52 protein-coding genes (1 of these 52 cut by a window edge) are annotated in these 57,028 nt (G+C 73.0%); 25 read left to right on the top strand and 27 right to left on the bottom strand.

The window, feature by feature from the left end; translation table 11 throughout:
* From E0F75_RS25545 to E0F75_RS25510, 8 genes are all read right to left on the bottom strand, one after another.
* Positions 1-282 carry the beginning of a hypothetical protein gene (locus E0F75_RS25545; protein WP_229312900.1) on the bottom strand. 1,473 nt of this gene lie to the left of the window's left edge, so 282 of the gene's 1,755 nt are visible here — the first part of the coding sequence; the start codon lies at positions 280-282; its stop codon lies beyond the left edge, outside the window.
* Entirely contained in the window at positions 279-2,771 is a 2,493-nt protein-coding gene (locus E0F75_RS25540) for a HEAT repeat domain-containing protein (protein WP_229312899.1), read from the bottom strand. The genes E0F75_RS25545 and E0F75_RS25540 overlap by 4 nt, the downstream gene beginning before the upstream one ends.
* Positions 2,768-3,760, bottom strand: a complete 993-nt coding sequence (locus tag E0F75_RS25535) for a hypothetical protein (RefSeq protein WP_229312898.1) — start codon at positions 3,758-3,760, stop codon at positions 2,768-2,770. Before E0F75_RS25535 ends, E0F75_RS25540 begins: the two co-directional genes overlap by 4 nt.
* A 92-nt stretch (positions 3,761-3,852) precedes the next feature.
* The gene (locus E0F75_RS25530) at positions 3,853-4,578 is read right to left on the bottom strand and encodes a Crp/Fnr family transcriptional regulator (protein WP_209497306.1); all 726 of its coding nucleotides are present in this window, start codon (positions 4,576-4,578) and stop codon (positions 3,853-3,855) included.
* A 578-nt stretch (positions 4,579-5,156) separates the two neighbouring features.
* Entirely contained in the window at positions 5,157-7,727 is a 2,571-nt protein-coding gene (locus tag E0F75_RS25525) for a polynucleotide kinase-phosphatase (RefSeq protein WP_229312897.1), read from the bottom strand.
* Entirely contained in the window at positions 7,724-9,352 is a 1,629-nt protein-coding gene (locus E0F75_RS25520; RefSeq protein ID WP_229312895.1) for a 3' terminal RNA ribose 2'-O-methyltransferase Hen1, read from the bottom strand. The genes E0F75_RS25525 and E0F75_RS25520 overlap by 4 nt, the downstream gene beginning before the upstream one ends.
* A 118-nt stretch (positions 9,353-9,470) precedes the next feature.
* Positions 9,471-10,388, bottom strand: coding sequence for a homocysteine S-methyltransferase (gene mmuM, locus E0F75_RS25515; protein WP_229312893.1), 918 nt, complete (start codon positions 10,386-10,388; stop codon positions 9,471-9,473).
* Positions 10,389-10,401: 13 nt separating this feature from the next.
* Positions 10,402-11,325 carry an LLM class F420-dependent oxidoreductase gene (locus E0F75_RS25510; RefSeq protein ID WP_229312891.1) on the bottom strand — a complete coding sequence of 308 codons (924 nt, stop codon included), beginning with the start codon at positions 11,323-11,325 and terminating at the stop codon, positions 10,402-10,404.
* 249 nt (positions 11,326-11,574) lie between these two features.
* Between E0F75_RS25510 and E0F75_RS25505 the strand changes: the two genes are divergently transcribed.
* Positions 11,575-11,841, top strand: coding sequence for a hypothetical protein (locus E0F75_RS25505; RefSeq protein ID WP_229312889.1), 267 nt, complete (start codon positions 11,575-11,577; stop codon positions 11,839-11,841).
* Between the two features lie 179 nt (positions 11,842-12,020).
* Here E0F75_RS25505 and E0F75_RS25500 read toward each other — a convergent pair whose 3' ends face one another.
* The 4 genes from E0F75_RS25500 to E0F75_RS25485 form a co-directional block, all read right to left on the bottom strand.
* A complete protein-coding gene (locus E0F75_RS25500) occupies positions 12,021-12,506 on the bottom strand; it encodes a DUF6099 family protein (RefSeq protein ID WP_229312887.1) in 486 nt (161 codons plus the stop codon).
* A gap of 127 nt (positions 12,507-12,633) precedes the next feature.
* Positions 12,634-13,026: a nucleotide pyrophosphohydrolase gene (locus E0F75_RS25495; protein WP_229312885.1), complete on the bottom strand. Its 393-nt coding sequence runs from the start codon at positions 13,024-13,026 to the stop codon at positions 12,634-12,636.
* Positions 13,027-13,139: 113 nt separating this feature from the next.
* Positions 13,140-14,495 (bottom strand): ATP-binding protein, encoded by a 1,356-nt coding sequence (locus E0F75_RS25490; protein WP_229312879.1) that lies wholly within the window; start codon positions 14,493-14,495, stop codon positions 13,140-13,142.
* Between the two features lie 55 nt (positions 14,496-14,550).
* Positions 14,551-14,982, bottom strand: a complete 432-nt coding sequence (locus E0F75_RS25485; protein WP_229312875.1) for a cell division protein SepF — start codon at positions 14,980-14,982, stop codon at positions 14,551-14,553.
* Positions 14,983-15,158: 176 nt separating this feature from the next.
* Here E0F75_RS25485 and E0F75_RS25480 point away from each other — a divergent pair, with 176 nt between their 5' ends.
* Positions 15,159-15,644, top strand: a complete 486-nt coding sequence (locus tag E0F75_RS25480) for a VOC family protein (RefSeq protein WP_229312874.1) — start codon at positions 15,159-15,161, stop codon at positions 15,642-15,644.
* 149 nt (positions 15,645-15,793) lie between these two features.
* Here the strand turns inward: E0F75_RS25480 and E0F75_RS25475 are convergent, their stop codons facing one another.
* The gene (locus tag E0F75_RS25475; RefSeq protein ID WP_229312873.1) at positions 15,794-16,732 is read right to left on the bottom strand and encodes a LysR family transcriptional regulator; all 939 of its coding nucleotides are present in this window, start codon (positions 16,730-16,732) and stop codon (positions 15,794-15,796) included.
* 71 nt (positions 16,733-16,803) lie between these two features.
* Here E0F75_RS25475 and E0F75_RS25470 point away from each other — a divergent pair, with 71 nt between their 5' ends.
* Entirely contained in the window at positions 16,804-17,466 is a 663-nt protein-coding gene (locus E0F75_RS25470) for a maleylpyruvate isomerase family mycothiol-dependent enzyme (protein ID WP_229312872.1), read from the top strand.
* 14 nt (positions 17,467-17,480) lie between these two features.
* Here the strand turns inward: E0F75_RS25470 and E0F75_RS25465 are convergent, their stop codons facing one another.
* Both E0F75_RS25465 and E0F75_RS25460 read right to left on the bottom strand, forming a co-directional pair.
* Positions 17,481-18,710 (bottom strand): PLP-dependent aminotransferase family protein, encoded by a 1,230-nt coding sequence (locus tag E0F75_RS25465; protein WP_229312871.1) that lies wholly within the window; start codon positions 18,708-18,710, stop codon positions 17,481-17,483.
* 169 nt (positions 18,711-18,879) lie between these two features.
* Positions 18,880-19,569 carry a GntR family transcriptional regulator gene (locus E0F75_RS25460; RefSeq protein WP_229312870.1) on the bottom strand — a complete coding sequence of 230 codons (690 nt, stop codon included), beginning with the start codon at positions 19,567-19,569 and terminating at the stop codon, positions 18,880-18,882.
* A 160-nt stretch (positions 19,570-19,729) separates the two neighbouring features.
* Between E0F75_RS25460 and E0F75_RS25455 the strand changes: the two genes are divergently transcribed.
* Both E0F75_RS25455 and E0F75_RS25450 read left to right on the top strand, forming a co-directional pair.
* The gene (locus E0F75_RS25455) at positions 19,730-20,977 is read left to right on the top strand and encodes an SLC13 family permease (RefSeq protein ID WP_229312869.1); all 1,248 of its coding nucleotides are present in this window, start codon (positions 19,730-19,732) and stop codon (positions 20,975-20,977) included.
* 73 nt (positions 20,978-21,050) lie between these two features.
* Positions 21,051-21,506: a tellurite resistance TerB family protein gene (locus E0F75_RS25450; RefSeq protein ID WP_229312868.1), complete on the top strand. Its 456-nt coding sequence runs from the start codon at positions 21,051-21,053 to the stop codon at positions 21,504-21,506.
* Positions 21,507-21,558: 52 nt separating this feature from the next.
* On the opposite strand, the gene E0F75_RS25445 is transcribed toward E0F75_RS25450, so the two are convergent.
* Together E0F75_RS25445 and E0F75_RS25440 are read right to left on the bottom strand one after the other, a co-directional pair.
* Positions 21,559-22,563, bottom strand: coding sequence for a M56 family metallopeptidase (locus E0F75_RS25445; protein WP_229312867.1), 1,005 nt, complete (start codon positions 22,561-22,563; stop codon positions 21,559-21,561).
* Between the two features lie 5 nt (positions 22,564-22,568).
* Positions 22,569-22,973, bottom strand: coding sequence for a BlaI/MecI/CopY family transcriptional regulator (locus E0F75_RS25440; protein ID WP_229312866.1), 405 nt, complete (start codon positions 22,971-22,973; stop codon positions 22,569-22,571).
* Between the two features lie 155 nt (positions 22,974-23,128).
* Here E0F75_RS25440 and E0F75_RS25435 point away from each other — a divergent pair, with 155 nt between their 5' ends.
* Positions 23,129-23,623, top strand: coding sequence for a hypothetical protein (locus E0F75_RS25435; RefSeq protein ID WP_229312865.1), 495 nt, complete (start codon positions 23,129-23,131; stop codon positions 23,621-23,623).
* Between the two features lie 140 nt (positions 23,624-23,763).
* A complete protein-coding gene (locus E0F75_RS25430; RefSeq protein WP_229312864.1) occupies positions 23,764-25,194 on the top strand; it encodes a flotillin family protein in 1,431 nt (476 codons plus the stop codon).
* Positions 25,195-25,273: 79 nt separating this feature from the next.
* On the opposite strand, the gene E0F75_RS25425 is transcribed toward E0F75_RS25430, so the two are convergent.
* Positions 25,274-26,533 carry a cation:proton antiporter gene (locus tag E0F75_RS25425; RefSeq protein WP_229312863.1) on the bottom strand — a complete coding sequence of 420 codons (1,260 nt, stop codon included), beginning with the start codon at positions 26,531-26,533 and terminating at the stop codon, positions 25,274-25,276.
* Positions 26,534-26,540: 7 nt separating this feature from the next.
* Positions 26,541-27,011 (bottom strand): cation:proton antiporter regulatory subunit, encoded by a 471-nt coding sequence (locus E0F75_RS25420; protein WP_229312862.1) that lies wholly within the window; start codon positions 27,009-27,011, stop codon positions 26,541-26,543.
* A 213-nt stretch (positions 27,012-27,224) separates the two neighbouring features.
* Here E0F75_RS25420 and E0F75_RS25415 point away from each other — a divergent pair, with 213 nt between their 5' ends.
* Complete coding sequence (locus E0F75_RS25415; RefSeq protein WP_229312861.1) at positions 27,225-28,175, top strand: sensor histidine kinase; 951 nt, start codon at positions 27,225-27,227, stop codon at positions 28,173-28,175.
* Positions 28,172-28,858, top strand: a complete 687-nt coding sequence (locus tag E0F75_RS25410) for a response regulator transcription factor (RefSeq protein WP_229312860.1) — start codon at positions 28,172-28,174, stop codon at positions 28,856-28,858. The genes E0F75_RS25415 and E0F75_RS25410 overlap by 4 nt, the downstream gene beginning before the upstream one ends.
* Positions 28,859-28,916: 58 nt before the next feature.
* Here the strand turns inward: E0F75_RS25410 and E0F75_RS25405 are convergent, their stop codons facing one another.
* Positions 28,917-32,078 (bottom strand): LuxR family transcriptional regulator, encoded by a 3,162-nt coding sequence (locus tag E0F75_RS25405; protein WP_229312859.1) that lies wholly within the window; start codon positions 32,076-32,078, stop codon positions 28,917-28,919.
* A gap of 470 nt (positions 32,079-32,548) precedes the next feature.
* On the opposite strand from E0F75_RS25405, the gene E0F75_RS25400 reads away from it, so the two are divergent.
* The 9 genes from E0F75_RS25400 (at position 32,549) to E0F75_RS25360 (ending at position 41,274) form a co-directional block, all read left to right on the top strand.
* Complete coding sequence (locus tag E0F75_RS25400; RefSeq protein WP_229312858.1) at positions 32,549-33,157, top strand: hypothetical protein; 609 nt, start codon at positions 32,549-32,551, stop codon at positions 33,155-33,157.
* Complete coding sequence (locus E0F75_RS25395; protein ID WP_229312857.1) at positions 33,154-34,011, top strand: thioesterase II family protein; 858 nt, start codon at positions 33,154-33,156, stop codon at positions 34,009-34,011. The genes E0F75_RS25400 and E0F75_RS25395 overlap by 4 nt, the downstream gene beginning before the upstream one ends.
* Positions 34,008-34,973: a trans-aconitate 2-methyltransferase gene (locus tag E0F75_RS25390; RefSeq protein WP_229312856.1), complete on the top strand. Its 966-nt coding sequence runs from the start codon at positions 34,008-34,010 to the stop codon at positions 34,971-34,973. The genes E0F75_RS25395 and E0F75_RS25390 overlap by 4 nt, the downstream gene beginning before the upstream one ends.
* Before the next feature lie 340 nt (positions 34,974-35,313).
* On the top strand, positions 35,314-36,198 hold the full coding sequence (locus E0F75_RS25385) for an AfsR/SARP family transcriptional regulator (protein ID WP_229312855.1): 885 nt from the start codon (positions 35,314-35,316) through the stop codon (positions 36,196-36,198).
* A 60-nt stretch (positions 36,199-36,258) separates the two neighbouring features.
* Positions 36,259-36,771 (top strand): group II truncated hemoglobin, encoded by a 513-nt coding sequence (locus E0F75_RS25380; protein ID WP_229312854.1) that lies wholly within the window; start codon positions 36,259-36,261, stop codon positions 36,769-36,771.
* 316 nt (positions 36,772-37,087) lie between these two features.
* On the top strand, positions 37,088-38,365 hold the full coding sequence (locus tag E0F75_RS25375) for a Cmx/CmrA family chloramphenicol efflux MFS transporter (RefSeq protein ID WP_229312853.1): 1,278 nt from the start codon (positions 37,088-37,090) through the stop codon (positions 38,363-38,365).
* Positions 38,366-38,449: 84 nt separating this feature from the next.
* Entirely contained in the window at positions 38,450-39,199 is a 750-nt protein-coding gene (locus tag E0F75_RS25370; RefSeq protein WP_229312852.1) for a methyltransferase, read from the top strand.
* A 142-nt stretch (positions 39,200-39,341) separates the two neighbouring features.
* Positions 39,342-40,805 (top strand): FAD-binding oxidoreductase, encoded by a 1,464-nt coding sequence (locus E0F75_RS25365; protein ID WP_229312851.1) that lies wholly within the window; start codon positions 39,342-39,344, stop codon positions 40,803-40,805.
* 61 nt (positions 40,806-40,866) lie between these two features.
* Entirely contained in the window at positions 40,867-41,274 is a 408-nt protein-coding gene (locus E0F75_RS25360; protein ID WP_229312850.1) for a RidA family protein, read from the top strand.
* Positions 41,275-41,391: 117 nt separating this feature from the next.
* Here the strand turns inward: E0F75_RS25360 and E0F75_RS25355 are convergent, their stop codons facing one another.
* Positions 41,392-41,985: a flavoprotein gene (locus E0F75_RS25355; protein WP_229312849.1), complete on the bottom strand. Its 594-nt coding sequence runs from the start codon at positions 41,983-41,985 to the stop codon at positions 41,392-41,394.
* 265 nt (positions 41,986-42,250) lie between these two features.
* Between E0F75_RS25355 and E0F75_RS25350 the strand changes: the two genes are divergently transcribed.
* The 5 genes from E0F75_RS25350 (at position 42,251) to E0F75_RS25330 (ending at position 49,997) form a co-directional block, all read left to right on the top strand.
* Complete coding sequence (locus E0F75_RS25350) at positions 42,251-45,604, top strand: amino acid adenylation domain-containing protein (RefSeq protein ID WP_308189603.1); 3,354 nt, start codon at positions 42,251-42,253, stop codon at positions 45,602-45,604.
* A complete protein-coding gene (locus E0F75_RS25345) occupies positions 45,601-47,241 on the top strand; it encodes a GMC family oxidoreductase (protein ID WP_229312848.1) in 1,641 nt (546 codons plus the stop codon). Before E0F75_RS25350 ends, E0F75_RS25345 begins: the two co-directional genes overlap by 4 nt.
* Complete coding sequence (locus E0F75_RS25340; RefSeq protein WP_229312847.1) at positions 47,238-47,993, top strand: thioesterase II family protein; 756 nt, start codon at positions 47,238-47,240, stop codon at positions 47,991-47,993. The genes E0F75_RS25345 and E0F75_RS25340 overlap by 4 nt, the downstream gene beginning before the upstream one ends.
* A 3-nt stretch (positions 47,994-47,996) precedes the next feature.
* Positions 47,997-49,157: an acyl-CoA dehydrogenase family protein gene (locus E0F75_RS25335; RefSeq protein WP_229312846.1), complete on the top strand. Its 1,161-nt coding sequence runs from the start codon at positions 47,997-47,999 to the stop codon at positions 49,155-49,157.
* Positions 49,158-49,394: 237 nt separating this feature from the next.
* Entirely contained in the window at positions 49,395-49,997 is a 603-nt protein-coding gene (locus E0F75_RS25330; RefSeq protein ID WP_055603314.1) for a helix-turn-helix domain-containing protein, read from the top strand.
* Between the two features lie 69 nt (positions 49,998-50,066).
* On the opposite strand, the gene E0F75_RS25325 is transcribed toward E0F75_RS25330, so the two are convergent.
* Complete coding sequence (locus E0F75_RS25325) at positions 50,067-51,077, bottom strand: NAD(P)/FAD-dependent oxidoreductase (RefSeq protein WP_229312845.1); 1,011 nt, start codon at positions 51,075-51,077, stop codon at positions 50,067-50,069.
* 223 nt (positions 51,078-51,300) lie between these two features.
* On the opposite strand from E0F75_RS25325, the gene E0F75_RS25320 reads away from it, so the two are divergent.
* Complete coding sequence (locus E0F75_RS25320) at positions 51,301-51,978, top strand: GAP family protein (RefSeq protein ID WP_229312844.1); 678 nt, start codon at positions 51,301-51,303, stop codon at positions 51,976-51,978.
* A 68-nt stretch (positions 51,979-52,046) separates the two neighbouring features.
* Here E0F75_RS25320 and E0F75_RS25315 read toward each other — a convergent pair whose 3' ends face one another.
* The 4 genes from E0F75_RS25315 to E0F75_RS25300 all read right to left on the bottom strand — a co-directional run bounded on the left by E0F75_RS25315 (position 52,047) and on the right by E0F75_RS25300 (position 55,143).
* Positions 52,047-52,466: an ASCH domain-containing protein gene (locus E0F75_RS25315; protein WP_229312843.1), complete on the bottom strand. Its 420-nt coding sequence runs from the start codon at positions 52,464-52,466 to the stop codon at positions 52,047-52,049.
* A gap of 231 nt (positions 52,467-52,697) precedes the next feature.
* Positions 52,698-53,402, bottom strand: a complete 705-nt coding sequence (locus E0F75_RS25310) for a 4'-phosphopantetheinyl transferase superfamily protein (protein WP_229312842.1) — start codon at positions 53,400-53,402, stop codon at positions 52,698-52,700.
* Positions 53,399-54,247: a metallophosphoesterase gene (locus tag E0F75_RS25305; protein ID WP_229312841.1), complete on the bottom strand. Its 849-nt coding sequence runs from the start codon at positions 54,245-54,247 to the stop codon at positions 53,399-53,401. Before E0F75_RS25305 ends, E0F75_RS25310 begins: the two co-directional genes overlap by 4 nt.
* Positions 54,244-55,143, bottom strand: coding sequence for a shikimate dehydrogenase (locus E0F75_RS25300; RefSeq protein WP_229312840.1), 900 nt, complete (start codon positions 55,141-55,143; stop codon positions 54,244-54,246). The genes E0F75_RS25305 and E0F75_RS25300 overlap by 4 nt, the downstream gene beginning before the upstream one ends.
* A gap of 162 nt (positions 55,144-55,305) precedes the next feature.
* Between E0F75_RS25300 and E0F75_RS25295 the strand changes: the two genes are divergently transcribed.
* On the top strand, positions 55,306-55,944 hold the full coding sequence (locus E0F75_RS25295; RefSeq protein WP_229312839.1) for an FMN-dependent NADH-azoreductase: 639 nt from the start codon (positions 55,306-55,308) through the stop codon (positions 55,942-55,944).
* A 92-nt stretch (positions 55,945-56,036) separates the two neighbouring features.
* Here the strand turns inward: E0F75_RS25295 and E0F75_RS25290 are convergent, their stop codons facing one another.
* Entirely contained in the window at positions 56,037-56,834 is a 798-nt protein-coding gene (locus E0F75_RS25290; protein WP_229312838.1) for a putative protein N(5)-glutamine methyltransferase, read from the bottom strand.
* Positions 56,835-57,028: the final 194 nt, after the last annotated feature.

Genomic DNA, 57,028 nt, shown 5'->3' with positions numbered 1-57,028 from the left:
CCGGCCACCGCCGTTCTGCCCGTCGTACCGCTGTCCGCCGTACTGCTGTCCGCCGCCACGCTGCCCGTCGCCGGGCTGCCCCGCGTACCGCTGCCGCTCGCGGTCGTCCCGGTCGCGGCCGTCCCGTGCCCGCTCGTCACGGGCCTGCTCGGCCCGGCCCCGGTCGTCGCGCGCCCGCTCGTCCCGTCCCCTGCCTTCGCGGCCGCGGTCGTCGCGGTCCCGGTCGACCCAGCGGGTCCGCTCGTCGGGCCGGGGGTTCCTGTCCTGCTCGGGCCCGGTCATCGGTTCGCTCCTTCCGTCACGGCGTCCCACATCCGGCGCGCCGCGCCTCTGTCCAGGGGCCGGTCACGGTCCCGGACCAGTTCGTTCAGCAAGCCCCTGAGCCGGTCCCGGTCGCGCCGGTCCACCGCGAGGCGCGGCAGGAAGGCACAGACGAGCCCGAGCGACTCCGGGTCCTTCGCGGCCCGCCGGAGCATCCCGCCGAGCGCCTCGAGGGCCGACTCCCCCGAGCGGGCGGTGGTGAGCGTGGACCGCAGCAGCGCGGCCAGTTCGGGGGCGAGCTCGGGCCGGGTCGCGAGCAGCGCGACCATCAGCGGGCGGGCCGCGTGTCCGTCCAGCTCCGGGACCTCCCGCAGCCCCCACAGATGGGTGGTCCTGGTGCTCAGGGCGCGGATGACGGCGAGGTGGACGAGGTTGGCGAGGTTGAGCCGGCCGTCCTCCAGCCACTGCCGGAGCCGTCGGAGCACGGGCGCCGGTTCGCCGCAGGCGAGCAGTCGCGCCACGCTGAACGCGGCGGGCACGAGGACCTCGATGTCGGTCGCCTCGCGGGCCCTGACGACCCGGGCGATCGCGTCGAGCGAACCGGAGACGCCACCGGCGGCCAGCACGTAGCCGTGGGCGAGCAGGGCGGTCCTGACGAGCATCTCGTCGTCGGACGCGGCCCAGTTCTTGAGGACGTCGGCGACGGCGGGCCGGACGCGCGGGTCGCGCGCGGACTCGGCGAGCGCGGTGGCGGCCGCCATGCGGGCGACCGGATCGTCGGTCACGGCGAGCGGCACCACCAGCTCGCGGAAGCCGTGGATCCAGTCCCAGGAGCAGAGGACCCCGGCCGCGATGGAGGCCCGCACCCATACCTCGGGGCGCGGGTCGTCGCACAGCGAGCGCAGCCAGCGGGCCACCGGGCCGCGGACGTTGTGGTAGCCGTGCCAGATCTCGCCGAGGACGGCTCCGGCGAGCGCCTCGCCCTGGAAGCGGACGGCCCGCACGGGCACCTTGGCCGGGCCGAGGTCCAGCTCGCCGTCCTCCAGGACGGCCCGCGCCTGTACCGGCCGGTGCTCGGCGTGCGTCCCGAACAGGCGGCGGCCCGGCGGGTGTTCGGGGTCGAGGGTGACCGCGAGTTCCCAGGCGAGGAGTTCGGCGGCCTCGGCGGCGAGGCTGTACGCGGAGCCGTTGAAGACGGCGACGGCGATACGGAACGCCCCGGCGTTCAGGGCCGGGAGGGCCTCGGGGACGGCGCCCGGACGGTCGGCGCCCGCGAACCACTCGCGCGCCTGGGAGCGTACGAAGGAGGCGCATTCGGCCAGGAGTTCCTCGTCCGTCACCTCGCCGCGCCAGTGCCGGGCGAGGTGGTCGGCGAGCCGCGCCGCCTCACGGGGCCGCAGCTCCTCCAGGCCGAGGGCCTCGACGACGTCCCGCCGCGCGCCGCGCGCCCGGGCGTCGCCGAGGGCATCGTCGGACTCGGCGCGCAGCTGGTTCCAGAGGTGGCGGTGGAGGACCTCGTCGGCCGGCGGCGGCGCGCAGTACATCCCGTACCGGCCGCGCAGCAGCCGGTCGGCGAGCTCTCCGTTCTCGACGAGGACGACCCCGTACGCGTCCCGGCCGCGCAGCAGATCGCCGAAGCGGTCCAGGTGCAGCTCGGAGAGCCGGGTGACGGAACGGCGGGCGACGGCGGTGTGTTCGCCCCGGCCCGAGCGTGCGGCGCGCGGCTCGCCCTCGGCCTCGCGCACGTCCTCGGTGAGCAGCTCCAGGAGGTGGCCGCCGCTCTCCTGGAGGACCTCCTCGGTGATCTCGTCGACGCCGTGGCGCGGGTCGAGCCGGAAGACCTTGCCGCCGGTCAGCTCGTCGAGGAGGGCGAGCGCGGTGGCCTTGCGGCCGCTGCCGGGTTCGCCGCACAGGACGAGGACCCGGTGGTCGCGGAGCCGGTCCCGCATCCGCCGGTAGCCGGAGGTGGCGCAGTACACCCGGCCCAGGTGGTCGAGCGTCTCGGGCGGGACGGGCCCCTGGACGAAGTGCGCGGTGCGTTCGGAGCCGTACAGGGCGAAGATCTGGTTGCCCTCGAAGACGGTGCCGTCGCCGTGGATGGTGGTGAGGCGGTCGGCGGCGCCGCTCGCCCAGGTGCGGACGGCCCGGCGCGCCGTGGCGGCCCCGCCGGTGTCGCTCTCGCCGCCGAGGGGCCCCCGGTCGGCAGCCGCGAAGACGCTCGGCTCGCGGGGCTGTTCGGCACCGTCACCCCGCTCGGACCCGCCGTCCCGGTCGCGGTCCCGGTCACGGTCCCCCCGGTCGCGGTCCCGGTCCCCCCGGTCGCCGCCGCGGTCCGAACCGCGGTCGGAACCACGGTCGGAACCCCGGCCGCCGCCGCGGTCCGAACCGCGGTCGCCGCCCCGGTCGCCGCCGCGGTCGCCGCCCCGGTCCGGCGCGTCGGCCCGGTCGCCGTGGCCGTGCCCGGCGTCCGAGGAGTCGCTCTGCGGCGCGGCGTCGTCCTGGTCGCTCACTCCGGCTCACCCGCCCCGGCGACCGCACCGGAACCCGCAGCAGCACCCGAACCGGAGCCCGGGCCCGAGCCGGAACCGGATCGGGAGCCGGATCGGGAGCCCGAGTCCTTGCCCGAGCCCTTGCCCGAGTCCTTGCGGATTCCGGTGAACCCGCCGTGGATCGTGTTGCCGTGGATGTCGAGGAGGTCGCCCCCGACGTGGTACTCACGGTTCCCGCCCACGGGCCGGGGCGTTGGGCCGTCCCCCCGCGACGGCCCAACGCCGGTCCGTGCCACCCCCGCCGGCGGCCGCTCCCCCGCGACCGCCGGCTCCCCCTCGGGCGCCGGCTCCCCCTCCGGCGGCAGCTCCCCGTCGCGCCCGATCAGCGGCGGCGCGGGCCTGCGCGGTACGTGGAACCAGGCGGCCTCGTCGGTCTCCTTGGACCGGATGCGGGCCGACCGGTAATGGTCCGGCTCGACGTACCGCCCGCCGTCGGCGACCACGTTCCCGTACAGCCAGTCGGAGACGACGACCACGAGGTCGATCTCCGGGGTCTCGTTCATGATCCGCTTGGCCGGGGGGCTGTCGCAGAGCCGCGCGGCGAGGTCCACCGCGCGTCCGACGAGCCCGTGCCGGTCCTGGGTCACGAGCCCCGCGTTCATCCCGATCCGCAGCCGCAACGGCCTGACCCGGCCCTGGTTGTGGGCGCGCAGACTCTCGTACAGCGTGTCGATCCACCGGCCGACCATGAGCGTCGGCGGCACGTCGGGACGCAGGGCGGCGAGGATGCCGTCCCCCCGGTCCTCCTGGTGGAAGGTCCCGGGCTCGACGCCGACGGAGCTGTACGCGTCGTCGAAGGCGGCGTACATCGCCGCCCGCTGGTGCCTCTTCTCGGCCAGGTCGAGCGTCCCGGAGCCACAGATGTCGCCGAAGACGACGAACCGGTGGATGCCGCACGCCTCTCCGCCCACGTCTCCGCCCACTTCCCCGTTCACTCCCGCACTGCTCACTCTCGGACTCCCTGTGTGCTGCCCCGGTGCCGTTGGTGCCGTGGTGATGCGTGTCCAGACTGGCCGCGTTCCGCGACCGGCGATGTAGCCGTTTACACACCCGGCGGAGATTCGTCCGCCGGTTCTCCGCCGGGGCGCGCGCGCCCCTCCGCGAGCAGCACCAGGACCCGCATGTCGATCACGATGACGGTGCGGTTCGCGGTGCGGACCACGTCCTGCTCCCGCAGCAGGCGCAGCGCCTTGGCCACCGCCTCCCGGGTCGCTCCGATGGCCGCCGCCAGGTCGTGCTGGGGCAGCGGAAGTTCGAGTACGGTCCCGGCCTCGGCCCGGCGCCCGGCGCGCTCGGCCAGCTCGACGAGGCGGGCCGCGAGGCGCTGGAGGACCGTCTCGGAGGCGAGCGCGCGGCGCTCGACGTCGGCGCTCCGCAGCCGGGTCGCGAGCTGGCGCATGATCAGCGAGGTGGCGTGCGGCCGGGCGGCGAGGAAGCGCCGGAACCGGTCGCCGGAGATCGCCACCGCCTCGACCCTGCCGAGCGCGGTGACGCTGGCGCTGCGCGGGCGCCGGTCGACGGCGGCGAGGTCGCCCACGACCTCGCCGGCGCCCCGGAGGGCGAGGATGAGCCGCGAGCCGCGCTCGGTGCCCACGGAGACGACGGACCAGCCGGAGAGGAGCGCGAGGACGAAGGCGGTGGTGTCGCGTTCGCGGATCATCACCTCCCCGGGTTCGTAGACGCGCCGGGCACCCTCGGCGATCAGAGACCGCCGGTCGGCCGCCGGGAGGGCGTGGAGGAAGGAGCGGTCCTGGCCGAAGAGACTCACCGCGCGCTCACCCCCGTACCGTCCTCGGGCCCTCCGGGGAAGACCGACTCGCCGATGATCGACCGGCGTATTCGCGTGCGTGTTCCCACCTCAAGTGACGTGTCTCGTCACACTGTTGACGCTGTGTCACGTCATGGGGTGAAGAACGCTAGAGGGTGCGGAAGAAATGCGTCAACGGGCACGGGGGGCGCAGGGGAGCGCCGCACCCGGCGTCCCTGCGCCCCCCGTCGGGGCCGGGCGAAGACCTCGCGAAGACCGTGCGAAGGCTCTGCGGAGACGGGTCGAACACACGTCGAAGCCCTCGCGGAGCCCCACCGCCCGAGGGGGTGGCGATCTCCGCGAGGGCTTCCGGGAGTCAAGGCCTCGCTGCCGCAAGGCCTCACGGCGTCACCGGCCACTGCCGCAAGGCCCCACGGCATCACCGGCCACTGCCGCAAGGCCCCACGGCGTCACCGGCCCACTGCCGCAAGGCCCCACGGCGTCACCGGCCCACTGCCGCAAGGCCCCACGGCGTCACCGGCCACTGCCGCAAGGCCCCACGGCATCACCGCCGCAGGGCCTCACGACCCGTCAAGGCCTCAGAGCCTCGGGTCCACCGGCTCCGACTCCAGTGCCAGGACCGCGAACACGGCCTCGTGGACCCGCCACAGCGGCTCCCCCTCGGCGAGGCGGTCGAGGGCTTCGAGGCCGAGTGCGTACTCGCGCAGGGCCAGCGACCGCTTGTGGCCGAGGAAGCGCTGCCGCAGCCGCTCCAGGTTCTCCGGCCGGGTGTACTCGGGGCCGTAGATGATCCGCAGGTACTCCCGACCGCGCACCTTGACGCCCGGCTGGCCGAGCCGGCCCTTGCCGTCGCGGACGAGTGCGGCCAGCGGCTTGACGACCATGCCCTCGCCACCGGCGGCGGTCATGTCCAGCCACCAGTCGACCCCGGACCGGACCGAGGCCTCGTCGCCCGTGTCGACGACGAGCCGCCGGGTGACCTGGAGCAGCCCGGTCGGGTCGTGCTCCACGAGCCGGTCGAGCCAGGCGAGCTGCTCGTCGTGCGGAACGGCCGCGAGCGAGCGTCCGCGCGCCCCCAGGAGCTGGAAGGGCGCGAACCGCACCCCCTCCAGGCCCTCGGTCGGCCAGCAGTACCTGCGGTAGGCCTCGGTGAACGCCTCCGCGTCCACCGCCCGCTCCCGCTGCTTCGCGAGCAGCCCGTCGATCCCCTCGACCCCGCGCGCCACCGCCTGTTCGAGCGCGGAGATCGCTCCGGGGAAGACCGCGCCCGAGGCGGCGCCGACCGCCGCGTACTGCGCGCGGAGCAGCCCGGCCGACTTCAGCGACCACGGCATCAGCTCGCCGTCGAGCAGGAGCCAGTCCGTGTCGAGCTCGTCCCAGAGACCGGCGGCGCCGATCGCCGTCCGCAGCCGGTCGAGCACCTGCTCGGTGACGGCGGGATCGTCGAAGAACGGCCGTCCGGTACGGGTGTGCAGCGCGCCGGTGACCCCGTCGGCGTCCACGCCGAAGCGCTCGCGGGCCGCGTCCGCGTCCCGGCAGACCAGGGCCACCGCCCGGGAGCCCATGTGCTTCTCCTCGCACACGACGCGATCGACACCGTCCGCCCGGTACTGGGCGAAGGCCTCGGCCGGGTGCTCCAGATAGCCCTCCTCCTTCGACGTGGCGGTGGGCGCCATCGTCGGCGGCAGATAGGTGAGCAGCCGCGGGTCGACCGCGAACCGGCTCATCACCTCAAGGGCGGCCGCGGCGTTCTCCTCGCGCACGGCGACGTTGCCCAGGTGGCGGGTCTCCACGATCCGCCGGCCGTGCACGTCCGCCAGGTCCAGGGGGCGCCCCTGGTGCCCGCCGGGCGCCTCGGTCGCGAGCGGCCGGGCCGGCTCGTACCAGACGCGCTCGGCCGGTACGTCGACGAGTTCGCGCTCGGGCCAGCGCAGTGCGGTCATCTTTCCGCCGAAGACGGCTCCGGTGTCGAGGCAGAGGGTGTTGTTGATCCAGGAGGTGTTCGGCACGGGGGTGTGGCCGTACACGACGGTGGCCCGCCCCCGGTACTCCTCGGCCCACGGGTAGCGCACCGGCAGCCCGAACTCGTCGGTCTCACCGGTGGTGTCCCCGTACAGCGCGTGCGAGCGCACCCGCCCCGACGTCCGGCCGTGGTACTTCTCCGGCAGACCGGCGTGGCAGACGACGAGGTTGCCGCCGTCGAGGACGTAGTGGCTGACGAGCCCGTCGATGAAGCGCCCGACCTCGGCCCGGAACTCCTCGCTCTCGTGCCCCAACTGCTCGATGGTCTCGGCGAGTCCGTGCGTCTCCTGCACCTTCCGGCCCTTGAGCCAGCGGCCCAGCTTGTTCTCGTGGTTGCCGGGGACGCACAGGGCGTCGCCGGCGGCGACCATCGCCATCACCCGGCGCAGGACGCCCGGGGAGTCGGGGCCGCGGTCGACGAGGTCGCCGACGAAGACCGCCGTACGGCCCTCGGGGTGGTGCCCGTCGACGTATCCGAGCTTCGCGAGCAGGGTCTCCAGCTCGGAACGGCAGCCGTGGATGTCACCGATGATGTCGAAGGGGCCGGTGAGGTGACGCAGGTCGTTGAAGCGGCGCTCCAGGACGACCTGGGCGGCGTCGACCTCCTCGACGGACTTCAGCACGTGCACCTTGCGGAAGCCCTCGCGCTCCAGGCCGCGCAGCGAGCGTCGCAGCTCGCGGCGGTGGCGCTGGATGACGTGCGCCGGCATGTCCGCGCGGTCGGGACGCGCGGCGTTCCGGCTGCGGCACACCTCCTCGGGCAGATCGAGGACGATCGCGATGGGCAGCACGTCGTACGAGCGGGCCAGCTGTACGAGCTGACGCCGCGCCTCCTGCTGCACGTTGGTCGCGTCGACGACGGCGAGGCGCCCGGCCGCGAGGCGCTTGCCCACGATGTAGTGCAGGACGTCGAAGGCGTCCTTGCTCGCGGACTGGTCGTTCTCGTCGTCGGCGACGAGCCCCCGGCAGAAGTCGGAGGACACGATCTCCGTCGGCTTGAAGTGTCGCCGGGCGAAGGTGGACTTGCCGGAGCCGGTGGCGCCGACGAGGACCACGAGGGACAGGTCGGTGACGGGCAGGGTGCGGGCCGGGGTGGTGTCGGCCGGGTTCACGGTCTCGGTGGTCATGCCTGTTCCTCCTTCGCGGCGGTCGGGCCGGGGTCGTGGGCCTTCTCGGCGATCGGGTCCGGGGTCTGCTTCTGGTCCTGGCCCTGGTTCTGGTTCTGGTTCTGGTCCTGGCCCTGGCCCTGGCCCTGGTTCTGGCCCTGGTTCTGGCCCTGATCCTGGTTCTGGCCCTGATCCTGGTTCTGGTCCTGGGTCCGGGTGAAGACGGCCATCTGGGTGGGCGGTCCGACCTCGGGGTCGTCCGGGCCGACGGGGGTGAACCCGACGCCGTACCCGTACCGCTCCGCGACCGAGGCCGCCCAGCGGCGGAACTCCTCCCGGGTCCATTCGAAGCGGTGGTCACTGTGCCGGACGTGCCCGGCCGGCAGCGACTCCCAGCGCACGTTGTACTCGACGTTCGGCGTGGTCACCAGGACCGTGCGCGGCCGGGCCGAGCCGAACACCGCGTACTCCAGGGCCGGCAGCCTCGGCAGGTCCAGGTGCTCGATGACCTCGCTGAGCACCGCCGCGTCGTAGCCGGTCAGCCGCTTGTCGGTGTACGCGAGCGAACCCTGCAGCAGCTTCACACGGGCGGCCTGCCGCTCCCCCATCCGCTCCAGCCGCAGCCGCCGCGCGGCGACGGTCAGGGCACGGACGGACACGTCGACACCGACGACCTCCGTGAAACGGGTGTCCTTGAGCAGAGCCTGCACCAACTGGCCCTGACCACACCCGAGATCGAGGACCCGGCTCGCCTCGGCGCGCTCCAGGGCGGCGAGGATCGCCGCCCTGCGCTGCTCGGCGAGCGGCACGGGCCGCTCCTCGGTGTCGGTCGACTCGTCGACCGCGTTGTCGACGTCGTCGACGTCCAGGCCCTCCGCCTCGGCGAGCCGCACGAGTTCGAGCCGCTCGCTCGCCTCACGCGTCAGGCTCCAGCGGCGGGACAGATAGCGGGCCGTGATCAGCGTCCGCTCGGGGTGACCGGCGAGCCAGCCGTCACCGGCGCGCAGCAGCTTGTCGACCTCGTCGGGCGCGACCCAGTAGTGCTTGGCGTCGTCGAGTACGGGCAGCAGGACGTAGAGGTGGTTGAGGGCGTCCGCGAGCCGCAGCTCACCCTCGAGCACCAGGCGCACATAGCGGGAGGCGCCCCACTCGGGGAACTGCCCGTCCAGGGCCACCGGCTCGGCGTCCACGGTGTCCCAGCCCAGCGGCCCGAACAGCTTGCGCACCAGCTCGGCGCCGCCGCGTGCGGGCAGCGCGGGCACCTCGATACGCAGCGGCAACGCCGCCGCGGCCCGCTCGGGCATCGCCTGGCAGACGCCGTGCAGCGCCGTCTTGAAGACCTTCGCGAGCGCGACGGCGAGCAGCGAGGACGCCGCGTAGGGCCGGTCGTTCACGTACTGGGCGAGCGCGGAGTCCGGGGCGCCGCCCCGGCCCTTGCCCTTGCCGCGGCGCACCAGCGCCACGGGGTCCACCTCCAGGAGAAGTGCCGCCGTGCACCGCTCGGCGCTCGCCTCGGGGTAGAGGACGTGCGCCGTGCCGTGCGAAGTCGAGAACGTCTGCGCCCGCTCGGGATGCTTGTGCAGCAGAAAACCGAGATCGGTCGCGGGACGCTCCGGGTTGCCGGTCGTACTGATCGTCAGGAACACACTTCCGAGTATGGTTCGCCGCTCCCCTCCCGACCAGGCATTTTCCCGCGCGGTACGAGCCTGCGGGGGCTGCGGGCGGTGCCGGGGACCGGGCAGACGGCCAGGCCTGGGGCCGCCGTCAGCCCGCGCCCCTCTCGGTGACCAGGGACGAGCCCAGGGCGGAGATCGTCGTCGGGCCGACCCGGCAGCAGCCTCCGATGAGCCGGGCGCCGGACGCGGCCCAGTCGGCTGCCCGGGCCGGGTCGAAGGCGATGTCGCCGCGCCAGCCCCGCGCGCGGGCGTCCCACCGCTCCCCGCTGTTGGGGTAGACCACGGCCGGCTTCCCGGTCACGGCGACGGCGAGCTCCACGGCGGGCCCCGCCTCCGCCGGGTCGCAGCAGTTGACCCCGACGGCGACGACCCGGTCGTTTCCCGCGGCGACGGCGAAGGCCTCCGCCAGGTCCTGCCCGGCCCGGGTCCGCCCGCCCTCGACCGTGTACGAGAGCCACACCGGCACCCCGCACCCCTCGACCGCCCGCAGCAGCGCCTCCGCCTCCGTCACGTCCGGAACGGTCTCCAGCGCCAGCACGTCCGGCTCCGCCGCCGCCAGCGCCTCGATCCGGGGCCGGTGGAACGCCTCCAGTTCCCGCACGGACAGCCCGTACCGTCCCCGGTACTCGCTCCCGTCCGCGAGCATCGCACCGTACGGCCCCACGGACCCGGCGACCCACACCTCCTCTCCCACCCCCGCCGCCGCGGAACGGGCGAGCTCCACGCTCCGCGCGAGCAGCCTCGCCGCCTCCTCCCGGTCCACGCCCCGGCGGGCGAAGCCCTCGAAGGTGGCCTGGTAGCTGGAGGTGATGAGCACCCGGGCTCCGGCCCGTACGTACGCCGCGTGGGCCGCCTCGATCTGCTCGGGCCCGTCGGCCAGGAGCCGCGCGGACCAGAGCGCGTCCGAGAGGTCGCAGCCCTGTGTCTCCAGCTGGTTGGACAGCCCGCCGTCGAGGACGAGGACCCCCGCCCCGAGGGCTTCGGCGAGCGTACGGACCGGCTTCATCGGATCGCCCCGCTCATCCCAGCTGCGACTGGACCCGCGCCGAGATCAGCTCCAGGTGGTCCAGGTCGTCCAGGTCGAGGACCTGGAGGTAGACCCGGGAGGATCCGATCGCCGCGTACCGCCCGATCCTGTCGACGACCTCGGCGGGCGAACCCGCCAGTCCGTTCGCCTTCAGCTCGTCCACGTCCCGCCCGATGGCGGCGGCCCGACGGGCCACCTCCGCGTCGTCCTTGCCGACGCAGACGACCAGAGCGTTGGAGTACACCAGGTCGCCGGGTGCCCGCCCGGCCTCCTCGGCCGCGGCCCTGACCCGGCCGAACTGCCGCTCGCTGTCCCCGATCGAGGCGAAGGGGATGTTGAACTCGTCCGCGTACCGCGCGGCCAGCCGCGGCGTGCGGCTCGCGCCGTGGCCGCCGATCAGGACCGGGATCCTGTCCTGCGTGGGCTTGGGCAGCGCCGGGGAGTCGCTGAGCCGGTAGAACTCCCCCTCGTAGCTGAAGGTCTTGCCGATCTCGGTCTCCCAGAGACCGGTGACGATCGCCAGCTGCTCCTCGAGCCGGCCGAACTTCTCCTTCGGGAACGGGATGCCGTAGGCCTTGTGCTCCTCCTCGAACCAGCCCGCGCCGAGCCCGAGTTCGACGCGTCCGCCGGACATGCGGTCCACCTGGGCGACCTGGATGGCGAGCACACCGGGGAGCCGGAAGGTCCCGGCCGTCATCAGGGTGCCGAGGCGGATCCGCTTGGTCTCCCGGGCGAGCCCGGCCAGGGTGATCCAGGCGTCGGTCGGTCCGGGCAACCCGTCTGCGGAGCCCATGCTGAGGTAGTGGTCGGAACGGAAGAAGGCATCGAATCCAAGCTCCTCGGTGGCCCGTGCCACCGTGAGGAGGGTGTCGTAGTCGGCCCCCTGCTGGGGTTCGGTGAAAATGCGGAGATCCATGCCTCCATCCTGCACCGTCGGGTGCGTGTCAACCTCTCCGTCAGCTCCTTGCGCGCCCCGGCTCGGTCGGGTGAATATCCGGCCCTCCGGCGGGCCGCGTCCGCCCCGGCCAGTGACCGGGGCCCGGCACCCGTCGTTGGCTCGGGCGGAGCCGGACCGCCCGGCCCGCGCGCCGGCGGCCGCTGCCGGTGCGTCGCTCTCTCTCGTGGCCCCGTCCTCGGCGGCGGGGTCCGGGCCGAGGAGGCCCCCATGTCCCAGGAAGCCGCGCCGGAGCAGGCCGTGCCCGAACAGCCGGCGCCGCGGTCCGTGCCCGAGCAGAAGGGCGCCGGCGCCCCCAAGGGCCTGCTGCAGCAGATGGAGGAACTGATGGCGGCGCTCTCGGCCGACCTCAACCAGCTGGACGCCGACCTCCAGTCCACGTCCGACCGCCTCGCTCCGGACCAGTCCACGTCCGACCGCCCCGCTCCGGCCCGGACCGCGCGCGACCAGTCCGATCCCCACCAGCCCCAGACCTAGTCCCAGCCCCAGTCCCAGCCCCAACTCCAGCAGCCCCACTCCCACCGGCCCCGCCCCGAAAAGGCCGAGCACCGGGATCACGGGCCCGAGCAGGACGAGCCCCACCGGTCCCGCCCCGAGCGGACCGAGCGGGCCGAGCCCCGGGAACACGTGCCCGAGCGGACCGAGCCGCACGCCGATCACCACCGGCCCCGTCCGGGGCCCGCGCGGCCCCGGGCGGCGTCGGGCGGGCGGGCCCGCTCCCCGTCCCGCACGGCGAGGCGCCGCAGCATCCCGCGGACCCGGTCGCTCGACTCGTCGGCGGCGTCGATGGCCTCGATGCACTGCCAGTAGAGGCCCTCCTCGTCGGTGGCGCAGGCCACGCCGACCAACGCGATGCCCACCTCCCCGAGCAACTCCCCGAGCGCGGTCAACGCCCCGCGCGGGTCCGCCACCTCCGACAACCGGGCCGCACGCGGCCCACCGGCACCCCACGCCGGGTACTCCCCGATCTCGCTCAGTCCCCGCGCCTCGCCGCGCAGTTCCTGCGGTCCGCAGAGCGCGAGATGATTCCCTATCGCCTGGGCGAGCGCCTGTGCCTGCCAGGCCTCCGCCACGATGTCCTGCGCCGATCCGCTCTCCGCCAGCGCGTGCCGGCCAAGCGCGACGAGTCGTTCCGCTTCCATCAACGCCGCCCCCGTTCGTACGACTTATCTGCCCACTCAATCCATTACCCAGAGTGAGGCGGCCTGAGCCCCAACACCAGGGGAATTCGGAAATCTGTGGACAGGAGGCTCGACGGTGAAAAGTCGATCACTCCGAAGAGTGACGATCTCTGCTCGAATCCCCTTCCTCGCCCCCTTCTCCCCGCCCTCCGCCCCGCCTCCGGACGGGAAATCGGACCTCGTTCCGGTCGATCTTGGCCGCGAGCGCGGCCAGCGGATCGACCCCGAGCACCTCACAGAACTGGAGGAGGTAGGCGAGCACGTCCGCCACCTCGTCGGCGACCCGGTGCGCCGACTCCGGGTCGTCCATCACCCGCTCCGCCTGCTCGGGGGTCAACCACTGGAAGATCTCCAGGAGTTCGGCCGCCTCCACGCTGAGCGCCGCCGCCAGGTTCTTGGGCGTGTGGTAGGGCTGCCAGTCGCGGGCGGCCGCGAACTCGGCCAGCCTGCGCTGCAGTCCCGCTACGTCGTTGTCGGTCACGCGCTCAGGTCTACCACCAGGCCCGCCCAGGCCCGTCACCTCAGGTCTACCACCAGGCCCGTCACGCGCTCAGGTCTACCAGCCCGTCACCCCCAGGCGTGTCACCAGGCCCGTCACCCGCTCAGATCCACCACCGTCACCCCGGGCGTCCGGCGCGCCTGTGCCGCCGTCCGCGCCCCGACCGTGCCGGCGACCCGGATGTGTCCGTCGGCGGCGATGCCCGTGGCGAGACCGAGCAGTTCGCCGACCTGCCGCTCGTCGAGCCCGCGGTCGAGGCCGTCGGCGAGCAGCGTCAGGGACTGCATGGCCTCGGGCACCTCGGCGATCCGGTCCATCTCGAGGACGCCGGGGCCCGTCAGCAGGGTCAGCGCGAGCGCGAGATAGCGCAGTTCCCCGTCCCCGAGCCGCGCGAGCGGGGTCGCGGGCCGGCCGCCCCGTTCGAGTACGGCCCGGACGGTCCCCTCCGGGAGTTCCTGCACCCCGAGCCCGGTGACGGGTCCCACGCAGCCCGCCGCCGCCACGGCCGCGAGGCGGTGGTGCCGGCGCGGGCAGTCCGTGTGGGTGCGGTGCAGGACCTCGGCGAGGTTGCCGCAGCCGCGCCGCAGCCGCCCCTCGCCCGGCGGTACGGGGGCGCGCATCCGCTCGGGCCGGGGGTCGCAGGCGAACGCGGACCGCAGCCCGACCACCACCTGCTCGGCGGCGGCCAGTACCTCCAGCTGCCCGGGGGTCTTGCCCGCGACGCGCAGCGGCAGCAGGGCCGTACCGAGGAGGTCGTCGGGGAAGGGCGCCCGGGTGACGGGGGTGGTGCCGGCGGTGTGCCACTCGGCCTGGACGGTGGGGCGGCCCGGGTCGCGCAGCGCGGTGGCGAGGAGGGTGCGGCCCCGGCCGGTGAGCCGTTCGCCGACGATCCGGAGCCGGGGTTCGGCCTGGACGGCGAGGTCCAGGTGGACCGGGCCCTCGGGTCCGTCGATCGTGCACCCGATGCGGAAGCCGCGCCGCCCCTGGGCGTCGGGCCGGGCCCGCTCGGGGACGCAGTCGGCGGCGTCGGGGAACACCTCGTCGAGGGTGTCACCCGCGCTCAGCCGGGCCAGGGCCTCGTACGCCCGCAGGGTGGTGGACTTTCCGCTGCCGCTGGGCCCGGTGAAGAGGGTGACCGGCCCCAGGGCGTGCACGGCGGAGCGGTGTCCTGCGAACGCGGACAACCGCAGCTCGGTGACGGCGGGCCGCGCCCGGAGTCCCCCGCCGCCTCCCCCACCGGCGGACCCCTTCTCGGCCCTCCGCCCGGCCCCGCCCTGCGGCGGCAGCCGGGGCGCGGCCCGCACGGAGGGGGCGCCGGTGGACGGTGCGCCGGTGGACGGTGCGCCGGTGGAGAGAGCGCCGATGGACGGTGCGCCCGGGGAAGGGGCGCGGCAGGAAGGGGCAGCCGTGGAGGAGGAGTGGTCGAGCGTGAAGCCACCGGTGAGGTCCATGCCCGGACCGTACGCAGTCCATTCCCTGACGAACCGTTACGGCTAGATGACCTTCCTACGATCGGGGGACGCCGGCGGTCCGGCCGCCCACGACTCCCTCCTCGTCCTCGCCTTCCGCGCCCTCGACCTCCGTACCGGCCGGGGCGAGGAGAAAAACGTTCCGGTCGACGCGGTGCATCCCGCTGCCGAGACCGAAGACCACACCACTGCTGAAGTCGAGGATGCGCTTGGCGACCTCGGTGTCGGCGCTCGTCAGATCGAGGAGCACCGGGATCTGGGCGGTGAGGTACTCGGCGACCTCACGGGCGTCGGCGAACACCTGTACGCGGAGCACGACCATACGGCGCTGCTCGGCGGATTCGTACTGCTCGGGGATCGTGCGGTGGTCGACCCTGGACGGCCATGCATCACGGCCGCGCAGGGGCACGACCTGGGCGAGGCCCTCCCACTGCTCGTCGGTGACGTCGTACCTCTCGTACCTACTCATGGGCACATCCTCCCGCTCCTCACCCGTTCGGCCCAACAACGACACGAGGTGATGGCCAGGTGGGGGTGCCAGGAGTGTTCTCGCGGGGAGCCAGGGCCTTCTAGGCCACGTCCCGGCCTAGATCGGGGCTAGCGTCGTCAACACGTTGAGGCACTCGCATCCCAGGAGGCAGCCAGATGTCCGTCGACTCCGTTCCCCAGGGCTACCACACGGTGACGCCGTGGATCATCTCGCGTGACACGGTGCGGCTCATCGACTTCCTGAAGCGGGCCTTCGGTGCGGAGGAGCTCGCGTGCCTGACCGGCGAGGACGGAAGCGTCCAGCACGCCGAGGTCCGGATCGGCGACTCGGTGGTGATGATGTTCGACGCGCGCCCGGAGTGGCCGGCGACCCCCGGCTTCCTCCGTCTGTACGTGGACGACGCCGACGCCGTGCACCGGCAGGCCGTCGCGGCCGGCGGCACCTCGGTCACCGAGGTCACCCATCTGTTCTTCGGCGACCGGGTCGGACGCGTGCGCGACCCGCTGGGCAACCTGTACTGGATCCAGACCCGCGTGGAGGACGTGAGCCCCGAGGAGATGGAACGCCGCCTCGGTGACCCGGAGTTCACCAAGGCCATGGAGTACGTCCAGAGCGCCGACTTCTTCCCGGGCCGGGACTGACCACCCGGTGCGGTTCTTCTCGGGCCGGGACTGACTGCCCGGAGCGGCTCTTCCCGGGCCGGGACTGACCGCCCGGAGCGTCGCCCGGAGCCGTTCCTCCCGGGCCGAGATTGACCGCCCGGAGCACGGCTCGCGCGCCGTCCTGCGGATCAGGGTCGACCAGACTCCCCGTCGATGTGGCGCGGCTTCGGGAGGCCTTCGCGCAGCCGGTCGAGGAGCACCCGGGCCGCAGGGCTCGAAGGGCCGGTGGCCTGCCAGGCGAGCGCGAGGCGGCCGCGCATCTCGGGCTCGACGATCCGCAGGGTGCGGAGCTGCCCGTCGAGGCGTGATCCGTCCTCTCCAGCAGGCAGTACGGCAACGCCGAGGCCCCGCGCGGCGAGCCGCGCCGGCACGTCCGGTGCCGCCGCCTCGAAGGTGACCCGGGGCCGGAATCCCGCCTGCGCACAGCCCCGTTCGAGCGCCGCGCGCACCCCGGTGCCGCGCGGCAGGCAGATCAGCGGCCGGTCGCGCAGTGCGGCGAGCGGGACGGTCGTGCCGTCGACGCGTTCGAGCAGCGGATCGCCGGGCGCGACGACGGCGACCAGGGGGACGTCGATCACCATCTGGAAGGCCGCTCCCGGCGGTGGCGCCTCGACCGCCGTCCCGAGGAAGGCGATGTCGAGCTCGCCGGCCAGGAGCGCGGTCTGCATCCGTTCCGTGGTGTCCTCGGTGAGCGCCACCTCCACCGACGGGTGGTCCTCGTGGAAGTCCGCGAGGAAGCCGGCGATGTCGAAGGCGTGCCCGGCGGCGCCGGACACCAGGCCGAGCGTGACCCGGCCGCGCAACAGCCCCGTGTACGCGTCCACCGTCTGCCGCACGGCGTCCGCGGCGGCCAGTGCGGCGCGGGCGTAGGGCAGCACGGCCCGGCCGACCTCGGTCGGCGTCACCGAACCGCCGGAGCGGTCGAGCAGGGGCTGCCCCAACTCCTTCTCCAGCTGCCGGATCTGGGCGCTGAGGCCGGGCTGGGCCAGATGGAGCCGGGCCGCGGCCCGGGTGAAACCGCCCTCCTCGACGACGGAGACGAAGTAGCGCAGCTGACGAAGCTCCATAAGCGTTGATTCTAGTTCGCAGCAGAACCATCTATTGGCGTTATCGCCTGGCGGGCCGCAGGGTTGGTCACATGGAGAAAGCGACAGCCCGCAAGAGGAACAGCACCGAGATCAGGGCCGCGATCGCGGCCGAACGCCGGGAACTGGCGGACCTGTTCGACGGTCTGTCGACCGGGCAGTGGAACGGGCGGAGTCTGTGCGCGGGCTGGCGGGTCCGTGAGGTCGCGGCGCACATGTCGATGGGGTTCCGGCTCTCCCTGCCCGCGACGCTCGGCGAGTTGGTCAGGGCGCGCGGGAACCTCCACCGCATGACCGACCGGGTCGCCCGCAGGGATGCGGCCGCCCATTCCACCGCCGCGCTCGCCGCGTTCCTGCGGGAGAACGCCGACCACCCGTGGACACCACCGGTCGGCGGGTTCGCGGCGGCACTCGGTCACGACGTGGTGCACGGCCTGGACATCACCGTCGCTCTCGGCCTCGACCGGCGCGTCCCCGAAGACCGGCTGCGCATCCTGCTGGACCAGATACGGCCCAGCAGCCTGAGGTTCTTCGGCGCCGACCTCGACGCGGTGCGGTTGTGCGCCGAGGACCTCGACTGGTCGTACGGCTCCGGCACCCCCGTGTTCGGCAGCGCCCAGGACCTCCTGCTGCTGGCCTACGGCCGCAGGCTTCCGGCCGGCCGGCTCCGAGGAGAGCCGAGCGGCCGCTTCACCCGGCCCGCCGGCGAAGCGTGATCCGGGCGGGAACGCTACATGCCGAAGCTCTTGGCCAGCCGGTGCAGGCCCTCCCTGATCTCGTCGGCCGAGTGCGTGGTGAACGAGAGCCGCATCGCGCCCGGGTCCGGCTCGCCGCAGAAGAACGGCGCCCCCGGCACGTACGCCACCTCATGGCCGACCGCGGTCTTCAGGAGTGCCGTCGCGTCGTGGCCGGCGGGCAGGGTCACCCAGATGAACATGCCGCCCTCCGGCCGGTTCCACCGGCTGCCCTCGGGCAGCGCGGCCGGCAGGCCTTCGAGCATGGCGTCCCTGCGCTCGTGGTACGCCGCCCGTATCACCGCGACGTGCGCGTCGAGATCGCTGTCGCGCAGATAACGCGCGGCCGCGGCCTGGTCGATGGTCGAGGTGTGCAGGTCGGCGGCCTGCTTGGCGATCACACAGGCGCGCCGGAGTCCGGCGGGGGCGCGCAGGTAGCCGAGCCGGAGGCCGGGGGCCATCACCTTGGAGAAGGAGCCGAGCAGCACGGTGCGGTCGGCGGCCGCGGGGTCGGCGGCGATCCAGGGGACGCGCTCACCGTCGTACCGCAGCTCGCCGTACGGATCGTCCTCGACGATCCAGAATCCGATCCGCGCGGCGGCTCCGGCGACGGCGGTACGGCGCTCGGCGGGGAGGGTACGGCCCGTGGGGTTCTGGAAGGTGGGCACGAGATAGAGGAGGGTCGGCTTCTCGCGGGCCGCGATCTCCTCAAGTGCCTCCGGGATGATGCCGTCGTCGTCGGTGGGTACGGGAACGACCCGCGCACCGGCGAAGCCGAAGGTCTGGAGGGCGGCGAGGTAGCAGGGGTCCTCGACGAGCACGACGGCGCCCGGCTCGACGAGCGCGGTGGTGAGGAGCGTGAGTGCCTGCTGCGAGCCTGTCGTGATGAGCAGGTCGTCGGGGCCGGTGGGGAGTCCGCGTGCGGCAAGTCGGGCCGCGATGGCGGTACGCAGCTCCGGGTCGCCCTCGGTCGTCGAGTACTGGAGCGCGGACTGCGGGTTCTCGGCGAGGACCTTGTCGTACGCCGCCCGGATGCCTGCGACGTCGAACAGCTCGGGGGCGGGCAGGCCGCCGGCGAAGGAGATCACCTCGGGCCGCGCGGTCAGCGCCAGGATCTCCCGTACCGGCGAGGCGCCGACGCCGGCCAGCCGGGAGGCGGTGGCCGGCGTGGGAGCGACGGAGACGGAAGCGGCGGCGGGCGCGGGCTCGGCGGCGGCAGAGAGCATGCGGCCAGCATATAGAGGCCGACGACGCTGTCCAGGTTGTCCGAACTCCGGTCACCACATGACCAGTTGAGGCAGCAGGAGGAGTGCTCACCGACGGGCGGAATCCGATCACCCGCCCGGCCCGCCACGGGGCCTGCGCCGGCCCCAGCCATGATCCGCCTTACACTCCCTAGCCCCGCCGCCCGACCGGTTCGTCGCGGGCTTCGGCCCACAGCGACCGTACGTGCCCGAGGTGACGCCGCATGCACGCCTCGGCGCCGCGCGCGTCTCCGGCGATCATCAGGTCGAGGAGTTCGAGGTGCTCCTCGGCGGAGGAGACGAGCTTGCCGGCCTCGTCCAGACCGGTCAGACCGTAGAGCCGGGAGCGCTTGCGCAGGTCCCCCACCGTCTCGACCAGCCGGTCGTTGCCGGAGAGCGCGAGCAGCGCGAGATGGAAGCGGCGGTCCGCCTCCAGATAGCCGATGAGGTCGTGCCCCCGGGCGCACGAGACGATCTCCTCGGCGACCGGGCGCAGCGCCTCCAGCCGCTCCCGGTCGGCCCTCCTCGTGATGCGCCCGATGGTGGGCACCTCGATGAGGGTGCGCAGTTCGGTGAACTGGTCGAGGTCGCGCTCGCTGACCTCGGTGATCCGGAACCCCTTGTTGCGGACGGGTTCGACCAGGCCCTCCCGGGCCAGGTCGAGCATGGCCTCGCGGACCGGGGTCGCGGAGACGCCGAGGTCGCTTGCGAGTCCGGGGGCCGAGTAGACCTGGCCGGGGCGCAGTTCGCCGGCGATGAGGGCCGCGCGGAGGGCGTGCCCGACCTGGTCGCGGAGCCGCTCCTGGGCTCTGACGAGGCCGTACTGCTTCAGGTCACCCATCGTGCGTCCTCCGAGAAGTCACGGGGGTGCATCGTACAATGTCACGTTTCTCCTGGGTCGAGGAAGTACGCCGAGGAAGTACGGGGCGGAGTACGGGGCGGAGAGACCCGCTGAGCACCCCCCTGAGGAGCCGCTCCGGCCGACCCGGATGATCGAACGCATGCTCGCTCCGTCCGTTTCCGTGCTCGCCCTGGCCGTGGTGCTGATCTGCGCCGTCGTCCGCCCGTTCCGCCTGCCCGAGGCGGTCTTCGCCGTACCCGCCGCCGGCGCCGTGCTCGCCGTGGGCGCGGTCACCCCCGAGGCCGTACGCGAGGAGGCGGAGCGCCTCGGGCCGGTGATCGGCTTCCTGGCGGCCGTCCTCGTCCTCGCCAAGCTCTGTGACGACGAAGGGCTCTTCCACGCCTGCGGCAGCTGGATGGCCCGCTGGTCCCGCCGGCGCCCGCAGCGACTGCTCGGTGCCGTCTTCGCCCTCGCCTCGCTGATCACCGCCGTCCTCAGCCTGGACGCGACGGTCGTCCTGCTCACCCCGGTCGTCTTCGCGACGGCCGGCCGGATGGGAGCCCGGCCCGGACCCCACGCCTACGCGAGCGCCCATCTGTCCAACACGGCCTCGCTGCTCCTGCCGGTCTCGAACCTCACGAACCTGCTCGCGTTCACCGCCACCGGGCTCGGCTTCACCCGGTTCGCGCTGCTGATGCTGCTCCCCTGGCTCACCGCGATAGCCGTCGAGTACGGCGTCTTCCGCCGTTTCTTCGCGCGCGACCTGGCCGCCGCGGCCGCCCCCACCGACCCCCCGGCCCCTGTGCCCCTCCCCCTCTTCGCCCTGCTCACCGTGGCCGGAACGCTGGGCGGTTTCGCCCTCGCCTCGGCGACCGGGGTGGACCCGGCGTGGGCGGCCGCGGCGGGCGCCACCGTGCTCGCCGTACGGGCGCTGGCCCGCCGCCGCACCACTCCACGCGCGCTCGTGGGCTCGGCGGCGCTGCCGTTCCTCGCGTTCGTCCTGGCGCTGGGGATCGTCGTCCGGGCCGTGGTCGAGAACGGGCTCGGCACCGCCCTCGCCCATGTCCTCCCCGACGGCACCTCGTTGCCGGCCCTGCTCGGGGTCGCCGCCGTGGCCGCGATCCTGGCCAACCTCATCAACAACCTCCCGGCGACCCTCGCCCTGGTCCCGCTCGCGGCGGCCTCGGGCCCCGGCGCGGTGCTCGCCGTGCTGCTGGGGGTGAACATCGGCCCCAACCTCACGTACGCAGGCTCCCTCGCCACCCTCCTCTGGCGCCGCATCGCGCACGAGCACGACCACCCCGTAGGCCTCGGGGAGTTCACCCGCCTCGGACTCCTGACGGTCCCGGCCACCCTCACCGCCTCGACGGTGGCGCTGTGGGCCTCGCTCCAGCTCCTCGGCGTGTGACGGTCCCCGGGAACTCCGCGCCCCACTGCTACGTTCTACAAGACCGTAGAAGTAATCGACGTCTGGAGTGCTCATGGCCCTGTGGGACCGCATCAAGGAATCCGCATCGACGATGCAGACCCAGCTGGTGGCGAGGAAGAACGACCTGAAGAGCGGGGCGTTCCGGGACGCGAGCATGGCCATGTGCGCGCTGGTCGCCGCCGCCGACGGGACGATCGACCCCGCCGAGCGCCGCCGGGTCGCCCAGCTCATCTCGACCAACGAGGTGCTGCAGAACTTCGACGCGCTCGACCTTCAGCGCCGCTTCGACGACAACCTGAACAAGCTGACGGCCGACTTCGACTTCGGCAAGGTGAGCGTGCTCCAGGAGATCGCCAAGGCGAAGAAGAAGCCGGCCGAGGCGCGCGCCGTCATCCAGATCGGCATCGTCATCGGCGGCGCCGACGGCGACTTCGACAAGACGGAGCAGGCCGTGGTCCGCGAGGCCTGCTTCACCTTGGACCTGCCGCCGCACGAGTTCGACCTCTAGGGCCTGTCCGACCCTGATCGGCAAGACACCCCCTAGGGAGCAGCTCGGACGGCTACATCGGCGAGGCGGTCCCGCGCAGCACCAGGAAGAGCGTGACCGCCGAGTTCGCCGAGGACAGGGCCGACACGGTCGCGCCGAAGGCGGCGCACCAGGCGGCGAGGCCCACGGCCGTGCCGACCGGCGGCCACGCGCGGCCCGCCGGAGCCGGGCGCATCAGGGCCGCGACCCGGCGGGGCACCGGGCCGGCGTCCCCGCCCGTCACGGCAGGGAGGGCGGCGGCCGGAGCGCGGGGCGCGAGGAGGGCCGCCTTGCCGATCGCGCGGGCGACGGAGCGGCGGCTGCCGACCTCGGCGGCCGCCTCCTCGTCGGCCCAGCGCTCGGCGGTGTAGGAGACGGCGGTACGCAGCGGCCGCAGGAACGGGTTGGCGCGCGCCGCGAGATGGACCGTCAGGAGGTGCCGGTGGTGACGCCCGGCCAGATGGGCCCGCTCGTGGGCGAAGAGGGCCCGCCGTTCGGCGGGGGCGAGGCCCGCGAGCATCCCGGTGCTGACCACGACCCGGCCGTGACCCCGCGGCGCCCTGCCACGGCCCCGCACCTTCCCGCCATGGCCCCGCGCCCCGCCCCGTACCGGGCCGCCCGGCACCGCGTACGCGTACGGCGTGCGGTCCGGCAGCACGGCGACGGGCGTCGGCGGCAGCCCGCCGAGCGCCGCCACGACCCGGCGCCGTACCCGCACCTGACGCCAGGCCGCCGCACCGCACGAGACCAGGACGGCGAGCAGCGCCGGGATGGCCGCGCGGCCGGCGATCTCGTCGTACGGGAGGGCCGCGCGCACGTCGGGGTCCGACCAGCCGTCGGGGAGCGGGTTGCCGGGGAGTTGCGCGGTGCCCACGATCATGAGCAGGCCGAGGCAGAGGGTGCTGCACACGGCGGAGACACCGGCGACGGCGGCCAGCAGCCGCGTCGCGGTACGGGGGTGGAGCCGCTGCTCGGCGAGGCGGGCGACCGGCCAGGCGGTGAGCGGAAGGACCAGGGGAAGGAAGACGAAGACTCCCATGACGGCTAGCCTTCCTCCTCCTCGGCGGCCCTGGAGAGCAGTTCACGAAGGAGTCGCTCTTCGTTCGGCGAGAGGCCGGTGACGAAGCTGGCGAGGACCGCCTGGCGGTCCGCCTCCGCGTCCAGCACCTTCCGCATCCGCAGGGCGGCGAGCCCCGCCTCGTCGGCGACCGCCGTCCACCGGAAGGAACGGCCGGCGCGCTCGCGCTCGACGGCGCCCTTGGCCCGGAGGCGGGTGAGGATGGTGATGACAGTGGTGTAGGCGAGACCGCCGCCGAGGCGTTCCCGTACCCACGCCACGGGCACGGGCTCGGACGCCTCGCGCAGCACGGCGAGCACCTGGGACTCCAGTTCGCCCTGCCCGCGCCTGCGCGCGGAGGGCTCCACTCCGCCCTCGCTCCGGTCCGTCACGACGCCCTCCTCCACCTAAGAACAGCAGCCCATCGTACTGAACGGCCGGGCCGCTCCCGGGAATCAATGGGTGCTGGCACCCATGTCCTACACGCTCCTTACATGGAACAATTCAGGAATAGCGGAGGATCGCGGGGAATCAAGGGGGTCGGCACGTGGAATGGTTTCTGGGATTCGGCATCGCGGGGCTGGTCGTCCTGGCGCTCTCCCTCGTCTTCGACGGCGTCCTGGAAGGCATCGGCGGCGGCCTCGACGGATTTCTCTCGCTCCCGGTGATCGCCGGATTCGTGTCGGCGCTCGGATTCGCGGGCGCGATCGCGACGGGCGCGGCCGGTGCCGGGACGGTCGTCGCGACCCTCACGGGCATCGCCGCGGGCGCCCTGGTGGGCTGGGCGACCTGGCGGTTCAGCCGGGCGCTGCTCCGGGACGGCGGCGCGCCCGCACCGCGGGGCGAGGACCTGACGGGCACGTCGGGGGCGGTCGTCACGGCGATTCCGGCCGGGGGCTACGGCGAGGTGCTGCTGTATCTGGCGGGCCAGCCGGTGAAGTACGCGGCGAAGGCGGCCGCGCCCGTCGAGCGGGGCGCCGAGGTGTGGGTGGAGTCGGTGCTGTCGGCGACGTCGGTCACGGTCCGCCCCGTGGAGCGCTGACTTCCGCCGCTGCGCCGCCTCCCGATTCACCGCCTTTCTCCTTCTTTCTCCTTGAGTTCCTCCCTCTCGTTCATCTCGTTCATCTCGTTCATCTCGTTCACTTCACTCGGTTCGTTCACTTCATTCGAAGGGATTTCTGCATGAGCCCTGTCCTGACCGCTGTCGTGGGAATAGTCGTCCTCGTCGTCCTGCTCGGCCTCGTCGTCGTCACGCGCTACAAGGTGGCCGGCCCCAGCGAGGCCTTCATCATCACCGGCCGGCGCGGCAAGAAGGCCACCGACCCGGCCACGGGGCGGGTGTTCACCGACAACAGCGGCCAGAAGGTCGTGGTCGGTGGCGGTGTGTTCGTCGTCCCGTTCGTGCAGCAGAAGTTCACGCTCGACCTGTCGAGCCGGCACATCCCGGTCGCGGTGCGCGGCGCGGTCACCCTGCGCGGCGTGAAGGCCAACCTCGAAGGCGTCGCGATCGTCAAGGTCGGCGGCACCGAGGACTCGATCCGCGCGGCCGCGCAGCGGTTCCTGATGCAGCAGAACGGCATCGTCGGCTTCACCCAGGAGGTGCTGTCGGGCGCCCTGCGGTCCATCGTGGGCCGGATGTCGGTCGAGGACATCATCCGGGACCGGGCCGCGTTCGCCGGTCAGGTCGCCGAGGAGGCGGAGGCCAGCCTCTCAGGTCAGGGCCTGGTCCTCGACGCCTTCCAGATCCAGGACATCACCACCGAGGGCTCGTACCTGGAGGACCTCGGCCGCCCCGAGGCCGCCCGTGCCAAGCAGGAGGCGGACATCGCCGAGGCCGTCGCGCGGCGCGCCGCCGAGCAGGCGAGGCTGAAGGCGGAGGAGGAGATCGCCATCGCGCAGCGGACCCTCTACCTGAAGCAGGCCGAGATCAAGGCCCAGACGGACGAGGCCGCCGCCCAGGCGAACGCCGCGGGCCCGCTCGCCGAGGCCGCCCGCCAGCAGGACATCCTGACCGAGCAGGAGAAGGTCGCCGCGCGCCAGGCCGAGCTGACCGACCGCCAGCTCGACACCCAGGTCCGCAAGCCCGCCGACGCCGCCCGCTACCAGGCCGAGCAGGAGGCCGAGGCCCGCCGTATCGCCCTGGTCAAGGAGGCCGAGGCGGACGCCCAGCGGGCCAGGCTCACCGGTGAGGGCGAGAAGGCCCACCGCGCGGCCCTCGCCGACGCCGTGCGCATCGAGGGCGAGGCCGAGGCCGCGGCGATCGCCGCGAAGGGCTCCGCCGAGGCCGAGGCCATGCAGAAGAAGGCCGACGCCTACGCCCAGTACGGGGACGCGGCCGTCCTCCAGATGCTCGTCGAGGTCCTGCCCCAGGTCGTGGCCAAGGCGTCCGAGCCGCTGTCGGCCGTCGAGAAGATGACGGTCATCTCGACGGACGGGGCGAGCCAGTTGTCCCGTACGGTCGCGGACAACGTCGCCCAGGGTATGGAGCTCCTGTCCTCCACGACCGGGGTGGACCTCGCGCAGCTGCTCCAGGGCATCACGCGGAAGCAGCCGGGGAGTCGGCCGGCGGAGCCGACCGCGCCGCAGGGGGAATCGATCGAGATCGCGAGCTGAGCGGTCCAGCCGGTCCCGGCGGACTCAGCGGTCCCAGCCGTCTCGGCGCGCTGGTCCGGCTGAGACCGGCCTCCCGCGTTCACACGCGGTCGGAGGCGGACCCGGACTCGGGTACGCGTACGGGCTCGGGTCCCGTCTCCGGCTCCCGTACGGTCACGCCCTCCGGGGCCGACGGCTTCCGTCGTCGCCCTCGGAGGAGGTACGCGGCGATCGGCTCCGTGTAGCGGGCGGTGAGCGGCCCGATCACCACGAGGATGAGCACATACGCCGTGGCGAAGGGCCCGAGCTGGGGCTGTACCCCCGCGGTGACGGCGAGGCCCGCGATGACGATGGAGAACTCGCCGCGCGCCACCAGCGTGCCGCCCGCCCGCCAGCGCCCCTTGACCCCGATGCCGGCGCGGCGCGCGGCCCAGTGACCGGTGGCGATCTTGGTCAGGGCGGTGACGACGGCCAGGGCGAACGCCGGGAGGAGCACCGGCGGGATGCTGGCGGGGTCGGTGTGCAGCCCGAAGAAGACGAAGAACACCGCGGCGAAGAGGTCGCGCAGCGGGCTCAGCAGGGCGTGGGCTCCGTCGGCGACCTCCCCGGAGAGGGCGATGCCGACGAGGAACGCGCCGACGGCCGCGGAGACCTGGAGCTGCTGGGCGACGCCGGCGACGAGCAGCGTCAGGCCGAGGACGACGAGGAGCAGCTTCTCCGGGTCGTCGCTGGAGACGAACCGCGAGATCAGACGTCCGTAGCGGACGGCGACGAAGAGCACGGCGCCGGCCACGCCCAGGGCGATGGCGAGCGTGGCGCTGCCGGCCGCGAGGCCGACCCCGGCGAGCAGGGCCGTGATGATGGGCAGATAGACGGCCATGGCGAGGTCTTCGAGGACCAGGATGCTGAGGATGACCGGTGTCTCGCGGTTGCCGAGGCGTCCGAGGTCCCCCAGGACCTTGGCGATGACGCCGGACGACGAGATCCAGGTGACGCCCGCCAGGACGACGGCGGCGACCGGCCCCCAGCCGAGGAGCAGTGCGGCGGCGGCACCGGGCAGCGCGTTGAGGGCGAAGTCGACGAGCCCGGCCGGGTACTGGGTCTTGAGGTTGGAGACGAGGTCGCTCGCCGTGTACTCCAGGCCGAGCATCAGGAGCAGGAGGATCACCCCGATCTCGGCGCCTATGGCGACGAACTCCTCGCTGGTGCCGAGCGGCAGCAGGCCGCCCTTGCCGAAGGCGAGCCCGGCGAGGAGGTAGAGGGGTATCGGGGAGAAGCTGAACCGGCCGGCGAGCCGCCCGAGCAGGCCGAGACCGAGGATGATGGCGCCGAATTCGATCAGGAAGACCGCGGAGTGCACGCCGCCCTCACTCCCGACCGAGGATCGCGGCGGCCGCGTCGACGCCCTCGCGGGTGCCGATGACGATGAGGGTGTCGCCGCCGGCGAACCGGAAGGCGGGCGTCGGGGACGGTACGGCCCCGGAGCGGCGCAGTACGGCGACGATGGAGGCGCCGGCGTCGGTGCGCATCCGCGTCTCGCCGAGCAGACGCCCGTTCCAGTACGAGTGGGCGGACAGCTCGATGCGTTCGGCGACGAGCCCCAGGTCGGTGGTGTGCAGGACGTTGGGGCTGTGGTGCGCGGGGAGCAGCGCGTCGATCAGCGAGGCGGTCTCGGCCTCGGTGAGGTGGACCGACTGCGCGCAGGCGTCGGGGTCGTCGCCCCGGTAGACGTTCACGGTCCGGGTTCCGTCGCGGTGCGCGATGACCGACAGCTGGCGGTGCTCCCGGGTGGTGAGGTCGTACTGGACGCCGATGCCGGGCAGGGGTGTCGTTCTCATCCGCGGAGCAGGCAAGGGCCCGTCCCTTCTGTTGTCATGTCAAAGGGTGATCAGATCGGTGGTCGGGGGCCATGGTGCCACCCGCCGGGAGGCCCGGAACATGGGTGTCGGCACGGATGGACAAGGCACCGGAAACTGGTCAGGATGAGGCGGGGACATGAATCCCGCCGCAGGTCAGAGGCCCGGAGCAGGCAAAGGGAGAGAGTCGCAAAAGTGTCGCTGTACTGGCGCATCTTCCTGCTCAACGCCTCGGTGCTGGTCGTCGCCGTACTGCTGTTGCTGGGCCCGGTCACCGTCTCCACGCCCGTCCTCCTGGGTGAGGCGATCGTGCTCGTGGCGGGCCTCGTCGCGATGCTTCTCGCGAACGCGTTCCTGCTGCGGTTCGGCCTGGCGCCGCTCCAGCGCCTCACCCGGGCGATGCGGACCGCGGACCTGCTGAGGCCGGGGCGGCGGGCGGCGGTGGCGGGGCGCGGCGAGCTCGCCGACCTGACGCGTACGTTCAACACGATGCTCGGCCGGCTGGAGGCCGAGCGGGCCGCGAGCACCGCCCGGGTCCTCTCGGCGCAGGAGGAGGAGCGGCGGCGGATCGCGCAGGAGCTGCACGACGAGGTGGGGCAGACCCTCACGGCGGTCCTGCTCCAGCTGAAGCACGCCGCGAACCATGCTCCGGAGGAGCTGCGCACCGAACTCCACCAGGCGCAGGAGACGACCCGGACGAGCCTGGACGAGATCCGTCGCATCGCGCGCCGGCTGCGCCCCGGGGTGCTGGAGGAGCTGGGGCTGCACAGCGCGCTCAGATCGCTGGCATCGGAGTTCTCGACGCCGGGCCTGACGGTACGGGCCCACATCGAGTCCGGCCTCCCGAAGCTCGACCACGAGACGGAGCTGGTGCTCTACCGCGTGGCGCAGGAGGGCCTGACCAACACGGCCCGCCACGCGGGCGCGACCCGGGTGGATCTGCGTCTGCGCCGGCTGCCCCACGGCGGGGTCGGCCTCCTGGTCAAGGACGACGGCCGGGGAATCGGCCGGGCGCCGGACGGCGCGGGCCTCAGCGGCATGCGGGAACGGGCCCTGCTGATCGGCGCGGAACTGACGATCCGCGAAGGCGAAGACGGCGGTACGGAAGTCCACTTGAGCACTCCGAGCGGTAAGGCGACGCCATGACGGCCCCCACACCTCCCACGGCCCCGGCAACCCCGTCCCCCACCCGGATCCTCCTCGCGGACGACCACGCGCTGGTCCGCGGAGGAGTGCGCCTGATCCTGGACGCGGAGCCGGACCTGACGGTCGTCGCGGAGGCGGCGGACGGCGCGGAGGCGGTGGCCCTGGCCCGCTCCGAGGCCGTCGACCTGGCCGTACTGGACATCTCGATGCCCCGCATGACCGGCCTCCAGGCGGCCCGTGAACTCAGCCGCCTCCAGCCGGAGCTGAGGATCCTGATCCTCACGATGTACGACAACGAGCAGTACTTCTTCGAGGCCCTGAAGGCCGGCGCGAGCGGCTACGTCCTGAAGTCGGTGGCGGACCGCGACCTGGTGGAGGCCTGCCGGGCGGCGGTCCGCGACGAGCCCTTCATCTACCCCGGCGCCGAGACGGCCCTGATCCGCACCTACCTCGACCGCGCCGAGCAGGGCAGGCCCCTGCCGGACAAGGCCGTCACGGAACGCGAGGAGGAGATCCTCAAACTGGTCGCGGAGGGCCACAGCTCCAAGGAGATCGGCGACCTCCTCGTCATCAGCCCCAAGACGGTGGAACGCCACCGCGCCAACCTCCTCCAGAAGCTCGGCATGCGTGACCGCCTGGAGCTGACCCGGTACGCGATCCGGGTGGGCCTGATCGAGCCCTAGGGCAAGGGTGCCCAGGGGCGGGGTTTCCGGGAGCCGGGGGATTCCGGGAGCCGGGGGTCTAGGGATTGGCGGTCGGGGTGAGGGCGGTCCGGTGCTGGTAGAGGAGGACCGGCGCCGGATCCGGGGGTTCGTCGGCGGGGAAGAAGCGGACCAGCTCGTGCCGGCCGCTGATGCGTAACTTCCGGTACGAGTGGGTGAGATGGGACTCGACGTTCCGCAGGCTCACCTGGAGCAGCCGCGCGATGTCACGGTTGCTCAGGCCGCGCGCGGCCAGTTCGGAGACCTGCCGCTCCGTGGGGGTGAGCAGCGACTCCGTCGAGTCCTTGCGCGGGTCGGGGCGGCCGCCCGCGTCCCGCAGCTCCCGCTGCACCGCCTCGACCAGGCCGTCGGCGCCCAGGGAGATGCCGACCTCGTTGGCACGGTGGAGCAGTTCGCGGGACCGGCGGGGGGTGCCGCTCTGCCGGTGGGCACGCCCCGCCGCGTACAGGGCGTGGGCGAACAGCAGGGGCGCCGGGGTGGGTTCGAGGAGTTCCACGGCCCGGTCCGCGAGCCGCAGCGCCTCGCGGCCCGAGCTCGCCGCCGCCTCGGCGACCAGGGCCCGGCCCAGCGCGAAGGGGGCGCCCCAGCGGTGGGCGAGCACGGTCTCCTCCTGGGCGGCACGGCGGGCCGCGGTCACGTTCCGCCGGGCCAGCTGAAGCGTGGCGCGGGTGGAACGCCAGGGCAGGATGGCCGGGTTGACGATTCCGCGCCGGGCCAGCTCCTCCTCGCAGTGGGCGAGCAGCACCAGACCGCGCCGCGCCTCGCCGAGCCGGCCGAGGGCCCGCCCTGCGCTGTGCAGCAGGTGCAGCCGCCACCAGGTGACCGGTCGGTCGCCGGGCAGCGGCGCGGCGTCGTCGAGGAGGGCCCCGGCCGCGGCGATGTCGTCCCGTTCCATGGCGACGTCGATGAGCACGCTGCGGGCGAGCGGCCCGACGTGGAACCGGCCGGCGCGGATCCGGGTGAGCAGGTCGAGCGCCTCGCGGGCGTCGTCCTCGGCCCGGACCAGCTGCCCGCGGTGCAGCTGCACCAGACCGCGTACGGCCAGCGCCTCGGCGATCCGGGTCGTACTGCCGTCGGCGCGGGCGAGTCCGACCTCGGTGTCGATGTGCCGCCGGGCCTCTTCCACGTCGCCCGCCCACAGCTGGGCGAGGAGCGCCTGGTACCAGCGGGCGGAGCCGTACGGGGCGCGCGGGACGGACAGCAGCCGGTCGGCGATCCGCCGCGCCGCGGCCGCCGAGTCGCCGGTGGCCGTGCGCAGGAGCAGGACCCGCAACAGCCGGTCCTCCTCGCCGGGGTGACGCCCGTGGCGGGGGTGGTGACCCGAGTCGCCGCGAGTGACGCCGTCACGACCGCCGTCGCCGTGGACTCCGTCGCCATGGCCCCCGGACCCGTGGCCGCTGGACCCATGGCCCCCGGACCCGTGGCCGCCGCCCTCGGGGCGGCCGCCGTCGTGGAACCGTACCTGCGCCATCGCCTCGCGCAGTCGTGCCGCGGCGGTCGGGTCGAGGGTGCCCGCCGTTTCCCGCCGGGCCTCCTCCAGGATCTCCAGCGCGCCCGCGGTGTCGTCCAGGCGGAGCCGGAGATCGGAGAGCCGCAGCGCGTGCCGGAACCTTTCGGCCGGCGCGGTGACGGTGGAGGTGTGCGCGGTCAGGGCGCGTGCCGCGGCGGGTAGGTCGAGGCCGCTGAGGGCCTGGATCCGCAGGGCTTCCGCCCGGTCCTCGTGGCCCTCCGGCACACCGTGCAGGACGGCCTTCTCGATCAGCCGGCGGGCGCCCGCAGGGTCGTGCTCGACGACGCCCTGGGCGACCTCCATGAGGAGTTGCGCCATCCAGGGTTCGTCCAGGCGGTGGGAGCGCAGCAGATGGGCGGCGACGTCCTCGCTGGGATCGCCGCGGTGCCGCATCCTGCGGGCGGCGAGCCGGTGCAGTTCGGCGCGCTCGGCGCACGGGATGTCCTGGTAGAGCAGCCCCGCGAGGAGGGGGTGACGGAATTTCATGTCGTGCGGACAGAGCAGTCCGGATTCCGTGAGTCTGCTGATACATCGACACGCGTCTTCGGTGGGGACGCCGCAGAGGTCGGCGAGGAGGGCGGCGTCCACCGGACCGCACAGGATGCTGGCGGCGCGGGCGATCTCAAGGCCGTGCGGGTCGATCCGCCGGAGCATGCACAGGATGCGCTCCTTGACGGCCTGGAGCCCCAGTCGCTCGTCCGGCTGGTCGCCCGGCGCCCGGCCGGCGCGCGCCTCGGTGGAGTCCGCGGGATGGGCGGGGTGACGGGGGTACCCGGGAGACCCGGAGGGCACGGCGTACCCGGGAGACCCGGAAGGCGCGGCGTACCCGGGATGCCCGGGAGAAGCCGAACGACCGGGCCGTCCAGGCAGAACAGGCAGACCGGGTGGACCGGGCAGCCCCGGCGGCCCCCCGATGCGGCCCGTCCCCGCGGGGACGAGGGGGCCGGAGCGGCCCGTCGGGCCCGTCCGTATCTGCTCGGTCAGCAGGTACGGGTTCCCGCCGGTCCCGGCCACCAGCGCGTCCACGGCCTCGTGACCGTGGCCGTGGCCGCACAGCGACGTGGCCAGATCGAGCGCCGCGCTCGGGCTGAGGTCGCTCAGATGGATGTGGCGGTCGGGGCGCAGCCCCTCCATGAACTCGACCAGAAGGTGCTGGTCGCTGGCCGGTTCGCCGCAGCGCTTGGTGGCCAGCAGGACGACGGGGAGGTTCTCCAGACGGCGGCTCAGGAAGCCCAGCCACAGCAGCGACGGGCAGTCGACGTGCTGGACGCTGTCGACGGTCAGCAGGATCGGGGTGCGCCGCGCGGCCCGGCCCACGCTCGCGCACAGCTCCGCGAGGAGCGGGTAGTCGGGCTCGGTGCGACCGCCGCCGTGCGGGGTGCCGTAGGCGGCGAAGGTGCGGTCCCAGCCGTGTGCGGTCTCCGGCAGCGTCCCGAGCAGCTGGTGCACGACCCCGAGGGGGAAGCGCTGCTCGGCCGGGGAGGCGGTGGCGGAGAGGACGATCATGCCCTGGTCGCGGGCCGTCTCCTCGGCCCAGCGCAGCAGCGAGGTCTTGCCGGTGCCGATGATGCCCTCCACCAGGGCGACGGCGCCCGCACCCGCTCTCGCGGCGTCCAATATCTCGGTGATGGTCTTCGATTCCTCGCTCCTGCCGAACAGCTCCTTGGGCACCGCCCCACACCTCCCTGCCGAACAGTGGAATGACTCGGACGAGGTCGCCACTTCGGCAGGGGGAGGCCATGCGGAAAAGCTGTGGAGCCGGCGCCGTCAAGGCCCTTTTCAGGTCATGGCCCGAACCGTCGCCGTCATGCTGGAAATGCCTTCTTCAGACGACGTGGAGACCGGTCGAAGTCCTCCACGCCGATCCCCCGAACACCGGTGAACGGCCCACACCTCCGAGGATCCCGACGCTAACACGGGGGCCGCGATATTTGTACAGCGGAGCTCACCGCACGGATTCCGAACGTATTCCTTCGGCCATTGCTTCGGTGCCCCCGTATTGAGGTGAATGGGGACCGCACAGGTACGGTCGGCACCGATGTGCGGCGGTGACCAGTGAACGACCCGGAAAGCGGTTGCCCCCGATCCGTGAGTTCACCACCGGCCAATTGGCGTGAATCTGATGGAGGGAGCGGTACCGCGTGTCCGCGATCAGCGAGGAGCTCCGCACCGAACAGTTCGTCATGTCCCTGCGCGGAGTCGTGCCGTACGTGTACGAGCAGGCGTGGCAGTCCGTCCTGGACGGCACTCCCCTGTCCCGCACCGCGCTCCACCGCGGGCCGGACGGCCTGCTGCGCCGCACGCTGCGGCCCGAGGCCCGCTTCCGGCTGCAGACCGTGGACTGGCGGGCCACCCGGGCCGAGGTGCAGGACGCCCGGCTCGCCGAGCGCCTGGCCGGCGAGTCCGCCGCCGGACTCCCCCTCGACCGGGCCCCGTTGATGTGCGCCACCCTCATCCGGCGTTCCGACCGCGACTGGACCTTCGCCTGGCGGTACGCCCGGGAGCTGATGGACCGGCGGGCGGGACTCCGGATCCTCGAGGAGGCCGCGGACGCGTACGCGGTCCTGCTGCGCGGCGGAATCCCACGCGGCACGGCCGCCACGGCGCGCTCGCGCGCGGCCCTGCCGGGCGCGGGGCCACCCGGCGCGGCCTTACCGGGCGCCGCCATACCGGGCGCCGCCTTGCCCGGCGCGGCTTCACCGAGCAGCCCCCTGACCGGCGTACGGACCCGGGGACCGGTGACCCGATGACCGGCGACACCTCGGTGCGGCTGTTCTGCCTCCCCTTCGAAGGCGCCTCGGCGGGCGTCTACCTGCCCTGGGCCGAGGCCCTCGGGACCTCGGTGGTCGTCACCCCCGTCGAACTGCCGGGCCGCGGCCGCCATCCGCGCGGCCGCCCCTGCGGCCGGCTCGAACCGCTGCTCGCCGAGATCATCCCGTACGTGGCCCGCATGCGTGACCGCCCGTTCGCCCTCTACGGGCACGGCTTCGGCGCCCTCCTCGCGTACGAGATCGCCGCCCGCCTGGAGTGGGAGTACGACGCGGTGGCCGAGCGGCTGTACGTCTCCGGGGCCGGCGTCCCGTACCGGCCCGCCCCGGAGCACGCCGTCTCCCAGCTGCCGGACGCCGAGCTGCTGCGCCGGCTCGGCCGGCGGGGCCGGATCCCCCCGGGCGCCCTCGACCCGTCGCGGGCGCCCCGGGTGCTGCCCGCGCTCCGTGCCGACCTCGCCGTCCTGGAGTCGTACCGGCGCGACCCCCGTCATGTCGTGCACTGCCCGGTCACCGCCATGGGCGGCAGCGAGGACCGGAGCGTCCGCGGGGCCGATCTGGCCGGGTGGCGCCGGTGCACCCGGCGATCCCTGCGGGTGGACACGATCCCCGGCGACCACTACTTCCCGCTCACCGCCCGGTGGGAGCTGCTCGACACCTTCAGCCGGGACCTGATGCGCCCCCGGGTCCGCGCGCCGCGGGCCGTCGGCGGCGGCCGTCCCCGCGTACCGGCCGGTTCCCGTCCGTACGATCCGGCGGTCGGTCCCGGAACCGGCAACAAGAGTTGTCCGGTGTCCCCGGCGTCCCCATCCTGGCCGGCGGAGGTGACCGTATGACACCCACGCATGGCACCGGAGGCCTCACCGGTGACGCCCTCGGCGCCGCAGACAAGGCCGAGCACGAAGGCGAACACGGAGTCGAGTACGACGAAGCGGAGGACCGCGCCGAGCACCCGGCCGAGCAGGAGGCCGAGCTGCACGCCGGCTTCCTGGCCGAGGCGGCCCGCTGGCTGCACGGACTGTTCGGCCCCGCGGACCGGGCCACGGCGGCCGTCCGCCGGATCCTCGACGTCGGCAGCGGCCCGGGCGTGGCCTCCCGCGCCCTCGCCGACGCCTTCCCGGAGGCCGGGGTCCTCGCCGTGGACCGGTCGGCCGCCCTGCTCGCCCGGGCCGAGGCCCGGGCCGCCGAGCACGGGCTGGCCGACCGGATCACCACGCAGCGGGCCGAACGGCCCGAGGAATTCGCCCGGTCGGGCCCCGTCGACCTGATCTGGACCGGGAACGTCTGCCGCCACCTCGGCGACCAGCAGGCCGCCCTGCGGAGCCTGGCCTCCGCGCTGCGGCCCGGCGGGCTGCTCGCCGTCGCCGAGCGGGGGCTGCCGCCGCGCTTCCTGCCCCGGGACATCGGCATCGGCCGGCCCGGGCTCCAGGCGCGCCTGGACGCCGCCGTCGAGGAGCAGGTCACCGCCCGGCGGTCCCGGCTCCCCGGTGCCACCTCCGTCGTCGAGGACTGGCCCTGTCTGCTGGCCTCTGCGGGGCTCGTACCCGCCGGGACCCGTACGTTCCTCATCGAGTTCCCGGCCCCGCTCGACGTACCGGTGCGCCGGCATCTCCACACCCGGCTGCACGGGCTGCTCGCCGACGTCGGTGAGCGCCTCGACCTGGTGGACCGGCTCACCGTGGAACAACTCCTCGACGGGGACGCCTGCACCGGCGTCCTCTGGCGCCCCGACGCCTTCTATCTGACCGCCGTCACGGTGCACACCGCGCGGTTGTGCCGGCCCCACGCATCCGCCTGAATCAGGCCGGTGAATTTGTCACCTTGGCGACAAGCGGACCAGAAAAGGAAAGACAAACGAATTAACTAAGGAGATTAGCAGTCCCGTAGTTCCCGTAATGCCCCCGAAGCGCACCCCTCGCCCTCGGGGGCTTCGGCATGCCCTGAATCTGCGCCCCTTACACGTTACCCGTGCCCCCTCTGCCGTCACCCGTAGGGACTCCCCCTCCGCAGATTCTTCGGTCAGCCCTACGGTCCCACCGTATTGAGGCCCTCACCCCCGCACTCCTACGTTCCTTCCCAGAACAGCCGCTTCGGAAAGGGACCGATCCGGACGGCACTCGGCGATGGACGGAGGACACGTGAAGATACGGATTCTTGGCCCGCTGCACGCCGAGACGGACGGAGTTCCGGTCGTCCCGAGTGCGGCGAAGACGCGACAGATCCTCGCGCTCCTCGCGCTCCACCCCGGCCGGCCCGTCCCGGTGGCCACCCTCAAGGAGGAACTCTGGGGCCCACTGCCGCCGTGCAGCGCGCACAGCACCCTCCAGACCTACATCCTGCGGCTGCGCCGGGCACTGGCAGCCGCCCTCGGCGGCCCGTACGGGTCAGAAGGGACGACCGAGGCGACTGAGACGGTGACCGGGACGACCGGCACCACCGGTCCGGCCCGGGCCCGGGATCTGCTGGCCACCGGTCACGACGGCTATCTCCTGCGGATCGCCGACGAGAGCGTCGACGCATTCGCCTTCCAGCGCGCCGCGCAGGCCGGACACACCGCCTTCGCCGACGGCGACAGCGCCCGTGCCGCGCGGTTGCTCCGCGAGGCCCTCGCCCTGTGGAAGGGACCGGCCCTGGTGGACGTACGGGCCGGGGCGGCGCTGCGGATCCACGCGGCGCGCCTGGAGGAGAACCGGTTGCTCGCCACCGAACGCCGGCTCGACGCCGAACTGCGCCTCGGCCTGCACGGCGAACTCCTCGCCGAACTCGTCGAACTGACCCGTCTCCACCCCGCCAACGAACGGCTGCACGCCCAGGCGATGGTGGCGTTCTACCGCACCGGCCGGCAGTCCGAGGCCCTCCAGCTCTACCGCGGTCTCAGGCGCCGGCTCGTCGAGGAGCTGGGTCTTGAGCCCGCCCCGCAACTCCAGCGGCTGCACCAGGCGATGCTCTCGGTCGATCCACGCCTGGACACCCCGGCCCACGGCGGCCGGCCGACGCCGACCTTCGACCTCTACGCGGCCTGACGCCCACCCCCGGCCCCACCCCGACCCCCACCGCACGAGACACCCGAGAGAGGCGACACAGTGACGGACCAGCACCAGGACCCGGCGCAGGCCCCGGCGCAGAACGAGGCCCAGAACCAGGTACCCACCCTCTACGAATGGATCGGCGGCACCGAGGCGCTGGAGCGGCTCACCGAGGCGTTCTACGCCCGCGTCCGCAAGGACGAGCTCCTCGCCCCGCTCTTCGCGCACATGGACGACGACCACCCCCAGCACGTCGCCACCTTCCTCGGCGAGGTACTCGGCGGGCCCACGCACTACACCGAGCAGCACGGCGGCTACCCCCACATGGTCTCCCGCCACCGGGGCCGGGCCATCAAGCCCGAGCAGCGGGCCCGCTGGGTGGAGCTGATGCTGACGGCGATGGACGAGGTCGGGCTGCCCGAGGACGCCGAGTTCCGCTCCGCCTTCGTCGGCTACATCGAGTTCGGCTCGCGCCGCGCGATGGCCAACTCCCAGCCGGACGTCGGCCCCGCCCGACGGACCACCATCAAGAAGTGGGGCTGGGGCGAGGGCGTACCCGGTGAGGAGTGATCCACCGGCCGACGGGTCCCCTCCGCGTCCCGGTATCGGCAACAAATGTTGTCCGTCTGCGGCGCCCGGTTCCAGCATGGGCGTCACTGGTGATCACCACGATCCGGCGGACCGCCGAGGCCGGCAGACCGGCGCGCACCCGCCCTGATCCGTATGCCCGAACCGTCAGAACGAGGAGTCCGCTCATGCGTTTGGCCACCCCCGGGGCTGTGCGACGCGTCCCCCCGCACCCCGTCGCCGCCCCGCGTCCCACCGCCGTACCGCACGTCACCCAGACCCCGTGGCTCGCCGTCACGCAGCCGGGAGGTGGCCACCGATGAGCGTCCGGACCGAACCGCAGGAAGCCGCCGCCCCGAAGGCCAACGGCAGGCTGCCCCTGGCCGTCTATCTGCTCGCGTTCAGCCTGTTCGCGATGGGCAGCGCCGAGTTCCTGCTCGCCGGTGTCCTCCCGGACATCGCCGACGACCTCGACATCTCCCTGTCGTCCGCCGGTGCCCTCATCTCCGCCTTCGCCATCGGCGTGGTGATCGGCGGCCCGCCGCTCGCGGTGCTGACGCTGCGCTGGCCCCGCCGTACGACCCTGGTGATCTCGCAGGCCGTGTTCGCCGCCGGGGTGGCCGTCGGTCTGCTGACCGACGACTTCACCGTGCTGCTCGTCACCCGCTTCCTGATCGGCCTGGCGTACGCCGGGTTCTGGGCCGTCGCCGCGGTCACCGCGATCTCCCTCGTCACCCCCGACCGCACCGCCAGGGCCTCCGGCGTGGTGGTCAGCGGCCTCAGCATCGCGATGGTCGCGGGCGGCCCGGCCGGCGCCTTCCTCAGCCACTTCACCGGCTGGCAGGGCGGCTTCTGGGCGGTCGTCGCGCTCACCGTGCTGAGCGCGATCGCCACGATCGTCGCCGTGCCCGCCACCAAGGCGGCACAAGAGCCCAGCGTGAAGCGTGAGTTGCAGACGATGCGGCAGCCGCAGCTGTGGGTGGTGTACGCCGCGACCCTGCTCAGCACCGCCGCGTACATGATCTCGTACAACTACCTCGCGGCCTTCCTCACGGACGTCACCGGTGTCGACTCCGTATGGGTGCCCGCAATCCTCGTCCTCTTCGGCATCGGGGCCTTCATCGGCCTCTCCATCGGCGGCCGGATCGCCGACGGACGCCCCCACCACGCCCTGCTCATCGGGGCCGGCGGGATCCTCGTCTGCTCCGTGCTGCTCGCGCTCCTCGCCGACTACGCCGTGGCCGTCGTCCCCCTGGTCCTGCTCCTGGGCGTCGCCGGCTTCGTCCTCAACCCGGCGGTCTACGGGCGGGTGTTCACCGTGGCGGCAGGCGCGCCGACGCTCGCCGGTGCCACCGCCGTCTCCATGTTCCAGCTCGGCATCAGCGTGGTCCCCGTCCTCGCGGGCGTGGCGCTCGGCGCCGGTGCCGGTCTCACCTCGATCCCGTGGCTGGGCGCGGGACTCGCCGTCCTCACCATCCCGGTCGTCCTGGTCGAGCGCACGATGGCCCGCAACCGGGCCGCCCGCGACGCCGGGCCCGCGAGCGCCACGGCGAGCGCGAACGTCACCGCGAACGCGCAGGCGGTCGCCGACAACTGATCCATCGTCATGACACATCACCGGTAGCCGCGGAGAGCTCCGCCCCCCGGGACTCTCCGCCGGCTCCCTCACAGGGAGGACCTCATGGACAACGAGCTGGGCTACGAACTCGGCACCTGGGTCGTGTCACAGATCCAGAGCCCCGACCGCCCCACGCAGTCGACCTTCTCGCTGCTCGGCAGGGAATGGGACCTGCTGCCCGAGGTGTTCCCGCCCTACACGGACCCCGGCCCGGGCCTGTTCGCCTCCTGGGTGCCGTACGAGCGGGGCGACCGCTTCCTGGAGCTGGGCTGCGGCGCCGGTGTCGCCGCCGTGCTCGCCGCGCAGCACGGGGCGGCGCGGGTGCTCGCCACCGACATCAACCCGGCCGCCGTGCAGAACGCCCGGCGCAACGCCGAGCGGCACGGAGTCGCGGACCGGTTCACCGCGCTGACCAGCGACCTCTTCGACGCCCTCGACCCCGAGGAGCAGCTCGACACGGTGTTCTGGAACACCCCGTTCATCGAGGCGCCCGCCGACCGCCCGTACGCCGGGCACATCGAGCGCGCGGTCTTCGACCCCGGGTACGGCCTGGTGAACCGGTTCTTCCGCGATGTGGTGCGCCATCTGGCCACCGACGGTCGCGTCTACCTGGGCACCAGCGAGGCCATGGGCAACCCGTTCAAGATGCTGCGCGCCGCCGACGAGGCCGGATTCGAGGGCAAACGGCTCCGCACCGAGTCCGTCGAGCTGCCCGCCGCGGAGTTCGGCGACTCGCCCGTCGTCAAGGCGCACACCGACGAACGCGGCATCGTCCACATGGACTTCACGCTCTACGAGTTCCGGCGCCGCTGACCGGCCCGCGCACCTTCCGCACATTCCGCGCACCGAGGCCTCACGCGCAGTGCGCGCACCCCACGCACCAGCAGTTCCGACGCCATCGACCCACCCACACCCATCGGGGCGACCTGACAGCGCCCCGGGAGATTGGACATTGATGAACGCCAACAGGAACGCAGACGCGGACGGTACCGGCTACGACACCGTCATCGCCGGAAACGGAGTCCTGGGACTGTCGCTCGCCTGGGTCCTGGCGCGACGCGGACAGCGCGTCGCCGTCCTCGGCCAGCCCCACCGGCCCTGGGCGGGATCGGCCGCGGCCGGTGCCATGCTCGGCTGTTTCGGCGAGGTCACCACCTCACTGCTGGCCACCGAGCACGGCCGCCACAAGCTCGAACTCGGCATCAGGGCGACCGAGTTGTGGGGACCGTGGCTGGAAGAGCTGGAGGAGCAGACGGAGGGGGCGCCGATCAGGACCGCCCAGGGCACCACCGTCGTCCTCAACACCATCGGCACCGCCGAGATCGACGACGCCAACTACAACGCCATCCGCGCCGAACTCACCCGCTACGAGGAGCCGTTCGAGGACGTGGAGCCCACCGACCTCGACTGGGTGGACGCCGAGCCCATCTCCCGCCCGCTGAAGGCCTTCCACATACCCGGCGAGCACGCGGTCAACGCCACCGCCCTCCTGGAGCGGCTCGAATCGGCCGCCGTCCGGGCCGGTGCCACCCTCGTTCCCGAGTTCGCCACCCGCGTCGAGTACCGGGGCGAGCGGGTCACCGGAGTCCTGCTCGCCTCCGGCCGCACGATCTCCGCCGACCACGTCACCCTGGCCGCCGGCGCCCGCACCCAGGAACTCCTCGACAGTCTGCCCGTCGGCCCCCGCATCCCCCGGCTGGTCAGCGGCTACGGAGTCTCCTCGCTGATCAAGACGCAGGACGGCACGAGCCCGGACAGCGTCATCCGTACGCCGAACCGCTCCTTCGCGTGCGGCCTGCACGTGGTGCCCCGCGGCGACGGCCACGTCTACGTCGGCGCCACCAACGTCATCGCCGTCGAGCCGCGCGACACCGCCGAGATGCGCGACCTGGTCTTCCTGCTCCAGTGCGCCCACCGCCAGGTCCGCCGCAACCTCTGGAACAGCGAGGTCACCAAGGTCCAGGTCGGCAACCGCCCGGTCTCCATGGACGGCTTCCCGCTGCTCGGCGACGGCGGCATGCAGGGCCTGACCATCATGACCGGCACCTACCGCGACGGACTGCACCTGTCGCCGCTGCTCGCCCAGGACTTCGCCGCCCGCATCCTCGGCGAGGAGCCGCAGGCCGACCTGGACCGGTTCGCGCCGCTGCGGCAGCCCTACCGGACCGGGACCCGCGAGGAGATCGTCGACCTCCTCATCGACCACCAGATGGGCATCGGATACGAGCAGGACTGGACGATCCCCGTCGAGTGGCACCAGTGGATCGAGATGGACCTGCGCCCGGCCACCCTCGCCTGGGCCGACGAGCTCGACCCCGAGTTCACCCCGCCGGCCGAGCTGCTCTTCGCCTCCCGCTTCGACCCCGAGCTGGTCAGCCTGCTGCGCAAGTACTACGCGACCTGCCGCGAATACAGCTGACCGACCGGCACCCCGGGCGCGGCACCACCGCGACCAGACCCTCCTCCAGAAAGGACACCCCATGGCTGTCGAGAACATCGACCCGCCCGGACTGACCAAGCCCTACGGCTGGCGGCAGCTGGCGGTCGGCACCGGAAGCCGCGTCATCTTCCTGAGCGGCCAGACCCCGCGTACCGCCGACGGCGAACCGGTCGGCATGGGCGACCTGGCGGCGCAGACCGAGCAGGTCTACCTCAACATCGCCACCGGTCTCGCCGCGGCCGGCGCCGACTTCGACGACGTGGTGAAGCTGACCATCTACGCGGTGGACTGGTCGCTCGACAAATGGGAGGCGATCACGGCGGGCGCCGAGCGCGCGGCCGCCAAGCTCGGTGCCGACGTCGTCCGGCCGACCACCCTGGTCGGGGTCGCCACCCTCGCCGAGCCCGACTTCCTGATCGAGATCGAGGCCACGGCGATCGCGGAGTAGCCGCCCGCGCGGCCCTCCCCGCACTTCGCACGACGCGCGCACAACGCACCTCGCACGACGCACGACGCACAGCAGGGCCCCGCCGGATCGGCGGGGCCCTGCTGTGTGTGTCAGCGGTCAGGACGAAGGCCGCCGCTTGGCCAGGAGGTCCTCGATCACCGTGGCCACGGTCTCCGGCGCGGGCAGGGCCGGGTGGCGGCTGACCGTTCCCGTGGTCGGATCGAACCCGTCGTGCCACTCCGGCTCGTTGACGAGACCGCCGTCCTCGCGGATCCGCGCGATGTTCCGCTGCACGGCCGCCTTGTGCCACATCCTGGCGCCCATCACCGGGAAGTGGACCACCGGGTAGTCCACCGACAGCGCGACCGTGAGCAGCCGGTTCGGTGCGGCGCCGGCGGCCGCCGAGGCGAGGGTGTGGGCGGTGGCCGGCAGCACCGCGAGGATGTCGTGGTCGGCGGCGAGCCGGGAGGGCTTGTCGGTCGGCCAGTCCGCCGGGGATTCCCCGCTCACCACCCTTTCGGCGAAGAGCGCGACGCTCTCCGGGGAAATGAACGAGGTCGCCGTGTGGGTCAGCAGAACGGTGAACGTGCTGCCCTCGATCTGCCGCCGCATCGCCTCGACGTACGCCGGAAGTCCGGTCACCGCGATGGATCCGGTGGCACCGATGAGTATGCGTTTCCCGGTCGACTCCGGGGAGTTTCGAATTCCCATGAGCCGATGATGTCGCCGCCGTCCCACCGCAGGTCAAGGGGCCCGACAGGGCACTCCAGAGCGGGTCCAGGGCCGGTCCAGCGGCGGTCCAGCGGCCCCGAAATCCTTCGGTCGTCCCTACGGTCCCACCGTATTGAGACCGTTTACCCCCACTGCCTAACGTCGCTTCTCGCAAGGGAATTCGAAAGCCCGGCAGGGCAGCCGAAGACCCGGGCACGGCATCCGAAAGCCCGGCAGGGCATCCGAGGAAAAGGGACGGACGACGATGGAGGATCTCTTCGCAAGGCTGCGCGGCGGTGCCGGTCACCCCCGCCTGGACGAGGACCGGCTCCTCGAGCTCAAGCCGCGGCCGGAGCACCGGCACGAACCCTTCCCGCTGACCGACATCCAGCAGGCGTATCTGATCGGCCGCCACAAGGGGCTCGAACTGGGCGGCATCTCCAGCCAGTACTACCTGGAGTTCGACTGTCCCGCCCTCGACCCCGACCGGCTCACCGAGGCCCTGCGCACCGTGATCGCCCGCCACGAGGCCCTGCGCACGGTGGCGGGGACCGACCAGACCCAGCGCGTCGTCCCCGTGGCCGAGGTGGACCCGTACGACATCCGTGTCACGGACCTGCGCGGCCGGCCCGAGTCCGAGCGGACGGCGGTGCTGGAGCGCGTACGCGCCGAACTCACCGCGCACGTCATGCCGTTGGACCGGACGTCGCTCCTGGATGTCCGGGCCACCCGGCTCGACGACGACCGGCTGCGCCTCCATGTCGCCGTGGACCTGCTGTTCCTCGACATGCGCGGGCTGTACCGGCTCATGGACGAGTGGCGCCGATGTTACGACGACCCGGCGTGGCGGCCCGAGCCGCCGGAGCTCTCGTTCCGCGACTACGTCCTCGCGCGGGAGGAGCTGCGCGGGGACGCCCTGGGCCGGGATTCCGCCGCCTACTGGGCGGACCGCCTGGACACCCTGCCGGGCGCGCCCGAACTGCCCCTGGCCGCCGCGCCGGAGCAGCTCGGCACCCCCCGCTTCGTACGGCACCGGGCGCGGCTCGCCCCCGAACGCTGGGCGGCGCTGCGGGCGGCGGCCGAGCGGCACGGCCTGACCGCGTCCGGCGTGCTGCTCGCCGCCTACGCGGAGGTCCTTCGCACCTGGTCGCGGCGGCAGGAGTTCACCCTCACCGTCACCCAGTTCCACCGGCTCGGCCTGCACCCGCGGGTCGAGGACGTCATCGGGAACTTCCTCGACCCGAGCCTGCTCGCCGTCGGCGGCCACCCCGAGGAGAGCTTCGTCCGGCGGGCCCGTGACCTGGAGCAGCGCCTCCTGGAGGACCTGGCGCACCCGCACGGCGGCATCCGGGTGCTGCGCGACCTGGCCCGACGCCGGGACGACGGCCGGGCGTCGCTGCCCGTGGTCTTCTCCAGCACCCTCGGGGCCGGGACCGGCGCGCCCGGCGCCGGCCGCCTGGAGTCCTTCGGGCCCCTGGTCCACGACCACAGCCGCACGCCGCAGGTGTGGCTGGAGAACCAGATCCTGGAGCTCGGCGGCCGGCTCTCGGTCAACTGGAACGCCGTCGAGGGCCTGTTCCCCGCCGGCACCCTGGAGGCCATGTTCGCGGCGTACACGACGCTGCTCGACCGCCTCGTCGACGAGCCGGCGCTCTGGGACGCCACCCGAGGCATCGTGCCGCTGCCGGCCGTGGAGGCCGAGGAGCGCGCCCTGGCCAACGCCACCACCCAGGACATCCCGGCCGCGCTCCTGCACGAACTGGTCGCCGAGGCGGCCCTGCGCAGCCCCGACGCGCCCGCGGTGATCACTCCCGGCACGGAGACCACGTACCGGCAGCTGACCGAGTCCGCCCACCGGATCGCCCACCGGCTGCTCCGCACCCCCGGCACGGCCCCGAACGAGATCGTCGCCGTGTCGATGCGGCCCGGCGCCGCCCAGTACGCCGCGCTGCTCGGCGTCCTGCACACCGGCGCCGCGTACGTGGCCATCGACCCCGAACTGCCCGAGGAGCGGCGCCTGAAGCTGCTCGCCCGCTGCTCGGTTCGGGCGGTGGTGACCGACCCCGAACTGCGGGCGTCGCTTCCCTGGCCGGACGGCGTGACCGTACTGACCCCCGAGGACGCGGAGACCCTGGCCTGCCCGGAGTGGTCGCCGGGGCGCCGTCAGGGACCCGACGACCTCGCCTACGTCATCTTCACCTCGGGCTCCACCGGTGAGCCCAAGGGCGTGATGATCACCCATCGCAGCGCCGCCAACACCGTCCAGGACATCAACCGCCGCTTCGGCGTCGGCCCGGACGACCGCACCATGGCGCTCGCCCCGGCGGGCTTCGACCTGTCCGTGTACGACCTCTTCGGTGTGCTCGGCGCCGGTGGCACCGTCGTCGTCCCCGATCCCGCGCGCGGCAACGACCTCGCCCACTGGTCCCAGCTCGTCGGGCGCTACGGGGTGACCATCTGGAACAGCGTGCCCGCGCCCATGCGGATGTGGATCGACGCCCTGGGCGACGGCGCGGTGCCGCGCGGCTGCCGGCTCCGCCTCGCCCTGCTCAGCGGCGACTGGATACCCGTCGACCTGCCGGCCCGGATCCGCGAGAAGCTCCCGGCGATGCGGGTGATCAGCCTGGGCGGCGCCACCGAGGGCTCCATCTGGTCGATCCACCACCCCGTCGAGAACGTCCGGCCGGAGTGGTCGAGCATCCCGTACGGCAAGCCGCTCGCCAACCAGACCATGCACGTCCTCAACCAGTGGCAGGAGCCGTCGCCCGTCGGGGTCACCGGCGAGATCCACATCGGCGGCACCGGCGTGGCCCAGGGCTACCTCGGCGACCCCGAGCGCACCGCCGAACGCTTCCCGGTCCACCCGGTCACCGGGGAGCGGATCTACCGGACCGGCGACCTCGGCCGCTATCTGCCCGGCGGCGACATCGAGATCCTCGGCCGCGAGGACTTCCAGGTGAAGATCAACGGCTATCGCGTCGAACTCGGCGAGATCGAGGCCGCGCTGCTGCGCCGGCCCGACGTGCGCACCGCCCTCGTCACCGCGCCCGCCCACGCCCGTACCGGACAGCGGCAGATCGCCGCGTACGTGGTGCCCGAGGCGGGCGCCGCGCCGGACCCGGCCGAGCTGCGCGAGGCGCTCGCCGCCGCACTGCCCGGCTACATGGTGCCCAGCCGCTTCCTCACCCTGGAGACGCTGCCGCTGACCACCAACGGGAAGATCGACCACAAGGCGCTGCCCACGCCGTGGAACGACGACGCCGAGACCGCCGGCAGCCGGGTCGCCCCGCGCAGCCGGGTCGAGGAGCGGCTCTTCGCGCTCTGGTCCCAGCAGCTCGGCCACGGCGACTTCGGTGTCGAGGAGGGCTTCTTCGACATCGGCGGCGACTCGCTGCACGCGGTCGGCCTGCTCACGGTGCTGCGCGCGGAGTTCGGCATCGAGGCGGACATGGAGCAGGAGATGGTCGAGGGCCTCTTCATGAACGCGTCGATCTCGTCCTTCGCCGAACTGATCGCCCCGGCTGCGGAGTCGGAGGGGGCCAAGGCCCTTGAGGAACCCGACGGATCCAAAGGGTCCGACGGCTCCAACGGTTCCGAGTCCAAGGGGTCCGCGGCATGACCACCACGCCCACCCCGACCCAGGACTCCGCCGTGGCCGAGTGGGACCACGTCGTCGTCGGCGGCGGCTCCGCCGGCGCGCTCGTCGCCGCACGGCTGGCCGCCCGCGACTCCGGCACCGTGCTGCTCCTGGAGGCCGGCCCCGACCAGCCGGTCCCCCGCGACCGTGCCCACCCGCTGGCCGACGCCGGCCGGCTCGTCCTCGCCGGGTTCAACTGGGACTACCGGGCCAACCTCCGCAGCAGCGGCCGTCTGGAGGACCTGCTCAAGGGCGGTGACGGCACCGGGACCCCGGCCCGCGCCCTCTGGGAACGCTTCCCCTACCAGCTCGGCAAGGTCGTCGGCGGCGGCTCCGCCGTCAACGGTGCCATCGCGCTGCGCGGGCTGCCCCGCGACTTCGCCGCCTGGGCGGCACAGGGCAACCCCGACTGGTCCTGGGAGAAGGTGCTGCCCTTCTACCGGGCCATCGAGAACGACGCCGACTACCCCGACCGCCCACCGCACGGCGACGACGGACCGCTCCCGATCCGACGGACCCCACGCGAGCGGGTCCACCCCCTGGACGCCGCCTTCTGGGAGGAGTGCACTCGGCAGGGCGTCACCGACCTCCTCGACCTCAACTCCGGGGAGGAGGCCGGAATCGGCCCGATCCCCGGCAACACGGTCGACGGCGAGCGCATCGACGCCGCCACCGCCTTCCTCTCCGACGCCCGCGACCTGCCCCGGCTCCACGTCCGTCCCGGCGTACGGGTCACCCGGGTGCTGTTCGACCCGAAGGACCGGAGCCGTGCCGTCGGCGTGGAGACCGAACGGGACGGGCGGCTCGACACCGTCCGGGCCCGGCACGTGATCCTCGCCGCCGGGGCCGTCGGCACCCCCGTGATCCTCCAGCGCTCCGGCGTCGGCGACGCGGCCCTGCTCGGGGCCCTCGGCATCGACCCGGTCGCCGACCTGCCCGGCGTGGGCCGCGACCTGGTGGACCACCCGTCCGTCGTCATCTGGTCCCGGCCGGCCGACGGCGTGTGTACGCCGGGCCTGCCCTGGCGCCAGGTGGCGGCCCGCATGAGCAGCGGCTTCGACGACGACGTCGACGTCCAGATGGGGCTCCTCAACAACGTGGAGAGCCACACCATCCCCGGTTTCGTCGACCGGCTCGGCTGGCCCCTGGTCGTCGGGATGTCCGTGATGCTGCTGCGCCCCCGTTCCCGCGGCCGGGTCTTCCTCGACAGCGCCGACCCGCTCGCCTCGCCGGTCATCGAACTCGGCCTCGGGACCGACCCCGAGGACATCGAGCGGCTCTGCCACGGCGTCCGCAGGGCATGGGGATTCCTGCGCTCCCCGGGCCTGTCCGCCCGGCTGACGCGTACTCAGTTCTGGAGCGACCGGATGGTCGCCAACGACGGCGTGCTGCGCAGCGGGGTCCGGCACATCATGAACCCCGGTTGGCACGCGGCCGGTTCGTGCCGGATGGGCCCGGACTCCGACCCGTACGCCGTCGCCGACCAGGAGGGCCGGGTGCACGGCACCGCGAACCTGCGGATAGCCGACGCCTCGCTCTTCCCCGTCATCCCCAGCGCCCCCACCAATCTGACCACCCTGATGCTGGCCGAGAAGCTGGCCCGGAGCATGAAGGAATGACCGTGCACCCTGTCACGAGCCCTCCGGTGCGGCTCTACTGTTTCCCGCACGCCGGGGCGACCTCGCAGGTCTACCGCGGCTGGCAGACCCTCGGCGAGCCTCAGCTGCGGATCCGGGGCGTGGACGCGCCCGGTCGCGGCGCGCGGCGCCAGGAGCGCAAGGCGGTCAACTACCACGGTCTGGTACGGGCCATGGCCGAGCAGGTGGCGGCCGATCTGCTCGCCGAGCGCGAGCGGTCCCCCGGTGTGCGCTGGGCGACGTTCGGGCACAGCTTCGGCGCCACGATGAGCCTCGCGGTGGCCGAGCACGTCGCTCGGCAGACCGGCCTTGCGCCGGTGCGATCCGTGCTCTCGGGCGCGGTGCCGCCGGCGCTCCAACGGCCGGGGGCGCTGCTCGCCGCCGTCCCCGACGACGAGCTCCTCGCCCGTACCGCGGCCGACGGCGGGACTCCGCCCGCGGTGCTCGCCGAACCGACGATGAGCAGGATCCTCCTGCGGATGCTCCGCGAGGACGACTGCGTACGGGCGGAGTTCGCCCGGGAGGCGGCGGGCCTGCGGGTGGACTTCCCGCTCACCCTGATCGCCGCGCGCGAGGACGTGCACGCCCCGCCGGAGCGGGTGTGGCCGTGGTCGGCGCACAGCTCCGCCGCGGTCCACCGGGTGGAGATCGAGGGCGGCCACTTCGCCGCGGTCCAGCACCCCAAGGAGACGCTGACGATCATCGGCGACGACACCGACCCCGGGAAGGGCTGAGCCATGGCGCGGAGCACAGGCGGCCCGCGGTCGCGATACGGGCCGGAGCACGAGCAGTTCCGGGAGACCTGCAGGGAGTTCCTGAACCGTGAGGTCGTCCCGCACCACGCCCGCTGGGAGCGGGAGGGCATCGTCGACCGCTCGGTGTGGCGGGCGGCGGGCCGGGCCGGACTCCTCGGCATCGGCGTCGACCCGGCGTACGGCGGAGGCGGCGAGCCGGACTACCGCTATCCGGCGGTGTTCCAGCGGGAGATCATGTGGGCCCGGGCCACCGCGCCCGGCTTCGTGGCGCACAACGACGTCATCGCCACCTACCTCGCCGAACGGACCACCGAGGACCAGCGCAAACGCTGGCTGCCCGGACTGTGCTCGGGCGAACTGATCGCGGCCATCGCGATGAGCGAGCCGGACGCCGGCTCCAACGTCGCCGACATCCGTACGACCGCGGTACGGGACGGGGACGCGTACGTCCTCAACGGGCAGAAGACCTTCATCACCAACGGCGAGAACGCCGACGTCGTCGTGGTCGCCGCGAAGACCGCCCCCGACCGCGGCGCCCAGGGCATCAGCCTGCTGGTGGTGGAGCGCGGCGCGCCCGGCCTGACCCGCGGCCGGCGCATGGAGAAGCTCGGCTGGCACGCGAGCGACACCTGCGAGCTGTTCTTCGACGACTGCCGGGTGCCGGCCGATAACCTGATCGGCAAGGAGAACGCCGGCCTCGCCTACATGATGGCCGGACTGCCCCGGGAGCGGCTCAGCATCGCGACCGTGGCGGTGGGAGCGGCGGAACGGATGCTCGCCGACACGCTGGAGTACGCGAAGACCCGCGAGGCCTTCGGCCGACCGATCGGCACCTTCCAGCACAACCGCTTCCAACTGGCCACGATGGACACGGAACTGACGATCGCCCAGGTCTTCCTCGACCACTGCGTCGCCGAACTCGACGCGGGCCGCCTGTCGGTGACGGACGCCGCGAAGGTGAAGTGGTGGACGACCGAGCTCCAGGTGGACATCGCCAACCGCTGCCTCCAGATCCACGGCGGTTTCGGCTACCTCAAGGAGAGCGCGATCTCCCGCGAGTGGGCCAACAGCCGGGTGCAGACCATCTACGGCGGGACGACGGAGGTGATGAAGGAACTGATCGGCCGCTCGCTGGGCCTCTGACGCAAGGCCGCCGACACGAGACCCGCCCCGCTCGCCGCGCGCCCCACCCCCCGACGCGCGACGGGCGGGGCGCTCGCGTCTCGCGTCTCGCGTCTCGCTTCTCGCGTCTCGCGTCTCGCGTCTCGCGTGGAGACCGCATGGGGCACCCGCATGGGTCACCCGAGTGGGGCGCCGGACGGGCGTCCGAAAACAGCACCTCTCTTTGCAAATTCCGGAACAAGTGCATGTAATGACGGCGTGGAGCAGCCCTCGTCCATCGCCCAGGCCCTGTCCGCCGTCGGTCCCCGACTGAAGCGGTTGCGTACCGCCCGCGGTGTCACCCTCGCCGCCCTGTCGGAGGTCACCGGAATCTCCAAGAGCACCCTCTCGCGCCTGGAGGCCGGCCAGCGCCGCCCCAGCCTGGAACTGCTGCTGCCCATCGCCCAGGCCCACCAGGTCCCGATCGACGAACTGGTCGGCGCCCCCGACGTGGGCGACCCGAGGGTCCGGCTCAAGCCGCACGCGGTGAACGGCAACACGGTGCTGCCGCTGACCCGGCAGCCGGGCCCGCTGCAGAGCTACAAGATGGTCCTCCCGGCGAGCCGCGACACCCCGGAGCTGTGCACCCACGAGGGATACGAGTGGCTGTACGTGCTCTCCGGACGGCTCCGGCTCGTGCTGGCCGACCACGACATCGTCCTGGACCCGGGCGAGGTGGCCGAGTTCGACACCCGGCTGCCGCACTGGTTCGGCAGCACGGGACAGGGCTCGGTCGAGGTACTCAGCCTCTTCGGACGCCAGGGCGAGCGCATGCACATCCGCGCCAGGCCGACAGGCCGAACGCCCGCCTCCGGCGACTGAGCCGGAGACGGGCGAGGAGGGGGAGGCGGGCGAGGAGGGGCGGGGGACGAACGCCGGAAGGCCGGAGAATCAGGCCGCGGGAACGGACGCTTCGGCCCCCGGGGAACGGCCCTCGGCGGCCTCGGCGGAGTCCCGATGAGCCAGGAGATCCCGCTGGATCTCCTCGTCCACCAGGTCGTGGTTGAGCGCGAACGCGGCCGCGGCTCCCATGCCGGCCGCGGTGACGGCCTGGGCGCGCGAGTCCACCACGTTGCCGACGGCCCAGAGGCCGGGGCGACTGGTGCGCCCGGCGCGGTCGGTGACCAGCCAGCCCTGCTCGTCGCGCTCGCAGCCGAGCCCGTCGAAGGCGGAGTCGTTCGGGCTCATCTTCGGGAAGAGGAAGACACCGGCACAGTCGACGGTGCGCCCGTCGGTGAGCTCGACGGCGTGCAGCCGCCCGTCCTTGCTGAGCAGAGTGGCCACGGACCCCTCGACCACCTGGACCCCGCGGGCGTCCATGCGCTCACGCTCGTCGTCACCGAGCGGCCGGTCGTGGGAGACGTACACGACGTCGTGCGACCACTGCCGCAGCAACAGCGCCTGCCCGGCGGAGGCCGGATGGACCCCGAGCACGACGATCCGCTGGTCGCGCACCTCGTAACCGTGGCAGTAGGGGCAGAAGTGCACGTCCCCACCCCACAGCGCCCGCACTCCGGGGATCTCGGGCAGCTGGTCGCGCAGCCCGGTGGCGAGCACGACGTGCCGCGCGTCGAGCGAAGCACCACCGTCGAGCCGCACGACGAAGCCCCCCTCGTCCCGCGCCTCGACCTGGTCGACACGCCCCTGGACCCGAACGGCCCCGTAGCGCGCGATCTCGGCCCGCCCGGTCTCGAGCACGGTCAGCGGCGACACTCCGTCACGGGAGAGGAAGCTGTGCATATGAGCCGAAGGAGCGTTACGGGGCTCCCCGGCGTCGACGACGGCGACACTGCGCCGCGCCCGCGCGAGCACGAGCGCGGCATTGAGCCCACCCGCCCCGCCGCCTATGACGATCACGTCGTACGAGGTTCGGACACTGTCTTCCTTGTGGGCGCCGGTCATGGCGATCACCTCCGCCGTCAGGGTGCGGCCCACCCGAAACCAGAACAATCTTTGTTGCCGTTTCCGGGACACCGGCCTTCACCGGCCTCTGATCCAGAACCGGGGGACCGGCCGCCGAGGGGACGGATCCGGTCCGGTCTGGAGGCGGCCGTCGCTTTGCGGGCCGCCGGTCGTTGGTCGACAGTGTCATTGACTGATGCACCGGCGCCGAAAGGGGCAGCAGTTGCTGATCGAGGCAATCGGAGCCGTGCTGCCGGCGGCGCTCGCGGTGGGACTGAGCCCGTTCCCGGTGGTGGGCGTCGTGCTGCTCCTGGCCGGACGACACGGCCGCCGCAACGGGCCGCTGTTCGCGGCCGGCTGGGTCGCCGGGCTCTCGGTCGTGGCCGTACTGGTGGCGGTGGTGTTCAGGGGGGCCGACGACCCCGAGAGCACGTCGTCGGCGGTCGCCGACTGGCTGCGGGTGGTCGCCGGGGCGGCCCTCATCGTGCTGGGGGTCCGCAAGTGGTCGCTGCGGCCGCGAGCCGGTGACGAGGTCGACGAACCGGGCTGGATGGCATCGCTCGGCGAGGCGACGGCCGGGCGATCCCTGACGCTGGGCGTCCTGCTGTCCGGCGCCAACCCGAAGAACTTCGTGCTGACGGCCTCGGCCGTCACGGAGATCGTCGAAACCGACGTGCACGGCGCGGATTTCGCCGTCGCCGTGGCCGTCTACGTGATCCTCGGCTCCTGCACCGTCGTCGGCGCGGTCGTCGCCCACCTCGTCGGCGGGCAGGCCGCCAGGTCGTTCCTGGACGACGTGCGCCGGTTCATGGTCGCCAACAGCACCGTGATCATGGTCGTCGTCCTCGTCCTCCTGGGCGCGAGCATCCTCGGTGACGGGCTCACGGGCCTCGGGCGATGACCACCCCCGGCCGCTTCACCGGTGGCGAGGCCACCGGATCGGCCGGCTGGATCAGCCTGCTCGGAGGATCACGCCGAGGACGCCGCCACGGCCGGGCTGTCCGTGAGCCTGAAGGCCAGACAGACGACCAGGGTGTCGTTCTCGACCGGGGTTCCCTCACCGCTCCAGAAACGCCGGTGGACGGCGCGCCATGCGTCGAGATCGGCGTCACCCTCGCCTTCGGCCGCGGCGTGCTCCCAGGTGACCTGGTCGAAGGCCGTCACCTCGACGCCGGTGATCTCCAGAGCCGCGACGGCAAGGCCCTCGTTGTCCAGCAGCGCCAGCCGCTCACCGACGTGCTCCAGGCTCTCGTTCTCCTCGGAGTACTCGTCGAGGAGTCCGGTCGTGGCGCGCTTGGCCCCCGCCAGGACGAGAGCGTTCAACTCGTCCCTCATGGCACCCGGAGCCCCCAGCTCCATGGCCCGCATGCCGTCGACCCGTGGCCACATCGTTCCCGCACCTCACTCGAACCTCGAACGTCGACAGAACCTCGGCGATCGGCCGCCGGGGCTTCTTCTGCTGGTACGGAGGGTAGTGGGGACGGGCGCGCCGGGCACCGGCGAAGGATGACGAGCCAGGGCGTCGAGCGGGGGCGAACGGAACACCTCAGCCGTGGTCCGCGCTGCGCGTGTCACGGGGCCTGTCGGTTCGTGTGAGGGGCCCGGGGTGTCGAAGGGGCGTCACGAACCGGCTCGCCCCGCCCGCCCGGCGCCGGGGACCGCGATGGCTGCGAGGGCGAGGCCGCCGTGGGTGAGCCAGCGGCCGTCCAGGCGGGCCGGGCGGCCGCCGCCGCTGCTGCTGCTGCTGCTGCCGGGCAGGGCGTGGGGGGCCAGGATGCGGGCGCTGAAGGTGGATTCGGCGAGGTCGACGGTGATGTCGGCGTCCTCGAAGTCGAGGGCCTGCCCGGTGAAGGGGAACCACGCCTTGAAGACGGCTTCCTTCATGCAGAACAGCAGCCGGTCCCAGTGGGTGCCCGGGTCCGCCGCCGCGAGGAGCCGCAGGTGACTCCGTTCCGTCGCCAGCGAGGTCGCGTCGAGGATCCCCTCGGGCAGCGGCGCGTGGGGTTCCGCGTCGATGCCGATCATCGCGTACTCCGTGGCTCTGCCCAGAACCGCGCCCCGGTACCCGGTGCAGTGCGTGAGGCTCCCGACGACCTCTTCCGGCCAGCGGGGTGCGCCGCCCTCGCCGGGCAGTACGGGGACGGGGGGCAGGCCCAGGTCCGCGAGGGCCCTGCGGGCACACATCCGCACGGTGGTGAACTCGCGTCTCCTGGAGTCCACCGCGTTCCGGACGACCGCCTCCTCCTCCGGGTGGAGAGTGGCGTCGGCCGGGTCGTCGAAGGCCTCCGCGTACGTGAGGCCGGCCGGGAGGATCCGCTCGATCACGGCGCGCTCCTCGGCACGAGAACCGGGCGCGGCACGTTCCTGGGGTGGCCGGGCCGCTTCCACTCCCTGGGGTAGCCGACCGACACCTCCTCGAACCGCACGCCGTCGTACCAGGTGGTCCGGGGAATGTGGAGGTGACCGTAGACGGCCACGGCGGTGTTGAACCGGCGATGCCAGTCCGCCGTGCGTTCCGTCCCGCACCACTGGGCGAACTCCTGGTACCGCAGGATCCTCGTGGGCTCCCTGAGCAGGGGCCAGTGGTTGACCAGGACGAGCGGGACGTCGGGGTCGCACTCGGCGAGGCGCCGCTCGGTGTAGGTGACCCGTGCCGCGCACCAGTCCTCACGGGCGGCGTACGGGTCGGGGTGCAGGAAGAACTCGTCGGTGCACACCACCCCCGCCTCGTAGGCCTGGGCGAGCGACGCCTCCTTGTCCGCGGCCGTGGGGGTGCGGAAGGTGTAGTCGTACAGCAGGAACAGGGGCGCGACGCGGACCGGGCCGCCGTCCCCCTCCCACAGGGCGTACGGGTCCTCGGGGGTGAGCACGCCCAGGCCGCGGCAGACGTCCACCAGGTACTGGTACCGCTCGACGCCCCGCAACTGGACCGGGTCCTTCTCCGGGGTCCACAGCTCGTGGTTGCCCGGGCTCCAGATCACTCGGGCGAACCTCTCGCTGAGCGTCCGCAGGGCCCAGGTGATCTGCTCGGTCAGCTCCCCCACGTCACCGGCCACGATCAGCCAGTCGCCGTCCGAGGACGGCCGGAGCCCTTCGACGATCTGCCGGTTCTCCGCGTGGGCGACGTGCAGGTCGCTGATGGCGAGGAGCTGCGGCCGGCGCTCGCTCACTGTCCCGTCCCCTCGGGCGCGACCGCCTCGCCGGCTTCGACGGGTTCGTCGGCCTTGACGGCCTCGACGGCCTCGACGGCGTCGTCGAGCCGGAAGAAGGTCCGGTAGAGGTCGAGTTGGTGGTCGAGCATGGGTGCTCCGTACAGGACCGGGTGGCCGAGGGCCGCGGCCGCCCGCAGCAGCCCGGTCTCCCTCGGCTTCATGATCACGTCGGCCACCACGCACCGCGGCGGGAGGTCCCTCGGGTCGAACGGCAGCGGATCGTCGGCGCGCATGCCGAGCGGGGTCGCGTTGACCACCAGGTCAGCGTCCGTGAACACGGGCGTACGGGTCCCCTCCGCCCGGCCCGGCCAGTACACGTCGAGCCGCGCGACGAGCGCGTCCAGCCTGCCGGTGTCCGGGTCGTACAAGGACACCCGCGCCACGCCCGCCGACAGCAGAGCCGCCGCGATCGCGCTCCCGGCCCCGCCGGATCCGACGACCGTGACGCGCATCCCCTCGGGGCGGTGCCCTGCCTCGGTCAGTCCGGTCACGAACCCGATGCCGTCGAAGTTCTCACCGGTCCAACGACCGTCCGGTTCGCGCCGCAGCGCGTTGACGGCGCCGGAGGCCGCGGCGGCCGGGCTGACCTCGTCCGCGAGACCCAGGGCCGCCGCCTTGTGCGGAATGGTCACGAGTATCCCGTCGAGATTGTCCGTCTTCCGCAGCCCCTGGAAGACCTCGGCGAAGGCGTCCGGACGGACATGGACCGGAAACAACACCGAATTCAAGCCAAGAGCGGCGAACAGCGGATTAAGGAGCGACGGCGCCCGCACTTGGGCGACCGGGTCACCGACCACGGCATAGAGCCGGGTCGCCCCCGAAATCGACAGAGCCCGAGAAGAGTTGTTCTCCATGGATTAACCCTTTCCCACCGGGGTCCCGCGGTCCAGCGCGGAGACCCGCCAAGTCACAACCGTCAACATGGGGGATGCCAGGCCACCTCGAAGGGATGGCTCCGCTCCCTTCCCTGGGAGACCATGGAAGTGTTTCCGCCCATCCACGAATGAAAAGCGAAGATGACCTACCTGCTGCACATCGATTCCTCCGCCGTCCCCCACCGATCGGTCTCCCGTGACGTCGCGGCCACCTTCCTGTCCGCGTGGCAGAAGGAGAACCCCGAACTCGCCGTCGTCCACCGCGACCTCACGGCGGACCCCCTGCCGCACCTGACCCCCGACGCGGTCACGGGCCGCTTCACCGGTGCCGAGGACCGCACCGAGGCGCAGGCGACCGCCATAGCCCTCCAGGACACCCTCATCGAGGAGTTCCACGGGGCGGGTGCCTACCTGTTCACCGTCCCGATGTACAACAACTCGGTCCCGTCCGCCTTCAAGGCCTGGATCGACCAGGTCTTCGTCGTCGGCCGGGTCCTCTTCGGCTCCCCCGAGCAGGTGCCGACGCGCGGCCGCCGCGCCGTGGTCATCGCGAGCCGCGGCGGCGGTTACGGCCCCGGCAGCCCCCGCGAGGGCATGGACCACGTGACGCCCTACCTGAAGACCATCCTCGGCGGTTCCCTCGGCCTGAACGTGGACTTCGTCGTCCCCGAACTGACCATGGCCCCCAACAACCCCGCCATGGCCGCGCTCCGCCCCCTGGCCGAGGCGTCCCTCGCCCGCGCCCATGAGGAAGCCGAGAAGTACGCACGGCAGTTCTGAGTCCGACGGGCCGACGGACCGCCAGGCCGAGGCGGTAACCGGCCGACCGGTCGGGCAGCGGCTCCCCGCTGCCCGACCGGTGCGGGCGCGCCTCAGGAAGCGTCGGAGCGGCTCGCGACGATCACGGTGGCGTCCAGCTCGTCGTCCGTGGCCACCCGCGCGAGCAGACCCGCACCGGTGACCGCGGCCACGGCCTCGTCGGCCTGCCGCTCACTCGTCTCGAACAGCAGGACACCGCCCGGAGCCAGCCACTCGGCCGCCTCCGCGGCGACGCGCCGCAGGACCTCGAGGCCGTCCACACCACCGTCGAGAGCCACCCGAGCCTCGTAGTCCCGGGCTTCGGCCGGCAGCAACTCGATCTCCACGGTGGGCACGTACGGGACGTTGGACAGCAGAACGTCCACGCGGCCCTTCAGCCCGTCGGGCAGCGGCTCGAAGAGGTCACCCTCGTAGACCTCTCCCCCGGCCGGAACGACGTTGCGCCGGGCGCAGCGGACGGCGGCGGGGTCGACGTCCGCCGCGTACAGCTCGGCCTCGTCCAGCGCGGCGGCGAGCGCCACGCCCAGCGCCCCGGAGCCACAGCACAGGTCGACCACGACCGCCCGCGCCGGAGCGAGCCGCGCGGCCTCCTGGACGAGCGCCTCGGTACGCCGACGGGGCACGAAGACCTCGGCGTCCACCTCGATGCGCAGACCGCAGAATTCCGCGTAACCGACGACGTGTTCGAGGGGCAGACCGACGACCCGGCGCTCGACCATTTCTTCGAGCTCGGCGGCATTACCGGCCGCAGACATGATCATCTGCGCCTCGTCCTCCGCGAACACGCAACCCGCGGTGCGCAGTCGGGAGACGATGGCGGATTCGGAGTGGTCCAGCGAGGAAATCGACACGAAAAGCCTTTCGAACTGCAGTGGGTGACGTACGCCGTGCCCGGACGGCGTGTGCAAATACCTCAACGTTATCCGACGGGTTCATCTCGCCCTTCACTCAGCCCAGTTGCGCTGACGACGGCGAGGATCTGGTCCATGGCGACGGTCGAACCGGGTGTGACGTCGAGTTCGGTGACGGTGCCGGCGTGCGGGGC

Source organism: Streptomyces sp. CB02980 (assembly GCF_014451325.2).
GTDB lineage: Bacteria > Actinomycetota > Actinomycetes > Streptomycetales > Streptomycetaceae > Streptomyces.
Note: the sequence above shows the minus strand (reverse complement) of the source record. Positions and strands in the feature narration are given on the sequence as shown.

Coding starts and splice junctions, on each gene's coding strand:
- E0F75_RS25525 (WP_229312897.1), bottom strand. CDS start 7,727: ATGACCACCGAGACCGTGAACCCGGCCGACACCACCCCGGCCCGCACC.
- mmuM (WP_229312893.1), bottom strand. CDS start 10,388: ATGAAGCCGGTCCGTACGCTCGCCGAAGCCCTCGGGGCGGGGGTCCTC.
- E0F75_RS25510 (WP_229312891.1), bottom strand. CDS start 11,325: ATGGATCTCCGCATTTTCACCGAACCCCAGCAGGGGGCCGACTACGAC.
- E0F75_RS25505 (WP_229312889.1), top strand. CDS start 11,575: ATGTCCCAGGAAGCCGCGCCGGAGCAGGCCGTGCCCGAACAGCCGGCG.
- E0F75_RS25500 (WP_229312887.1), bottom strand. CDS start 12,506: ATGGAAGCGGAACGACTCGTCGCGCTTGGCCGGCACGCGCTGGCGGAG.
- E0F75_RS25490 (WP_229312879.1), bottom strand. CDS start 14,495: ATGGACCTCACCGGTGGCTTCACGCTCGACCACTCCTCCTCCACGGCT.
- E0F75_RS25485 (WP_229312875.1), bottom strand. CDS start 14,982: ATGAGTAGGTACGAGAGGTACGACGTCACCGACGAGCAGTGGGAGGGC.
- E0F75_RS25480 (WP_229312874.1), top strand. CDS start 15,159: ATGTCCGTCGACTCCGTTCCCCAGGGCTACCACACGGTGACGCCGTGG.
- E0F75_RS25475 (WP_229312873.1), bottom strand. CDS start 16,732: ATGGAGCTTCGTCAGCTGCGCTACTTCGTCTCCGTCGTCGAGGAGGGC.
- E0F75_RS25470 (WP_229312872.1), top strand. CDS start 16,804: ATGGAGAAAGCGACAGCCCGCAAGAGGAACAGCACCGAGATCAGGGCC.
- E0F75_RS25465 (WP_229312871.1), bottom strand. CDS start 18,710: ATGCTCTCTGCCGCCGCCGAGCCCGCGCCCGCCGCCGCTTCCGTCTCC.
- E0F75_RS25460 (WP_229312870.1), bottom strand. CDS start 19,569: ATGGGTGACCTGAAGCAGTACGGCCTCGTCAGAGCCCAGGAGCGGCTC.
- E0F75_RS25455 (WP_229312869.1), top strand. CDS start 19,730: ATGCTCGCTCCGTCCGTTTCCGTGCTCGCCCTGGCCGTGGTGCTGATC.
- E0F75_RS25450 (WP_229312868.1), top strand. CDS start 21,051: ATGGCCCTGTGGGACCGCATCAAGGAATCCGCATCGACGATGCAGACC.
- E0F75_RS25445 (WP_229312867.1), bottom strand. CDS start 22,563: ATGGGAGTCTTCGTCTTCCTTCCCCTGGTCCTTCCGCTCACCGCCTGG.
- E0F75_RS25430 (WP_229312864.1), top strand. CDS start 23,764: ATGAGCCCTGTCCTGACCGCTGTCGTGGGAATAGTCGTCCTCGTCGTC.
- E0F75_RS25420 (WP_229312862.1), bottom strand. CDS start 27,011: ATGAGAACGACACCCCTGCCCGGCATCGGCGTCCAGTACGACCTCACC.
- E0F75_RS25410 (WP_229312860.1), top strand. CDS start 28,172: ATGACGGCCCCCACACCTCCCACGGCCCCGGCAACCCCGTCCCCCACC.
- E0F75_RS25395 (WP_229312857.1), top strand. CDS start 33,154: ATGACCGGCGACACCTCGGTGCGGCTGTTCTGCCTCCCCTTCGAAGGC.
- E0F75_RS25390 (WP_229312856.1), top strand. CDS start 34,008: ATGACACCCACGCATGGCACCGGAGGCCTCACCGGTGACGCCCTCGGC.
- E0F75_RS25375 (WP_229312853.1), top strand. CDS start 37,088: ATGAGCGTCCGGACCGAACCGCAGGAAGCCGCCGCCCCGAAGGCCAAC.
- E0F75_RS25370 (WP_229312852.1), top strand. CDS start 38,450: ATGGACAACGAGCTGGGCTACGAACTCGGCACCTGGGTCGTGTCACAG.
- E0F75_RS25365 (WP_229312851.1), top strand. CDS start 39,342: ATGAACGCCAACAGGAACGCAGACGCGGACGGTACCGGCTACGACACC.
- E0F75_RS25360 (WP_229312850.1), top strand. CDS start 40,867: ATGGCTGTCGAGAACATCGACCCGCCCGGACTGACCAAGCCCTACGGC.
- E0F75_RS25355 (WP_229312849.1), bottom strand. CDS start 41,985: ATGGGAATTCGAAACTCCCCGGAGTCGACCGGGAAACGCATACTCATC.
- E0F75_RS25350 (WP_308189603.1), top strand. CDS start 42,251: ATGGAGGATCTCTTCGCAAGGCTGCGCGGCGGTGCCGGTCACCCCCGC.
- E0F75_RS25345 (WP_229312848.1), top strand. CDS start 45,601: ATGACCACCACGCCCACCCCGACCCAGGACTCCGCCGTGGCCGAGTGG.
- E0F75_RS25340 (WP_229312847.1), top strand. CDS start 47,238: ATGACCGTGCACCCTGTCACGAGCCCTCCGGTGCGGCTCTACTGTTTC.
- E0F75_RS25335 (WP_229312846.1), top strand. CDS start 47,997: ATGGCGCGGAGCACAGGCGGCCCGCGGTCGCGATACGGGCCGGAGCAC.
- E0F75_RS25325 (WP_229312845.1), bottom strand. CDS start 51,077: ATGACCGGCGCCCACAAGGAAGACAGTGTCCGAACCTCGTACGACGTG.
- E0F75_RS25315 (WP_229312843.1), bottom strand. CDS start 52,466: ATGTGGCCACGGGTCGACGGCATGCGGGCCATGGAGCTGGGGGCTCCG.
- E0F75_RS25300 (WP_229312840.1), bottom strand. CDS start 55,143: ATGGAGAACAACTCTTCTCGGGCTCTGTCGATTTCGGGGGCGACCCGG.
- E0F75_RS25295 (WP_229312839.1), top strand. CDS start 55,306: ATGACCTACCTGCTGCACATCGATTCCTCCGCCGTCCCCCACCGATCG.